This is a genomic window from Aeromonas sp. ASNIH7 (assembly GCF_002903485.1).
GTDB classification, from domain to species: Bacteria; Pseudomonadota; Gammaproteobacteria; order Enterobacterales; family Aeromonadaceae; genus Aeromonas; species Aeromonas caviae.
The window spans coordinates 2,635,001-2,690,178 of sequence record NZ_CP026226.1 but is presented as its reverse complement, the minus strand read 5'-3'; the positions used below and the strand labels follow the sequence as shown (position 1 = coordinate 2,690,178).

Genomic DNA, 55,178 nt, shown 5'->3' with positions numbered 1-55,178 from the left:
GCCCGGTACGACGCTGGGCGACACTGGCCCCTCATCGCATTGCCATCCACAGCGGGGAGCCTCTTAGCTACCAGCGCCTCGACCTGCGCCTCAACAGCCTGTGCAATCAGCTCGCCCGGGCCGGGCTGGAACGGGGAGATCATCTCGCCGCCGTGGTGCGCGGCGCCCTGGAGGATGTGTTGCTGGCCTGGGCCTGCGTGCGCAGCGGCATCGTCTTCTGCCCCCTCAATCCCGCCTTTCCGGCAACCAGACACAGCATACTGGCGAGCCAGCTCGAGGCCCGGGCATTCTGGTCGGCAGGCGAGATCCCGGCGGGCGACTGGCAAGCCCTCAGCCTCGACTTCACGGGCGAGCTGGCCGCAGATGGGGAGTCCCCGCTGGTACCCGACCAGCCGAACAACATGATCCTCACCTCGGGATCCAGCGGTACCCCCAAGGCGGTGGTCCACCGCCTCGCCAACCACCTGGCCTCGGCCCGGGGTTCCGCCACCCTGATCCCCCTGGACGAAGCCTGCGGCTGGCTGCTCTCCCTGCCACTGTTTCACGTCGGCGGTTACGCCATCCTGTTCCGGGTCTTCCTGGCGGGAGCCGCCCTGGTGCTGGACGATCGCACCCGGCCCCTCAAGGCGCGGCTCGAGGATCAGCCCATCACCCACCTCTCGCTGGTGCCGACCCAGCTCTGGCGCCTGCTGGCACAGGGGTTCGACCCATCCCGCACCCGGGTGCGAGAGCTGCTGCTCGGGGGCGCCGCCATCCCGGCGCCCCTGGTCAACCGGCTGACCGCCCTGGGGCTGGAGCCCAAGGTGAGCTATGGCCTCTCCGAGATGGGCAGCCAGGTCTGCACCGGGCAACCCTGCGCCGCCGGCGTGGTGGGTCGCCCGCTGCCGGGGCGGGAGGTCTGCATCCGCCAGGGGGAGATCTGCGTGCGCGGTGAGACCCTGTTTGCCGGCTACTTCAGGGAGGGCGAGCTGGTGCGCCCCCTCGATGAAGAGGGCTGGTTCCACACCCGGGACAAGGGCCGCCTCACTCCGGGGGCGATCTGGTGGTGGAGGGGCGGCTCGACAACCTCTTCATCTCGGGAGGGGAGAACATCCAGCCCGAGACCATAGAACAGCGGCTGGTGGATCACCCCGCCGTGGCCCAGGCCCTGGTGGTGCCGGTGCCAAGCGACGAGTGGGGGCATAGGCCCGCCGCCTTCATCGACTGGCACGGCGAACCAGTCCCCCCTGCCGAGCTGGCCGCCTGGATCAGGCTGTCGTTACCTGGCTTTATGGTGCCGGACCAGTGGCATCCCTGGCCGGATCTCGGCGGCAATCTGAAACCCTCCCGCACCCTGCTCGCCCGCAGCTTGCGACAAGAGGAGTGACGCCTCCCCCATATGGGGCGGAGTCCTTGCTATCAACACGGCCCCCTTTGGGGCTGTTTTTATGTTGTTTGCTCCCGAATGCATCATTTCGCTGCGCCATCTGGCCAATTGATATTCCTTTGGAGCCCAATAACCTCTCTGGTCCCCACGCCTCTCCATCCACCAAAGGGATCATGATGAAGCACCTCTCTCCCCGGCTGCTGCTCCTGGCAGCCCCAGGCCTGCTCGCCACTTCGGCGCTGGCCAACTACTCCCCCTCCGACTGGCAACAGTATCAACTCAAAGGCGAATCCAGCCGTCAGCTGGGGGATCGTCTCACCGAAGTGACCTTTGAACTGAGCGCCCGCAGCGGCGACGCCCCTTATCAGCAGTTGAGGGTGTATCGCCGCTTCGACTGGCGCGATGCCAACCTGGCTGCGCTGGCAGAGCAGCAGTGCGGCGAGCCGAAGCTCAAGATCGAGCAGGGCTGGCAGATCCGCTACCTCAGCTGTGAAGAGGTGGTACCGGCCGGCAAGGCCGTCCCGGCCAGCAGCTATGACTATGGCTACGGCATGAAGCAGGGCCGCTGGGAGCCGCTGGCGGGCACCCCGACCGCGCCGCGTCAGGATCGTCTGCCGTTGGCTGAGCGGGTCATCCTGGGTCACAGCGAGCAGGAGCTGGATCGCTGTGAGCTCAACGCCGAAGGTCGCTGCGCCGAGCAGGCATGGCAGTACCAGCCGCAAAACTGGCAGCAATTGAAGGTGCTGGAAGAGACCCCCAATGAACGGGATGGTCGCCTCGAGCAGATCTTCTTCCGCCTGCAGCCCATCGCGGGCAGCCAGGCCGCCAAGCAGGTGAGCGAGCTGCACGTCTGGCGCCAGTACACCTGGTTGCTGGACGAGATCAAGGCCCAACAGGAGTGCGATGAACCCCAGACGCGTCAGGAAGGGGACAAGACCATCAGCTACCGGGTGTGCCGTCAAACCCTGCCCGCTGGCAGCGAAGTGCAGGTGGTCTTGAAGGACACCGGCTATCAATACCCGGTGGGGGGCAGCGAATGGCAGACCCTGCCGGAAACAACCGAGTGGCAGGAGAGCCGGGTGCTCAACCGCCCCATCGTGCTGGCCAGCAAGGAAGAGCAGCTCGACTGTCGCCGTGCCGACGGCCGCGCCTGCTCCGAGCCGGATCTGCCTGGCACCGAGCTGCTGGACGCCGACGCAGCCAAGATAGTGCAGGATGCCAGTGGCCAGCCCGCACCGGTCTGGCAGGAGAACTATGGTCACGATGACACCAAGCTGCTGGCCGTGTCCCGCGGCATCCAGAGCCTGCTGGCGGCCAATCAGCCGGCTCATCCGGCCATGAAGCTGCTGCTGGAATACGTGCGTGCCCACAACTACCACAACTACGGCAAGCACAAGGAAGACGGCCCGGCTGCTGCCGAGGCGCTGGCCGAGGCATTGACGGCACTCGGTGCCCATCCGCTGCTCTTCCCGGAGCAGGCCAGCGACGAAGTAGGCGCCGTCATGGGAGCCTGGAGCATCGCTCTGCACGGTCAGTTCAAGAGCCCGGCAGTGCAGAGCCGCTTTGGCACCCTGCTCGGCGAGTTCAACCAGATGCTGGCCTACAGCACCCGTCATGCCAGCGAGATCAATGGTCAGCACGCCTGGGCGACCGGTCTGTTCGATCTGCTCAACTTCCTCGACTTCGCCAGCGACTACAGCGACCCCTTCGCCAACGACTTCCGCCAGCAGGATGGCGAGCTGCGCAAGCAGCTGCACGCCCTCGGCATGAGCGAACTCGCGTTGTGGCAAGGAAGGGATGGTGCCGATCTGTTCCTGCTCAACAACGTGCTGGATGCCTACACCCGTCTCTACCGGGTCGCCCGCTATACCCGCCCGGACGAGCTCGACGGCTACCGCAAGCTGCTGGATGACTCCGTCATCGCACTGGTTCGCCACCACGACCTGATCCCCGGTGGCCAGCAGAGTCAGGACCTGCTGGAAGACATGTCGCTGACCCTCTCCACCTACTACCTGACCTACACGGACCGCACCAGCGAAGCCTGCATCAGCGGTGACTTCGCCGGGCTCTGCACCCCTGTCCGGGTGGAGGACGTGCTGCCGTTCGAGCATACCTGCTCGCCGACCCTGCGCCTGCGGGCCCAGGATCTGACCATGGCTCAGGCCGAGGGGATCTGCCGTGAACTGGGTGCCGAAGAGCAGCAGTTCCACCAGCAGATGGAGACCGGCTGGCAGCCGGTGGCGGATGATCACAACGAGGCGCTGGAACTGGTGGTCTTCAACTCCTCCGCCGACTGGAAACGCTACGGCAGTGCCCTGTTCGGCGGCGTCTCCACCGACAACGGCGGCATCTACCTCGAAGGGGATCCGGCGCGCCCCGGCAACCAGGCCCGCTTCTTCGCCTACGAGGCGGAGTGGAAGCGCCCAGCGTTCCAGGTGTGGAACCTGCGCCACGAGTACGTGCACTACCTGGACGGCCGCTTCAACCAGTACGGCAGCTTCGGCCACTACCCGCTCAACCGCACCACCTGGTGGTCGGAAGGGCTGGCGGAGTTCATCGCCCACGGCCAGTGCTTCGCCCGCGGTCTGGACAACGTCGCCGGCCGTCCGGCCAGCGATCGTCCGGCCCTGGCCGACATCCTGCATCTGGATTACGACAAGGGCGGCGAGATGGTCTACTCCTGGTCCTACACGGTACACCGCTTCCTGAACGAGACCGGTCGCGGCGCCAGCTGGCTGGCCATGGCCCAGGCCCTGCGCAACCCGGATCAGCAGCAGGCCATGAGTGCCTTCGAAGCCGAGCTGGACCAGCTGATTGCCAATGACAGCGAGGCCTACCAGCAGTGGCTCGGCCGCGAGCTGCTGCCCTGGTGGGAAGCCAACAAGGACTCCGACGAGTGCAAGGCCAACGACTCCTCCCACTGAGGACGAGACGACTATGACAAGGGGCGGCCATGGCCGCCCCTTGTTTATGGCGCCGTTTGATAAGCCCGGGATCCTGGCGCGCGCTGCGACAACCTCTGCCCGAGTGAGCCCCTGCGCCGCCATCAAACCTGACGCGCCACAACAACTTGTAATAGAATGGCCCCCTGTCTTCTCTTACTTCAGACCCGAACCGCACCGCGCATGAAGAAGTTTGCCAAGATCCTGCTCGCCTGCCTCTGCCTGTTGCTGGCCTCCATCGCCGCCCTGCTTGGCTACAGCGAGTGGACCGTCTCGGACGCCCGTCACTACACCTACGACGACGTCAATGCGGTGCCCTACAACCGGGTCGCCCTGGTGCTCGGCACCTCCAAATACCTGATTGGCGGCAGCCCGAACCACTACTTCAAATACCGGATCAAGGCCGCCGCCGAGCTCTACAACAACGGCAAGGTGGACTACATCCTGGTCTCCGGCGACAACGCCACCGTGCAGTACAACGAACCGCGCCAGATGCGGCGGGCCCTGATCCAGGCCGGCATCCCGGCCAGCGCCATCTACAGCGACTACGCAGGGTTTCGGACCCTGGATTCCATCGTGCGTGCCAAGGAGGTGTTCGGTCAGGCCCACTTCACCGTGGTCTCCCAGGCCTTTCACAACGAGCGCGCCATCTTCATCGCCCGCCATTTCGGCATCGAGGCGGTCGGCTTCAACGCCGTGGATCCCAGCGCCTATCAGGGCATCAAGACCCGGGTGCGCGAGGTGTTCGCCCGCCTGATGGGGCTGCTGGACCTCTACGTGCTGGACAAGGGGCCCAAGTTCCTCGGCGAGCCCATCGTCATCGGCGGCCCGGTCCCCTGCCAGGCGTTGAGCACCATAGGGGCGAGCCAGCCCTGCCTGCCCATTGCACCGCCCCCTCATCAGCCGAAGGCCAAGCAGGCAACGGCCGTGAGCGCTGCAACAGCCACCAGTGCAGCGGCTGCAACCAGCGGTGCCCCGGCCACCAGCGCAGCCGTGCCGAGCGAAGCAACACCCGTGGATAATCCGGCTGCCAGCAGCGCGCCGACCCCTCAATAGCAGAGACCCGCCAACAGGCGGGTCTCTTTTATTGGGCTCGGTATTTCCGGCGATCAGGCCCTTGCCGCCACGTAACGCCGTGCCACCTCATCCCAGTCGATCACGTTGTAAAACGCGGCTATGTAGTCGGGACGCTTGTTCTGGTACTTGAGGTAGTAGGCGTGCTCCCACACATCCAGCCCGAGTATCGGGGTGAGCCCCTCCATCAGGGGGCTGTCCTGGTTCGCGCTGCTCACCACCTGCAACTTGCCGCGCCCATCGACCACCAGCCAGGCCCAGCCGCTGCCAAAACGGCTCAACGCCGCCTGGGTAAAGGCCTGCTTGAAGGCCTCCAGCCCACCCAGATCCCGCTCCATCGCCGCGGCCAGCTCGCCGTCCGGCTCGCCGCCGCCCTGTGGACTCATCACCTGCCAGAACAGGCTGTGGTTGGCGTGACCGCCGCCGTGATTGCGCACCGCCCCCTGAACCTGGGCCGGCAGGCTGTCGATACGGGCAAGCAATGCCTCCAGCGGCAGGGCAGCCAGCTCCGGCAGATCGGCCAGGGCGGCATTGAGGTTGGTGATGTAGGTCTGATGGTGACGGCTGTGATGGATCTCCATGGTCTTTGCATCGATATGGGGTTCCAGCGCGTCATAAGCGTAAGGAAGGGCTGGCAAGGTATGGCTCATGTTCATTGTCTCTCCTGTTGGGCTCAATGCAGTTGATGGGCAGAGACGGTCTGACACAGACATTGACCCAGGCTGCGCTGGATGCCGTCGTGATGACCGTGTTTGCCCAGAAAGGCGAGCAGCTCGGTACGGGTGCTGCGGGCGTGGCGAACAGCCGCCTCCCGCAGGGCAGCGGAACTGGTGGGGGACTGGCTGGTGGCCAGCAGGCAATCATGGATGTGACACAGCAGGTCGGCGGCCCTATCCGGCAGGGTCATGGCCACCAGCAGATCCGCCAGGTTGTGATGGGCCACCACCAGGGCCGCCACCGCTTCGTCGGCATCGTGCCAGTCGGCAAACTGCTGGCGGGCAAGCCACAGCGCCTGTTGATAGCAGTCGAGCGCCCTGGCGTACTCCCCCGCATCGAAATGGCGGTTGCCACTCAGGGTCTGTGCCTTCCAGTGCGCCATGCTGCTGTCCGCTCCGGTGGTACCGACCCACCCCTTCACCCAGGTTCCCGTCATGACTCGACCACTCAAATGATAATAATTATTATTTAACTTATTTGATGGGCAGACACAAGGAATAGTTGGTGCCGCCTTTTTTGCCCATATGGGTAGGGTTTTTCTGCAATCCCCGGTTTAGTGATCCCATCCACAGATACATTTGAGTTCAGCCACCATGCTGCCGGTACTGGCATGAGGCCGGTGGCTGCCCCGGTGACGACCAGAATGCAGCCGGTTTTTTCGCAAGGACGGTGAAGATGAAAAGATGGCTATTGATGCTGTTGTGCGCCCTGCCCATGCTGGGTCAGGGGGCCGGTTATACCCAGACCCGCTACCCCATAGTGCTGGTGCACGGTCTGTTCGGTTTCGACAAGCTGCTCGGGGTCGATTACTTCTACGGCATCCCCCAGGCCCTGACCCGGGATGGCGCCAAGGTTTACGTGGCCCAGGTCTCCGCCACCCAGAGCTCGGAGCTGCGCGGTGAACAGCTGCTCAAGCAGGTGCAGCAGGTGCTCGCCATCACGGGGGCGGAGAAGGTGAACCTCATCGGCCACTCTCACGGTGGCCCCACCATTCGCTACGTCGCTTCGGTCGCCCCCGAGCTGGTCGCTTCCGCCACCAGCGTGGGCGGGGTCAACCATGGCTCTGAGATCGCCGACCTGGTGCGGGCCAAGGTGACGCCGGGCTCGGCGGCCGAAGGTCTGGCGGTGGCCGCCGCCTCGGCCCTGTCCGGGGTCATCTCGCTGCTCTCCGGGGGCAGCCAGCTGCCGCAGGATCCCCTCGCCGCCCTCGACGCCCTCACCAGCACCGGCGCCCAACGCTTCAACCAGCGCTATCCGGAAGGGCTGCCGAGCCAGCATTGCGGCGAAGGGCTCATGCAGGCCGCCAACGGGGTCTACTACTTCTCCTGGAGCGGACGCGGCACCATGACCAACATCCTGGATCCGGTGGATCCGGCGCTGGCGCTGACCGGCAGCTTCTTCAAGGAGCCCAGTGACGGCCTGGTCGGGGTGTGCAGCAGCCACCTCGGCAAGGTGATCGGCACCCACTACCGCATGAACCATCTGGACGAGGTGAACCAGTCGTTCGGCATTCGCCACCTGTTCGAGACCAACCCGGTCAACCTCTATCGCCAGCACGCCAACCGCCTGCAGAGGCTGGGACTATGAACAGGGCATGGCTGATGGCTGCTCCGCTGGCGGCGGCCCTGCTGCTGGGGGGCTGGCAGTATTGGCCCTCCGCTGACGCAACCGCCCCTTCGCCGCAACATGCCGGGCCCGCTTCCCCTCTGGTCAGGCAGGCCGCACCGCCGTCGGATAAGTCCTCGCTGCAGGCCCGCCATGAAGCCTTTCTCGCGGCCGAGGGCAGCCTGACGGTGCCGACGGATCCGGGCCTGGCCAGCTTGCAGAAGCTGTTCGACGAGCGCGAACAGTTGCGCAGGCAGCGCTTCACCCCGGTCGAGCAGGAGCAACTGTTTGCCGAGGACAGGCTGATGGAGCAGTGGACCCTGCGCCGCAAGGCGCTGGCGGAGGCCAGCGATGCCGACAAGTCGCTGCTGGCGAGCGAGCTGGAGCTCTGGCTGGCGGAGCAGCCCCAGTGGTTTCGGGAGGCGGAGGCCAACAGCCGCCTGCTCGGCGATCTGCAGGCTCTGGAGCAACTCCCCGCAGCCGGGCGTGACGCAGCACTGCGCGAACAGTTGGGACCGGAGGCGGCAGACCGGTTGCACCAGTTGGCAGAGAGTCAGCAGGCGTTCGAGCAGCAGCTGGCCGGCTATCTGGCAGAGATCAGGCCCCTGCCTGCCGAGGCCCGGGTCAGCCAGCAGCCGGAGATCCTGGCACGCTGGTTCGAGCCCGGTCAGTGGCGACGGGTGGAGGCCCTCACCCGGCTCACCCTGGGCGAGCAGTAACCGGCATGAAAAAGGGGCCCGCAAGTGGGCCCCCATTCTTTGACGCTGCCGCCCTTACTGCGGCTTGTTGGCACCCGGCAGCGGCTGCCAGGTGAGGCGAGTCACCCGGTTGCCCTGCACCTCGCAGGTGAGGCAGAGATCCTGCCACCCCTTATCCTGGCGCAGGGAAACCTCTCCCTTGATGCCCTCTGCACTCCTCTTGAGTTTGGCCGGCTCGAAGGTCACCTTGTCACCTCCGGCGAGCGCCATCAGCTTGCCATTGCAGAGCCACTGGGCGAGCTCCGCCCCCTTGAGCTTGACGCCCCCCTTGTCAGCCTTCTCCTCGGCGGTGCTCGGTGCAAACAACCCGCCCAGCTCGGCCGCCCGTCTGGTCAGCCAGGCTTCCCGCTGCTGCATGCTCATCTTGCTGACAAACTCCGCAGGCTGCCCCTTGTCGTCCAGCCATTGGGTCAGCTTGCCACTGTCATCGAAGGCGAACTGGGCGGCGGGCTCCTTCACCCCGAACAGCTTGCCGCCCTTGAAGTAGTAACGGCTCTCCCCTTCCTGTTTGCCCTGCTCGTTCAGGATGGGCACGGCGATGATGACGGGCGTGCCGTCGACCCAGGCCTTGATGTCAACGCCATCGTGGCTGAACAAGCGGGTATCGAGGGCGCTGTCGGCCCCCTTCTCCATCAGGGTGAACTGCTCGGCCAGGGAGGCGGCAAATGAAGGCAGGGAGCAGAGTCCCAGTCCCAAGCCGAGGCTCAGGGCGATCGCGGTTGTGCGCATAAGTGTCCTGTGGTGGGCCCGAAGGCCGGATTAACTCTCTACCAGCCAGACCCTCAGTCCCTCCCGGTGAGCCTCGCTCAAAGGGATGGACTGCCGGGTCCGGTAGTCAAAATGGATCAGGGTCGTCTCGGCGGTCACCGCCAGCTCGCCGCCCTGCCAGGCTTCCTGCCAGAGCGTGAAGGAGCTGGTACCGATACGCCGCACGCCGGTCTTGATCGACACCATCTGGCCATAGAACAGCTCCCGTTTGAATTGCACCGTGTAGCCCGCGATGATCAGATGCCAGTCATGCACATCCAGCTCGGGGGAGAAGAGGCGAAACAGGGGATCACGGGCCGATTCAAACCAGACCGCCGGCACCGTGTTGTTGATGTGGCCGAGGGCGTCCGTCTCTTGAAAACGGGGTTGGATCTGCATTTCCAGCATGGATGTCGACTCCTTGTCGTAGGACCGCGCACAGGCTAGCGCGCCAACCCGCCCGACTCAAGCGTCCCTGCCTGGGGGTGAGAGCCACCGCCGGTTTCCGGCTCCTGCGCCACCTGCTCGGGCTTTAACCAGGCGCTGCGAAAATCGAACCAGCCGAGGGCCGTCATGCGCACGCCGTGCACGCCGACCCGGCTCTCCAGCTCCAGCCAGTGGTGAAACAGCGGCACGAACCAGCTCTGGCGCTGCACCTCGGCCAGCAGGGCGCGGGGGCCGGGCTCTTCACCATGGGCGCGCCACTGCGTCAATCCCTGCCACAGGGCCTGCTGGCCGCCCCACACCCGGCGCAGCAAGGGGGTGCCCTGAAGCCAGGCGTAAGGGGCGAAGGCGTGCTCATGCTCCAGGTTGAGGGTGCCGAACCAGAGATCCACATCTTCATCCTCCCCGCTCACCCAGCGCCCGTAGTCCAGGGTACGCACCTCGAGCTGGATCCCCTGCTCTGCCAGCAGGCTGCTCATGGCGCTGGCGCACTCGTTGAACTCCAGATGCTGGTTGAAGCAGGCCAGTACCAGCCGCGCTGGCAGGCTGACCGGACCGGGCTCGGGAAGAGGCAGGCTCTCGCGCCAGTGGGGCAGGAGGCCCAGTGCGCTGGTCCAGCCCCGCTGCAGCTCGGGTGCCACCCGGGCCATCAGGGCGATGGGGTTGAGCAGCCGGGTCAGCCACTGGCGCAGGGCCGGGTCCTGCAGGGGGACCGATCTGTCGTCCTGCAGCAGGAAGTAGCAGCCCGACTCGAGTTCGGACTCCCCGCGCATGGAACCAAGCTCCGGGGTGTCGCTGCCCAGCCTGACGTGGCTCTCCAGCCGTTCCGCCAGCTCCGGCAGCATCCAGATGTCGATCTCGTCGAGCAGGGCCCGCAGCCCGAAATAGTCGTCAAATGCTTCGAGGCACAGGTGCAGGGGGTCGTTGGCGCTCACCCGATAGGGGCCGGTGCCCACCGGCTGCAGGGCGAAATTCGCCTCCCCCTTGAGCTCCCGCGGCAGGATGGCCGCCACCGGCTCGGCCAGCAGGTGCGGCAGCAGAGGATCCGGGCTGTCGAGATGGATGTCCAGGGTGCGCGGCCAGCGGCTCTCCAACCGTGCCAGATGGGAGAACAACGGGCGATCCCGCAAGGCCTGCAGGCTCTCCATCACATCCTCCACCACCAGTTCGCGGCCATGGTGAAAGCGCACCACGGGGCGCAGATAGAAGCGCCAGTGACAGGGGGCCAGACACTCCCAGTGGTGGGCGAGATCCCCCTCTATTTCCCCATTTTCCTCGTTTCGCCGGGTCAGACCGTTGAAGATCTGGCGGCTCAGGTGAATTTCGGAGCGGCGCAAGGGCGCGGTGGGCAACAGACCGGGCAGGGGCCGGTAGTAGGGCACCCTCAGGATCTGGCGCCCCTCCCGGGTGGCCTGGCCGAGCTGCTCGATGAGCAGCGGGGTGAGCAGATCCAGGCGATCTTCGGCCAGCCGCACCGCCTGCGCCAGCTGGCCCTGACTCAGCAGATCCCGCAATCGGCGCCGGGTCAGGCTCTCCTGGTTGTCCAGCAGGGTGAGGCGGGAGCGCCGCCCCCGCCCTGCCTCTGCCGTCCAGCAAAGCCAGCCCTGCCCTTCCATGCGGCGCAGCAGCAGGCGTGCATTGCGCGTGGTGCAGCAGAGCAGGTCCGCCACCTCGGCGAGGCTGATTTCCCGCTCGTCGCAGCCAAGCTGCTGGGCGAGCCGTTGAAATTGCTGATAAAGGCGGCTGGTAGGCATAAAAGAGGAAATCCTGTCCCTGAAAGTCATCAGTTTTTACTTCCGCATTTTAGCTCAATACTGCTGGCGAACGTGAGAACCACAGCACAGGAGCACCATCATGAGCCATGCCACCCCCCTCAAACCGAACCGGATCCAGCAAACCCTTCGTCGCTACTTCCTGAGGATCCTGCCCCGCCCTCTGACGCTGGTCGAAGATCCCATGGTGCAGCTCAACCGCCTGATGCAGTGGGACATGCACCAGATAGACGACAGGGAGTATCGCCGCCGTCTCTGAGGTCGCCGTCACAGACGCCATCCGGTCACCGCCATCCCCCGGCATTGCTTTGCCGGAATGGGTGGTTTACATCGGCGCCAGGACTGCTAGATTGGACGTCTATCCATCCATAATGGTGACATCCAACAAGGAGTGTGTGATGAAAGATGCGACCCTGGCCCTGCACCACGGCTTTTCCAGCGATCCCGCCACCAAGGCGGTGGCCGTGCCCATCTACCAGACGGTGGCCTACGAGTTCGAGAGCGCCCAGCACGGGGCGGACTTGTTCAATCTGGCGGTGCCGGGCAACATCTACACCCGCATCATGAACCCCACCAACGATGTGCTGGAGCAACGGATGGCCGCGCTGGAAGGGGGCATCGCCGGCCTGGTGGTCTCGGCAGGTTCCGCCGCCATCACCTACGCCATCCAGGCGCTGACCGCCGCCGGTGACAACATCGTCTCCACCCCCCAGCTCTATGGCGGCACCTACACCCTGTTCGCCCACATGCTGCCGAGCTTCGGGGTCGAGGTGCGCTTCGCCAAGGATGACAGTGCCGAGGCCATCGCCGCCCTCATCGATGACAAAACCAAGGCGGTCTACTGCGAGAGCATCGGCAACCCGGCGGGCAACATCGTCGATCTGGCGGCCTTCGCCAAGGTGGCCCACGCCCGCGGCGTGCCGCTCATCGTCGACAACACGGTCGCCACTCCGGTCTTGTGCAAACCCATCGAACACGGCGCCGACATCGTGGTGCACAGCCTGACCAAATATGTCGGCGGCCACGGCAACTCCCTGGGGGGCGTCATCGTCGACTCGGGCAAGTTCCCCTGGGCGGATCACGCCGAGCGCTTCCCCCAGCTGACCCAACCCGAGCCTTCTTATCACGGGGTGGTCTACACCGAGGCCTTCGGCCCGGCGGCCTTCATCGGCCGGGTGCGCACCGTGCCGCTGCGCAATACCGGGGCGGCGCTGGCGCCGATGAACGCCTTCCTGCTGCTGCAAGGGCTGGAAACCCTGAGCCTGCGCATGGAGCGCCACGTGGACAACGCTCTGCGGGTGGCCCACCACCTCAAGCACCACCCCAAGGTGGCCTGGGTCAGCTACGCCGGTCTGCCGGGTCACCCCCACTACCCGCTGGCGGAGAAGTACATGGCCGGTCGCCCCTCAGCCATCCTCTCCTTCGGCCTGAAGGACGGCTACGAGGCGGGCGTGCGCTTCTACGATGCCCTCAAGATCTTCAAGCGGCTGGTCAACATCGGCGACGCCAAGTCCCTGGCCTGCCACCCCGCCTCCACCACCCATCGCCAGTTGAGCGAAGAGGAGCAGGCCAAGGCTGGAGTGAAACCTGAGATGATCCGGCTGTCGGTTGGGATCGAAGCCATCGAGGACATACTGGCGGACCTGGATCAGGCGCTGGAGGCCTGAGTCAATCGACGAAGGAGCGGGCACCACGCCCGCTCTTTTTCATCCATCAGTGAACCTGCTGCCGGGGCGCTGCGTATCACCGCCTTCCGTCACTGCGTCGAGGTTTCCATGATAGTCCTGCACCACCTGAACAAATCCCGCTCCCAGCGCATCATCTGGCTGCTTGAAGAGCTGGGCCTGCCCTATGAGATCAAGGCCTACCAGCGCGATGCCGCCACCTTTCTGGCGCCGCCCGAGCTAAAAGCCGTCCACCCCCTCGGCAAGTCGCCGGTCATCGAGTTTGACGGGCGGGTGCTGGCGGAATCCGGTGCCATCACAGAGTACCTGATTGCCCGCCACGCCCCGGTACGGCTGGCACCGGCCACCGACAGCCCGGAGTATCCCGAATACCTGCAGTGGCTCCACTTCGCCGAGAGCTCCGGCATTCTGCCGCTGCTGCTCGACATGTTCGTGCGCAAGGATGGCAGCCCGATGCGCTTCCTGCCGGACTACGCCAAAGCCGAGTGCGCCAAGGTGCTGGGTTATCTCGATGAGGTGCTGGCAAGCCGCCGTTACCTGGTGGCCGATCGCCTCACCGGCGCCGACATCCTGAACTCCTTCCTGGTGGATCTGCTGGCCCAGAGCGGCCAGCTGGCCCAGTTCCCGCACCTGCAGGCCTACTGGCAGCGACTCAACACCTATCCGGCTCGCCAGAAGGCGGCGGCGCTGGAGCGCGAGCTGGACCGCAGCGCCGAATAAACGGCGGTGCCCCGGTGACACCCTGCAAAACGCCCCGATGATCGGGGCGTTCTCTTTTCCGGCCGTCAGCCAGATGATCAAAGCGCGTGGGAAAGGATCCTGGCCGCACTTATTGTCCAGATCGCCCCTTGGCCAAGGGCCTCAGGCCTAGAGGGCGTGAGAGAGGATCCGCGCTACCTTGTCGGGATCGATATCCTGCTGCTCCCCGAGGGCAGTCAGGCCAAAGCGCTTGAGGTTGGAACAGATCCCCGGGATGCAGCGCGCATCCAGGCCATAGTCGGCGAGACGGGTACCCACCCCCATCTGCTGGAAGAACTGCTCGGTGCGGATGATCGCCTCCTCGATGCGCAGCGCCTTGTCCTCGCGGCTGGAGTGCCACACCCGCTCGGCAAACTGGGCCAGCTTCTCCTGCTTCTGGGCCGATTGCTCGCGCAGCAGGGAGGGCAGCACCACCGCCAGACTCTGGGCATGATCCAGCCCATGCAGGGCGGTGAGCTGGTGACCGATGGCGTGGGTGGACCAGTCCTGGGGCACGCCGCGACCGATGAGGCCGTTGAGCGCCAGGCTGGCCGCCCACATCAGGTTGGCGCGCACCTGGTAGTTGGTGGGCTCCGCCAGCGCGCGCGGACCGTTGTCCACCAGCACCTGCAACAGCCCTTCCGCCAGCCGGTCCTGCACCTCGCCCCCCACCGGGAAGGTGAGGTACTGCTCGAGGATGTGGACGAAGGCATCCACCACGCCATTGCCCACCTGGCGCGGCGGAAGGCTGTAGGTGGTGGCGGGATCCAGCACCGCAAACACCGGTTGCACCAGCGGATTGTAGAAGGAGAGCTTGGCCTCCCCCCGGCTCACCACGGCGGCGGGGTTGCTCTCCGAACCGGTGGCCGGCAGGGTCAGCACACAGCCGAGCGGCAGCGCCCCCTTGATGGAGGCCTTGTCCCGCAGGATCTCCCAGGGGTCGTCCCCCTCGAAGCAGGCCGCGGCGGCCACGAACTTGGTGCCATCCACCACGGAACCGCCACCCACCGCCAGCAGGAAGTCGATGCGCTCGCGCTTGACCAGGGCCACCGCCTCCATCAGCTGATCGTACTGGGGGTTGGCGCCGATACCGGGAAACTCCAGCCACTCCCGGCCCGCCAGCGCCTGGGTCAACTGCTCATAGACCCCGTTCTGCTTGATGCTGCCACCCCCGTAGAGCACCAGCAGACGGCTGCCGGCCGGGATCAGCTCGGGCAGCCTGGCGATCTGGCCTTCACCAAAACAGATGCGGGTGGGATTGGCATATTGGAAGTTGTACACGGCAGAGCCCTCGGTTGATTGCATGCCGGGGAATTGTGCGCCTGCCGTGCCATCAGGTCAAAAACGGGAGCCTGTCGTCAAAAATACGATGCCAGCCTGCCGATGCCGGGCGCTCCTGCCCGGCTTTGCTATGGTGATAGCGGGCAGACGAGTTCGTCGCCCCCTCAAACCCCTCCCGGGGTCCCTTTCCCACTCACAGGGTCTCTATCATGAAACTGAAGCACGCCTGGATTGCGGGTGCCCTCACCCTCTGTGCCCCTCCCCTGCTCTATGCCGCAGAGGTCACCACCCATGTGGCCGTGGCCCCCGGACAAGCCAGTCTGGCCGAAGAACTGACGGCCAGGGCAACCGTCACCACCATCGACCTGACCACCCGCAAGGTCAGCCTGAAAAATGCCGAAGGGCAGACCCTGGATCTGATCGCCGGGGAGGAGGTGACCAACCTTCCCCAGCTCAAGGTGGGAGATGTCGTGGCCTTGAGATATCTGCAACTGCTGGACCTGACCCTGCTCAAGGGCACCGCCGGGGTGAGAAAACGGGTGGTGGAAGTAGAAGGGGGCAAGGCGGCCGCCGGGGAGAAACCCGCAGCCGGCGCCGGCATGCAGGTAACCATCTATGCCGATGTCATCGACGTGGACAAGGCGCACCAGACCATCCGGGTCAAGGGGGTTGACCATACCCTGACCCTCAAGGTGCAGGATCCGGCCCAGTTCGCCCTCATCGCCAAGGGGGATCAGATCAAGGCCGTGCAGACCACCGCCATCGCCATCGGGATCGCCCCCCAGAGTCCCTGAGCCCTGACCACGGCAGGCCGTGCCTCCCACGGCCTGCCGGCCCCGTGGCAAGGGGGCAACCCCTTGCCTTTAACGCCCAAGGATTGCCGTTTGAATCACATCATGCCTGGGAGGCGGATTTGCCGGTGAGGCGATCCATGGCCTCCTTGAGCATGGCATCGCGCTGCGCGGCCAGGTCCTTGCTCTGCGTTTCGCGCTCCTCGGCAGAGAGCGTCTTGTCATCCGCTATCCCCTTGAGCTGACGCTCGAGATCGTCAAATTTTTTGCGATCAAAGCCCAGGGCCTTGTCCACCATCTGCTGCACCCGCGCATCCTTGACGCCACCGGTCAGGACTGTGTTCTTGCCGTTCCTGGCCAGATGCTCGTAGGTCAGCGCCTGCTGCGCCTTGCCGGTCAGCACCTGACTGGAGAGGCTGACCTGCTGAGACCAGCCGCTCTGCTTGTCGTCGCTGTCGCTGAGGGTCGCCAGGGCACGGTTCTGGGACGCACTCTGGGCGAGTTGATGACCATAGGGTTTGATATCCATGAAGGCTCCACGCTCACTGCCGGCCTCGCCGGCTCCGGGGATGGGTTCCCCGCCATGAGCCGGAGACAGCAAAATGCAGGCCAACTTGAGTACCCCCCTCTTCCGACGGTTCAGCACGGGGTCGCAGCACGCCTCCTTCTGCACTCCATGACGAGTGCGACCAGATCCATCAAAAAAGCGCCCGAAGGCGCCTCTTGTGGACAGGAGTCGGCTCGTCATGACATCAGCGACGGCTGATGTGGAGCGGACCGAAGGTCTGGGCCACCGGCATGATCTCGATGCTGTTGATGTTGACGTGGGCAGGCTGCTCGCTGATCCAGAGTACGGTATTGGCGATGTCTTCCGGCAGGATGGCCTGCACCCCCTGATAGACGGTGGCCGCCTTGGCGTCGTCGCCGTGGAAGCGCACGTTGGAGAACTCGGTGCCGCCACACAGGCCGGGCTCCACGTTGGTGACACGCACCGCCGTGCCCGCCAGATCCGCACGCAGGTTGAGGCTGAACTGCTTCACGAACGCCTTGGTCGCGCCGTAGACGTTGCCGCCCGGATAGGGGTAGGTCCCTGCGATGGAGCCGATGTTGATGACGTGGCCGCGGTTGCGCGCCACCATGCCCGGCAACAGCAACCGGGTGATCAGAGCCAGGCCGCTGATGTTGGTGGCGATCATCTGCTCCCAGTCTTCCAGATCCGCCTTGTGGGCAGGCTCCAGCCCCAGTGCCAGGCCGGCGTTGTTCACCAGCAGGTCCACCTGTTGCCATTCGGTCGGCAGCGCCTCGATGGCGGCGCGGGTGGCAGCCTTGTCCTGGACGTCGAACACCAGGGGCAGGAACTGCTCGCCCAGCTCCTCGGCCAGGGCGGCCAGCCGTTCGCCGCGGCGCCCGGTGCCGATCACCCGGTGGCCAGCGCTCACCAGCAGGCGGCTGATGGCCTCACCAAAGCCGGACGAGGCGCCCGTTACCATTGCAATCATGTGAACCTCCATTGTTATTTGTCTTCTTGAAAAATCAGCACGTTATATGTCGCGTTTGCCCAGCTTTCGCCATGCGAACACCGCCAGATGCAGCAGGAAGAGACCCGAGCCCCCCAGCGCAAACAGCAGGCCGGTCAGGGCGTTGACCGAGGTATCGGCGCCGCACCACCACCAGACCAGCCAGCCGACGACCCCGATGAGAAAGGTCTGGGCGGCACAGACCGGGCAGCGCCCGAGCTTGGCCCTGATGGCCGTAGCCAGGCAATCCTCGCAACTCATGATGGCTCCTGCCGCTCATCCCCCAGCGCCAGCACCAGGCGGTGGGCATGCTGGCCGGGCCCGTAATAATCGGGCAGCCGTACCCCGGGGCGAAACCCCAGCCCCTGATAGAGGGTCCTGGCTTCTGGGTTGGCGTCGGCGACCTCGAGGCGAATCGCCCCCCAGCCGGCCTCGCGCCCTTCCCGGATCACCTGCTCCAGCAGGCGGCGTGCCCACCCCTGACGGCGGACGGTCCAGCGGATGGCGAGGGTCTGGATGATGAGACGATCCCAGCCTTTGTGCTCCAGCACGCTCAAATAGCCCATCACCTGCGCCTTCTCGTCTTGCAGCAGCAGGGTGCGCCCCTTGCCCTGATTGAGCAGATAGTGCCAGCGGCTGCGGCCGAAGGCGACCTCGGGGGGAAAACAGTAGCGTTCCAGCTTCACGATGGCGCCCAAATCATCGGCTCGGGCGGCGCGCACGGTCAACACGGGGAGTCCTTGTTCGGTTATTTATCCTCAGCACCAGAAATGCGACTTGTATCACAAGTTACCAAGGCAGAATATTAGGCACTGTAACCTCTTGTTTCCCCTCGCGCCATTGTCGTGCTTGTCGGTGCATCGAAGCCCACTGGGGATCCTGCCGTTTCTGGCAGTCCTTTCTGTGGAGCCTGAAAATATGAGTACCTATGTCATCGTCGAGGAGCCGGGCGACTGGCCCTGCCATGCCGACTATCTGCTGACCGCCCGCACCTACCTGCAACACGGTCTGCCCACCACAGGGGGGCGTCCGCGCATCATCAACCTCTGCCGCAGCCTGGAACACCTGGGGGCCGGTTATTACTGCTCCCTGCTGGCCCAGGCCCGCGGCCACCACTGCCTGCCGGGATTGCAGGCCATCAGCAGGCTGCAACCCCAGCAGCCTCCCGCCAAGCTGTGGCGCAAATTGCAGGGCTGGCTGGCCCAGCAGAGCGAAGACAGGATCCGGGTGCGCGCCATCTTCGGCCAGTGCGAACAGAGCGAGCTGGCGGGGCTCGCCCGCTATTACTACGGCCTGAGCCAGTTGCCGCTGCAGGAGCTGACCCTCAAGCGCGGTCGCCACGGCTGGTCGGTGCGCCAGCAGGAGAGCCTGTCACCGCTGGCGCTGAGCCCGAGCGAGAAGGCGCTGATGGTGCAGCACGCCCAGGCGCTGGTGGGCACGGGGGACGAGGAGCAGACGGCGCCACGCTACCAGCTCGCCATCCTGGTCGACCCCAACGACGGCCGCGCCAGCAGCGATGCCCTGGCGCTGGAGCGTTTCATCAAGGCGGCCGCGGCCCAGGGGATCCAGGCCGAGATCCTGCCTCCCTCGGCCATCGAGCGGTTGCCGGAGTTCGACACCCTCTGGCTGCGCGCCGAGACCGCGGTCGGCCATTACACCTTCGAATTTGCCCGCCGTGCCGAGCAGCTCAAGATGCCGGTCATCGACAGCTCCCGTGCCATCCTCGCCTGCAGCAACAAGCTCTATCTCTACGAGCTGATGGTGCGCAGCGGCGTGCCCATGCCCCCCACCACCGTCGTGACCCGCCGCGGCCGCCAGCATGTGGACGAACTGGTGCAGCGCCTCGGTCTGCCGCTGATGGTGAAGATCCCCGACGGCGCCCAGGGGCGCGACCTCGCCATGGCCAGCGATGACATCCAGCTCGCCCGCCTGCTGGACGAGGGGCTGGCCCGCTCCGCCCTGCTGCTGGTCCAGAGCCGGATCCCTGCCGAGTTCGACTGGCGCATCGGCTTTCTCGACGGCTCGCCGCTGTTCGCCTGCCGCCGCTACCGACCCGAACCCGGCAACCGCATCCGTCGCCGCAAACACCCCCTCGACATGAGCCGCATCGAGGCGCTGCCCCTCAGTGAAGTGCCGGAGCGGGTGCTGCAAACCGCCCGCCGCGCCGTGCACCAGCTCGGCAACGGCCTGTTCGGGGTGGATCTGCGCCAGCAGGGTCAGGGCTGCGTGTTGCTGGAAATCATCGACAACCCCTGGATACGTGGCGATATTGAAGACAGGGAGGCAAAGGACCTCTACGAGCGCCTCGCCCGGGCCTTCCGCCAGCGGCTGGAGAACCGGGGGCAGAGCGCGACAGGATAACAAGCATCGCGAGCAGAGGTGGATATGATGACAATGCAGTGGTGGGACATCGCGCCCCTTGGCTGGGAGAACATCCTGGTCTGTCTGGTGTGTGGCACCCTGGTGGGGCTGGAGCGGCAGCTTCGCGGCAAGCCGGTGGGGATCCGCACCTCTTCCCTCATCGTGCTCGGCACCTACTGTTTTCTCGCCATCGGCGCCGCCGTCAGTCCTCAGGGCGCCGATCAGGCGCGGGTGCTGGGTCAGCTCATCACCGGGGTCGGCTTTCTCGGGGCCGGGGTCATGATGACCCGGGATGGTCAGGTGCTGGGGGTGACTTCCGCCGCCGCCATCTGGATGCTGGCCGCCCTCGGCGCCCTCATCGGCATGGACATGCTGCATCAGGCGCTGCTGCTCACCGTCGTCACCCTCTCTATCCTGGTGGGGGTGGACTATCTGGAAGCCAGCTTCAAGAGCCTCCGCCGCGGGGTGCACAACCGGCTGGAACACTGGCGCCACGGGGCCGAGCCCTCGGTCTCTTCCCGCCGGGACGATCTGGGCAGCGGCATCGAGAAGTAAGCCGCCACCATGAAAAAGGGCTCCATCATGGAGCCCTTTCTGTTGTCTGCCTCCCTCAGCGCACCAGCAGGAAGCGGCCGGTGAGGGGCGGCAAGTCCACCGTCACGCTGCTGCCACCGATGGCCAGGTTCTCGCCGCTCTGCAGATCCACCAGGGCGCTGCCGCTGCGCAGCTTGCCGACCGGCACGGCGTAACTCTGGGGCGTGGTGGAGACGTTGAGCAGGTAGACTACTTGCTCGCCCGCCGTCTGCTTGATGTCGCCATAGACGCTCCCCTCGGCCACCAGCTTGACCCGCTCCCCCTGATAGAGGGCGGGGTGGGCGGCGCGCAGGGCCAGCAGCTGGCTGAGCCACTGCTTCAGATCGCTCTGCTCGCTGCTCGGCACGAAGCCGGTGACACCGGGCACCTTGCCATCGCTGCGGGCCACGTGATCATCGCAGAGCCCCTGGGCCGCACAGTCGCCCCCCACCTGACTGGCAAAGCCAGGCACCTCGTCGCCAAACTCCTCGCCATAGTAGAAGGTAATGGGACCGGAGCGGGCGGCCATGAAGCTGAAGGCCGCCTTGTGGCGCTGCCAGTAGTCCGCCCCATTGAAGTTGCCCCGCTCCAGCAGATCGCCGAAGCGCACCAGATCGTGGTTGCCCAGCATCAGGTTGGGCATGGCATGGTCCGGGTAGTTCTCCACCTTGTTCCAGCTGGCGTCGAGCACGCTGGCCCCCTGCCCGCCTTTGCCGGACTCTTCCACCGCCAGCGCCTGTACCAGACCGTAGCGCAGGGGGAAGTCGAACGCCGAAGAGAGCGCCGGGTTGTCGCTCGGGCCATAGGCCTGGGCGCGGATCTCGTCGGCGCCCTTCCACACTTCCCCCACCATGTAGCCGAGGGTGCCCCACTGCTGGCCGGCGGCCTTGCGCGCCGCGCTGGCCCGCGCCACCTCGCTGCGAATGGCGCGCCAGTCATCCAGCCCCAACTGATAAGCCTGATCGAGGCGCCAGCCGTCGATGCCGTACTGCTCGACCCAGTAACGGGCCACCTCCTTGAAGTAGGCCAGACTCTCGGGCTGGCCGTAATCCACCAGCTGACCCGGGTAGCCTGCGCCGCCGCTCTTGAGGGCAGGCAGCCGCCCCTCTGGTGAAGGCTTGCTCACCCCCACCTTGTTGACGTGGCCGAACACCCCGTCGAGGAAGACATAGAGCCCGCGCTGGTGCGCCCCGTCCACCAGTTTTTTAAGCTGGGCGTTGCTGCCGAAGTTGGGATCCACGTTGAAGAAGTCGCAGGCGAAGTAACCGGTGGCATCCAGCCGGTCGTCCCCGGCCTGGCCGGCGCAGGAGTCAAACACCGGCGTGAGCCAGATGGCGTTGACGTTGAGGCTCTTGATGTGGTCGAGGCTGTCGATGATCCCCTGCAGATCGCCGTTGTGCCGGGAGGGGCCGTAGCCGACGCCGTAGTTGGCGCTGCCGTCGCCGTCGACGAAGGACTCCACCATCACCTGGTAGGTGCGCAGGTTGCAGGCTGGCTGATCATTGCCGTAGCAGGCGCGGCTGGCCGACGCGGGGGCGGATTGACCACCGGAGGCTGGGGGTCACTGCTGCCACCGCCTCCCCCGCTGCCGCAAGCCGTCAGTAACAGGGCGGCCCCGATGAGGCCGCCACGACGCAACGTTCCTTGTTTCATTGTTATGTTCCCGCTGTGGTGGATGGGCGCCCAAAGCGCCGCACTGGGGTCATGATAACGACCTGACCGACGCGGGTCTGTGACTGAAAACGTTACCTGACTCAACGAGTTAGCATGTCAGAAGCGATGCATGTTGCGATCGGGGAAGGCGGCGCGCTCGTCGATGGGCAGGATCAGGTGGTAGACCTCGTGGGCCGCCAGGGTGAAGCCCGAGGGCCATGCCAGTTGATGGCGATGATCGATGAAGACACGGGCGAAGCGACGCTCGGTCTCCATGGCCGCAAACAGCGGCTGGCCGCGCCAGGGGGTGAGATCCAGCACGCCTGTGGTGCCGTCGGAGAGCACAACGAACAGAGACCAGCCCTGCATATATTCCACATCGATGAAGACCGGCATCCCTTCGGCTCCGATTGAGAAATCCGGCGCCATTATAGGCACGACCATTGTCTCGATGTGCCAGCAGGATCACAGTTTTCCCAGCGTTTTATGCTCTCTTAGAACCCTGCATCCCGTCACAAAAAAATCATAAAACGTGCCAGCTTCTCCATTTATACCTCCCCCCCATGCAACCTTTGCCAGGCGCCACTGTCATACTCCTGCACCATAACAACAATGCGTCCGGGGACTGGGCGCAAACAGGTTTGCAGGAACAATATGACCACCATCAGACAATGGCTGGGACCGGTTTGGCCCATCGCCGTCTTTTCATTGATCGCGCTCATCTCCCTGACCATCAGCCGCCTTGGCCTGGGGCTCTGGCAACTGGAACGGGTGGATGCCGTCTCTGGCTGGCAGGAGATGCTGCTGCAAGGCATTCGCGTCGACGTCGCCACCCTCTGCTGGGTCTGGGGCGTACCCGCCGTCTTGACCCAGTTGCTGGCCGGGCCCCACGCGCCGGGGCGGCTCTGGATGCAGCTTATCCGGATCTGGCTCACCCTGGGGCTCTGGCTGATGCTCTTTCTCGAGATCTCCACTCCCGCCTTCGTCACCGAATACGGGGTACGTCCCAACCGCCTCTATGTGGAGTACCTCATCTATCCGAAGGAGGTGCTCTCCATGCTGTGGGCTGGCCGCAAGGGCGAACTGCTGCTGGCCGTGATCTTCAGCGGCGCCGTGCTGGGCGGTGGCTGGTGGCTGAGCGGCCGCCTGGTGCGTGACCTAAGCTTCCCCCGCTGGTACTGGCGCCCCGCCTTCGCCCTGCTGATCCTCGCCGTCGGCTTCCTCGGCGCCCGCTCCAGTCTCGGCCATCGCGCCTTGAATCCGGCCATGGTGGCCTTTGCGGACGATCCCCTGGTCAACGCCCTCACCGTCAACTCCGCCTACTCCCTCTTCTTTGCCATCAAGCAGATGGGGGCCGAGGAGGACGCCAGCCAGTTTTACGGCAAGATGGCTGACCATCAGGTACTCGACATAGTCCGCGAGGAGAGCGGTCGCCCTCTCGGCGATTTCACCTCTGCCGATCTGCCGAGCCAGACCTTCAACACGGCCAGCTACCAGGGCAAGCCCAAAAACCTGGTGATCCTGCTGCAAGAGAGTCTGGGGGCCCAGTTCGTCGGCTCCCTCGGCGGCCTGCCGCTCACCCCGAACATCGATGCCTTGTCGAAAGAGGGTTGGGCGTTCGAGCAGCTCTACGCCACCGGTACCCGTTCGGTACGCGGCATCGAGGCGGTGCTCACCGGCTTCACGCCGACCCCGGCCCAGGCCGTGGTCAAGCTCGGCAAGAGCCAGACCAACTTCTTCACCATCGCCGACCTGCTCAAGCAGCGAGGCTATGACACCAGCTTCATCTATGGCGGCGAGAGCCACTTCGACAACATGCGCAGCTTCTTCCTCGGCAACGGCTTCACCACCATCGTCGAGCAGAAGGACTTCAAGAACCCGGTGTTCGAGGGATCCTGGGGCGCCTCGGATGAAGATCTGATGGCCAAGGCCAACGAGACCTTCGCGGCGCTGCACAAGGAGGGCAAACCCTTCTTCAGCCTGGTGTTCAGCTCCAGCAACCACGATCCCTTCGAATTCCCCGACAACCGCATCGCCCTGTACGAGCAGCCCAAGCAGACCCGCAACAACGCCGCCAAGTACGCGGACTACGCCGTCGGCGAGTTCTTCAAGAAGGCCAGGGCATCGGACTACTGGAAGGACACCCTGTTCCTGGTCATCGCCGATCACGACAGCCGGGTCGGGGGAGCCAGTCTGGTGCCCATCCCCCGCTTCCACATCCCGGGGGTCATTCTGGGGGACGGCATAGCACCGAGAAAGGATCCCCGCATCGTCAGCCAGATCGACATGGCCCCGACCCTGCTCTCCCTCATGGGCATCAGTGCCGACTACCCCATGCTGGGCAAGGATCTCACCCGCATGCCCGCCGACTGGCCTGGGCGCGCCATCATGCAGTACGACAAGAACTTCGCCCTGATGCGCGGCAAGGATGTGGTGATCCTGCAGCCCGAGCGGGCGCCGGAAGGCTTCATCTACGAGGATGCGACCGAAACGCTCACCCCGGCGCCGCAGCCAGGCGCCATGAAGGATGCCGCCCTGGGGCTGGTTCTGTGGGGCAGCCTGGCCTATCAGCAGGGGCTCTACCGGACGGCGCAGGACAGCCGGCTGGCTCTCAACTGAGGAACCGCCCACAAAAAAACCGCCCTCGGGCGGTTTTTTCTTGCGGCTCGCCCCGTCAGGGGTGGGGGAAGCAGGGGAGCGAGCGGCTGAACCTGTGCTCGAACACCAGGGAGGTCTCGAGGTGCACCACCTCTTCCCGGGAGGTGAAGTGATCGAAGACGAAATTGCGCAGGTGTTCGGTATCGGAGACGCACAGGTGCACCAGGAAATCATCCTTGCCGCCCATGTGGAACAGGCTGATCACCTCGGGCAGGGCCAGGATGGCGTCGCGAAACGCATCGATGATCTGGCGGCTGTGACGGGCCAGTTGCAGGGAGACCATGGCCTGGATGTGACCGCCCAGGGCCTGGTAATCCACCTCGCAGTGCGCCCCCTTGAGCACGCCATCCTGCTGCAGCTTGCGCACCCGCTCCAGACAGGTGGACGGCGCCACCCCGACCAGGGCCGCCAAATCCTTGTTGGTCATGCCCGCATCGCGAAACAGATGGGCCAGGATGTCCAAGTCCAGTTGATCCAGGTTTCTCATCTTTACTCCTTGCATCGCTCGATTTTTTTAGACTCTGCCCGTAAACCGGGCCGAACACAACGCAGATTGACATCGCCTCCGGCCCCTCTATGCTGTGCCGCACCCGCGGGATACCCATCCCGTTGATCCCGGCCACCACGAGGAACCCCATGCTCAGTGCCCATCCCTTCTGGAGCCTGGACGTTCCACGGCTCGACGGCCAGCTCCTGCTCACCCCCTGCCCCGGCAGCCAGCAGGTCCCCATGGCCCACGCCCTTGCCCAGTTGCAGCTGGCCGGTGCCGGCGGGGTGCTGACCCTGATGACGGTGGAGGAGCTGGCCCTGTGCGGGCCCCTCTCTCTCGGGCAGCTGGTGCAGGCCAGGGGCATGAGCTGGTTCCATCTGCCCATTGCGGATGACGAGGCACCGGATGCCGCCTTCGAACAGGCCTGGCCCGGGGTGCAACCCCGACTGCTCGCCCTGCTGCGCGAGGGACGGCACCTTGCCATTCACTGCCACGGCGGAAGCGGGCGTACCGGGCTGGCGGCCGCCCTGCTGCTGATGACCCAGGGGCTGCCCCAGCAGGAGGCCATGACCCTCATCCGGGCCAGACGGCCACGGGCCTTCACCCTGGCCTGCCACCGTCACTGGCTCGATACCCGTGGACGGCGGCTGGCCGGGGCGGACTGATGGGCTCTATCCCTTGGGCTGCTGGTAGGTAAACACCTTGCCGATGTCTTCCACCTTGTAGCTGGTCAACTGGTAGACGTAATAGTTGAGCCAGTTGGAAAACAGCAGGTGACCGTGGCTGCGCCAGGTGGCGCGCGGGGTCTGGCTTGGGTCGTTGTTCGGGTAATAGTTGACCGGAATGACGGGGGTGAGCCCGGCCGCCAGATCCCGCCGGTATTCCCCATCCAGGGTCAGGGCGTCATATTCCGGATGGCCGGTGACGAACACCTGGCGACAATCCTTGGTGGCGGCCAGATAGACGCCCGCCTCTTCCGACTCGGCGAAGATCTGCAGATCGGTGTGGGCGCGGATGAGATCCCCGTCGAAGGCCGCATAGCGGGAGTGGGGCGCCACGAATTCATCATCGAAGCCGCGCAGCAGCGCCTCGTGCTCGTCGAGGCGGTGGTGGCGATAGACCCCGGAGAGCTTCTCGCCGTGGGTCTGCTTTTCCATGCCGTACAAGGCTTTCAGCGCCGCCTGCACCGCCCAGCAGAGGAAGAGGGTGGAGGTGACATGCTGATGGGACCACTCGATGATCTCGACGATGCGTGGCCAATAGACCACCTCCTCGAACTCCACCAGCCCGAGCGGCGCCCCCGTGATGATCATGCCGTCGTAGTTGTTGCCTCTCACCTGCTCGAAGTCGTGATAGAAGTTCTCCAGGTGCGCCTGGGGCGTGTTTTTCGACTCCCGATCGTCGATGCGCAACAGATCCACGTCCACCTGCAAGGGCGAGTTGGAGAGCATCCGCATCAGCTGGATCTCGGTTTCTATCTTCTTGGGCATCAGATTGAGGATGAGCACCCGCAGCGGGCGGATGTTCTGGGTGACGGCCCGGGATTCCGTCATCACGAAGATGTTCTCCTGCCCCAGCACTTCGGCGGCGGGCAACTGGTCCGGGATCTTGATCGGCATGCTGACTCCCTGTACTGCATCGGTAAATATGTCTGGACATCTAGAAGCCTATAATAAAGCGCTCCCGCTGTCATCAGATACCTTTTGTATTCACCCCGCCCTTTGACTAGCATACGGCTCAGTGTGTCCCTCGTGCCCAACCCCATGACAGGAATCAAGATCTCCGTAGAACGGCTGCAAGTCGGCAATTATGTCTCCCTGCCTTTGGGATGGCGTGAGCACCCGTTTCTGTTCTCCAGCTTCAAGCTCAAGAGCGAGGAGGAGATCGAGCTCATTCGTCGCCTTGGCCTCAAGCTGGTGACCATCATTCCCGACAAGAGCGACACACCGCCCAAGCCCCTCGGCCAGACCCAGTCCCAGGCAGATGAGGTTGAGGGAGAGGGTCTCGTCGCCCGCCAGGAGGAGATGCAGCAGGAGAAACTGCGGCGCATCGAGCAGTTGCAGCGCTATCGCCGCGACCTGCAGCAGTGCGAGAAACAGTTCCGCCAATCCCTGGCCCAGGTGCGCAACCTCATGGGCAAGATCCAGTCCCGCCCCCTCAACGCCATCAGCGAGGCCCAGGAGCTGATCAACGCCATGACGGAGCAACTCCTCTCGGTGGACGAGATGGTGCTGCACCTGGTCTCTGACAGCGATGATGGCAACAGCCTGCAGTTTCACTCCCTCAACGTCAGCGTGCTCAGCATGCTGCTCGCCCGGGAGTGCAAGTTGCCGGCCGAGGCGATCCGCCAGGTCGGCATGGGGGCCCTGTTCCACGACATCGGCAAGCTGAGGATCCCGAGCCAAATCCTGCGCAAGACGGAGCCGCTGACCAAGCCGGAGCAGAACCTGATGGCCCAGCATCCCCGCTACGGCCTGGAACTGCTGGGGCTCGTCAGCGATTTTCCGGAAGCAGCCAGGCAGATAGTGCAGAACCACCATGAGTACCTGGACGGCACCGGCCCCCAGGGGCTCAAGGGCGATCAGCTCGATCCCCTCACCCAGATCGTCTCCCTCATCAACGAGTACGACAACCTCTGCCACCTGGAGGCCAAGGTGCCCTACGCGGCTCTCGGCAGCCTCTACAAGCAGCGCAAGTCCCAGTTCAACGCCGATCACCTCGGCATGCTGATCCGGTTGATGGGGGTCTACCCCCCGGGCAGCGTGGTGCAGCTCTCCAACGGCCAGGTGGGGCTGGTGATGTCGGTCAACGCCTCCCGCCTGCTCTACCCCGCCGTGCTGGTATACGACCCCCGCATTCCGCGCCAGGAGGCGGCCATCATCGACCTCGACGCGGCCGGGCTGACCATCGCCAAGGTGATCCAGCCCAAACGCCTGCCCCCGGCGGTGTTCGAATACCTCAACCCCCGCACCCGGATCAGCTACTACTTCGAACACGGCAAGCCCTGAGAGGGCTGGCCCCACCCAAGGAGTCCCCATGCGCATCGAGATCATCAGCACAGGCGACGAGATAGTGACCGGCCTGGTGGTGGACACCAATGCCGCCTGGCTAAGTGCCCTCTTGCTGGAGCAGGGCTGGCAGGTGCGCCGCCGCGCCACCGTGGGGGACAACCTCGCGGATCTGACAGCCGTGCTGCAGGAGAGCGCCAACCGCGCCGAGGTGGTACTGGTGTGCGGGGGGCTCGGCCCCACGGCGGACGACCTCACCGCCCAGGCCGCGGCCGAGGCGTTTGACCAGCCCCTGACCCTGTTCCCGGACTGGCTCGCCACCATGGCCGAACGCTATGCCAGTCGGGGCCGCACCATGGCACGGAGCAACACCAAGCAGGCCTGGCTGCCCCGGGACTGCGAGATCCTCGACAACCCGGTGGGCACCGCCTGCGGCTTTGTGGTCCGCCACCCGGCCAGCCACGGCCAGAGCCGGCTCTTCTTCACCCCGGGCGTGCCGTTCGAGTTCAAGCAGATGGTGCGCGAACAGATCATGCCCCGCCTCAAGGCGCTGGCCGGTGAAGAGACCGACACCGAGCTGCGCCGTTTCTACACCTTCGGCGTCTCGGAGTCCGCCCTCAGCGACATGCTGGATGCGGCCCCCTGGCCTGCCGGCATCGAGCTGGGCTACCGCTCCTCCATGCCTCTCATCGAGCTCAAGCTCATCGGCCACGGTGCCAGCACCGCCGACATGGATGCCGCCGAGGCGAGGCTGCTTGCGGCCATCGCCCCCTGGCTGGTGGGGCGTGGCAACGAGGCGCCTGCCAGCCAGATCCTGGCCCTGCTGGGGGAGCGGTCGCTGCACCTGCAGGAAGGGGAGAGCCGGGGCGCCCTGCTGGCCATGTGTCACGGGCACCCGGCCCTGACCGCCGGCTTCAGCCACACCCTGAGCGACGATCTGACTCAACTGGCGGTGCCCGCCGCCCCCCTGAGCCTCACCATAGGCCGTGCCGGGCCGGACGGCGTGCCGCTGCTGCTCTGCGCCGACGGGCAACTGCACGGCCAGACGCTCAGGGTCAGCCACCCGGATCCCGCGAGCGGTCGCCGGATCCTCGCCTTCGCCGCCCTCGACATGCTGCGCCGCCACCTGCTGGGGCTGCCGGTGCTCGCCGACTACCTCACCCTGACCCGAACGGCCAGGTGCCAGGAGGGCGCCCGGGGCTAGAAGTGAGCCAAGCCTGCACCGCCATGGACCCAGTACCCGGCGAGCGCCAGGGTCAGCAGGCAGAAGGCCCTCTCGTAACCCCCGCCGCTCTTGAGGGGCAGGCCGGGCAGGCGAAAGCGCCGACGCCAGGGCCAGAGCAGGGGAATGCCCATGGGGGTGAGCCAGTCCCCCAGCAGATGGCTGAGATAGCCCACGATGAGGGCATCCTTCACCGCCCCCGACAGCAACCAGGGGGCTTCCACCTGGGCCAGCCCCCAGACCCCCATCCCCACCGCCAGCAGGCTGTGGGTGAAGCCGCGATGGCCGAACAGCCGGGAGAGCGGCCCCGAGATCCAGGGCAGTTGCCGCCCGAGCAGGGAACGGGGGTGATCGAGATCCGGCAGCAGGGCGCTCGCCAGGGCCATGGGAACGATGTGCCACAGGCTGGCATCGGCCAGGGCCGGAGTCAGTTCAACCTTGTGGGCAAGCAGGACGCAGGTGACGGAAAACAGCAGGTGGCCTTGGGCGGTCATGGGGCTCGTTTGGTTGGACAGAAAAAGGGGCTGATCGATGGCGACCAGGGTCCTCGCCCTGGGGCGGCGGCAGATTAAAATCCTTCTCTTCCTGCCTGGCAAGGTGATTTGCATCGCCACCTTCAACGTGGTTGACACTCTGGATAGCGAAAGCATAAAACGTCAGCATATTGCGCTAAAAAACTGCAATGGAGCCCATGGCATGGCCGGCTCTGCCCCTCTCCCGTCAGCCGATATTTCCTCAACCCGGCTCACCCATTTGCATTCAGATCGTTGACCCGGAAGGAAAAATACCCGAATACTGCGCGTTGGATCCGCCCCGGCGGCATGGGATGCCGGCAAGGAGAGGCCCCGGCATGGGGCAAACCGGACAGGGACAACGAAGGAGGGCCCGGTGTTAAGCAAAGCGTGGTTTCAGCTGTCGGCCGACATGAGCTATGTCTGCCTGCGCATCACTCCGGGCCTCACCGAGCCCATCCAGGAAAGCGACGTCCTGGCCCTGCTGCGACTCTCCAACTGTCGGCGCTACGAACCCCTCGGCGAGGGGATCCGCGAAGCCGTCACCTTGCTCAACGCCCTCATCGCAGAGCCGGATGCCCCCGCGCATCCGCCAGTCCCCATTGCCCGGCGCCAGGATGCCAGGCTGCTCATCCAGGTGGACAAGGACCAGATGAGCGCCAGGGCGCAGATCACCGCGGACTGGGGCGGCCAGCCCCTGACCCTGGCCCGGTTGCAGGAGGCCCTGGCGGCCAGCACGGTCAAGCAGGGGGTGAGCGAGCGACTGCTTGCCGCCGCCATCCAGGCAGCGGGTGAGGCGGCACCCGGTGCCCAGCTCAATCCCGTCATCGCCCTCGGCAAGGCCGCCAGGCACGGCCTGGATACCCGCCTGGAGCGGCTGGTGGAGACCGCAGCCGAACGGATCCTCAAACCCCAGGAGCGGGATCACGGCAAGGTGGACATGCGCGACCTCGGCACCCTGCTCACCGTCAAGGCCGGGGCGTTGCTGATGCGCAGGCACCCCGCCACCCAGGGCATCGACGGCTTCACCGTGACGGGCCAGACCCTGACCGCCCGCCACGGCAAGGAGAGCGCCATGACGCCGGGTGACGGCACCTGCCTCTCCCCCGAGGATCCGGACCTGCTGCTGGCGACACGCCCGGGACTCCCCTGTCAGGAGCGTGCCGGGATGCGGGTCGACGAGGTACTCAACGTCAAGCAGGTCGACATCCGCCACGGCCACGTCGAGTTCGAGGGATCGCTGCTGGTCACCGGAGACGTCATGCCCGGCATGCGCGTCAAGACCAGCGGGGACGTGGTGATCGGCGGCTTCGTCGAGGGCGGCTACATCGAATCCGGCGGCACCATCACGGTGCGCAACGGTATCATAGGGCGCAAGCTGGCGGACGACGAATACCTCTGCCACCTCAACGCCGGGGGGGAGATCCACGCCAGCTATGCCCAGTACGCCAGGCTGGAGGCCGATGGCGACATCCATATCCTGAGCCAGCTCAGTCACTGCTATTGCCGCAGCGGCCAGGATCTCAAGGTGGGGGACAGCGCCATGCGCAAGGGGCACCTCATCGGCGGTATCAACATCGCCAACCGGCTCATCATGGCACCGGTGCTCGGAGCCTCGGCGGCCAACCGGACCCGGTTGCAGATCCTCGGCGGCTATTTCAGCCAGAAGGAGCTGGAGCTGGCGCTTCGCCAGCGCAAACAGACCTGCGCCGAGCAGATAGACAAGCTGCAGGATCTCATCCTGCGTCTGCTGCAACTGCCTCGTGACAAGCGCAATCCCGAGACCCTGCAGAAGATCAAGGCGCTGCGCACCCGCCAGTTCGACGAGAGCAAGAGCCTGGACGAGCAGCTCGCCGAGGCGCAGCGGGAGCTGCAGGCGCTCATGGCCAACATGGACATCATCGCCACCCAGCGCCTCTTCCCCGGCGTCGAGGTGGAGATGGCCCATCACCACAACAGGGTCGACATCGAGCACGGCCCCATCCACTTCGCCATCCGGGAAGATCAGCTGCAACTGACCCCCTACCAGGGCCAGCGCTGAGGGGCAACGTGCCCCCGCGTCGGCAGGCGGCGTGATCCCGGCGGCGATTTTCGCTACACTCGGCCTCCCCATGGCCCCATCGGGCGGGCCGGCCAGACTCAGGTAGTGAGAAGATGTACAAGCTGATCGCATTGGATATGGATGGCACCCTGCTGACCCCAGAGGGCCGAATCTCCCCCCGCACCCAGGCCGCCATCGCGGCAGCCCGCGCCAGGGGCGTGACCGTGGTGCTGGCCTCCGGCCGCCCGCTGGAAGGCATGACCGCCGCCCTGACCGAGCTGGGCCTCACCGGCCAGGATGACTACGTCATCTGCTACAACGGCGCCCTGGTGCAGCAGGTGTCCGAGCAACGCATCATCCGCAGCCAGTTGCTGACCGGCAGCGATGCCCGCGCCATCGCCCACCTGGCCTGTGAGCTGGGGGTGAACATCCACGGCTTCTCCGTCCGCCAGGGGCTCATCAGCCCAAAGATCAGCCCCTACACCGAGCACGAATCCCGCCTCATCGGTCAACCCATCAACCTGGTGGACTTCGCCACCCTGCCCGACGACGAGCAGATCATGAAGGTGATGATGATTGACCCAGAGCCCCTGCTCTCCCGTGCCATCGCCCAGCTGCCCGCCGAACTCCACGAGCGCTATACCGTGGTGCGCAGCGCCCCCTACTTCCTCGAGTTCATGAACAAACGCAGCAACAAAGGCACCGGCGTCGCCGCCCTGGCCGAGCACCTGGGGCTGGATGCCTCCCAGGTGATCGCGGTGGGAGATGCGGGCAACGATCACCACATGATCGCCTACGCCGGACTCGGGGTCGCCATGGGCAACGCCACCGACGAGATCAAGGCGCTGGCACAGCACACCACGGGGCGCAACGATGAAGACGGGGTCGCCCAGGTGATCGAACGTTTCATCCTGAACGCCTGAGTCGACAAGGGGCCCTGTGGGCCCCTTCTGCTATCCGGCCGCCCGGCCAGATGTTTAATATATCCACCATCAAATCGCTCGCCGCACCAGGCATCCCCCCTCAAGCCCCTTTAAATGGGACTCGTAGCCGTATCTCGACATCAACGGTTAACATAATTGCATCATTTTGTTTGACATATTGAACGGCCTTGGCAGACTGGAGGCAGGATCCAGGCTGTCGTTGCCAAGGCTGACCGACGATTCTGGCACGCTGGCGCGACCCTGATCCCACGACCATGCCTTGAGGCATGCCCTTGCGAGCCGAGGCGGCAAGGGCCTTCCCAAGGCGCAGGATGAGACCGCCAAGGATAGCCAAGGTGACCTATGCCCAACCCCAGTTCCCATAACAAACCCGTCGTGCTGATGACCATGGGGGCCCAGGCCCGCAGTGGCCACGCCTACCAGGTCATGACCCACAAATACATCAAGCCTCTGGTGGAGATCAGCGGCTGCGTGCCGCTGCTGGTGCCCACCTGCTGTGGCACCGAGGATCTGGAGCAGTATCTGGACCTCGCCGACGGGGTCTATCTGAGCGGTGCTGGCTCCAACATCGATCCTGCCCTCTATGGCCAGGAGAACCTCACCCCGGAGAAGCCTCAGGACAGGGACAGGGATCTGTTCGATATTCCCCTGGTGCGCGCCGCCCTCGACCGCGGCCTGCCGATCCTCGGGATCTGCCGCGGCATGCAGGAGATCAACGTGGCCCTGGGAGGCGACATTCACCAGAAGGTCTATTGCGAGCCGGGTTATGACGATCATCGGGAGGATGCGGATGACCCGGTGGACGAGCAGTATGGCGAGAGCCATCAGGTCGAGCTGGTGCCCGGTACCTGGCTGGCCGAGCTGATGGGGCAGCCGTCGATTCCGGTCAACTCCCTCCACGGGCAGGGGATCAAGACGCTGGCCAAGGGGCTGGCCCCCCTGGCCCATGCCGAAGACGGGCTGATCGAGGCGATCCACGCTCCCGCCCTCTCCCCCTTCCTGCTGGCGGTGCAGTGGCACCCGGAGTGGAAGGCCAGCGAGAACCCCCACTCCATCAAGCTCTTCACCGCCTTTGGCGACGCCTGCCGCCGGTTCAGGCAGCAGGTCGGCTAGTCGCCGACCCCTTGCCCTTGAGCCTTGGCAGGGCCTCGTACATCGGGGGCTGCCCAGAGGCATCCGACGTGACGGGCCTGTGAACCCCCCACGCCATCAAGCTGCCCACTGCCTTCGGCGACGCCTCCTGCCCGTTCAGGCAGCAGACGGGCTAGTCGCCAAATCCCTTGCCCTTGAGCTTGGGCAGGGCCCCGCGATCAGGGCGCAGGGTTCGGCAGACATCCAGCCCCTTGAGGCCCCGCTGGATATGGTCCGGGGCCTGCCCGAGCACCATGCCGTTGCCGCGATAGAGACGGGCATCCTCCAGCTCGAACAGCTCGCCGCCGATGAGCAGTTGCTCCCGGCCATTCACCACCTTGCCCCGTTTCAGGGGCAGGGTCATGTCCACCTGGATCTCGCCGGTGGCACACCCCTCGCGCCAGCGCGCCTCGTTGGAAAACGGGGAGATGGCGATCTCCCGCCAGGATCCGTCCCTGAACTCCATCCGGTAACGGTCTTGCACCAGATCGCATCCCGCCAGCATCACGGGGATCGCCAGCCAGATGACACCCTTCATTCCCTTCACGCCCTTGCTCCCTTGTTGTTATTGCCAGATATACATCACGGAATCTGTCCCTCATCCCCAGCTCAGAGCAGCAGGGTGGCCAGATCCTGCAACTGCCCCAGCTCCACATCCGGCAGCAGCGACAGCGACTGCCAGGACTGACCGCTCTCGTTGAGCCAGGCGGCCCGAAAGCCGTGCAGCCTGGCACCCAGCACGTCGGTCACCGGGTGATCCCCCACATGGAGGATGCGGCCGGGGGCCAGCCCCAGGGCCTCTTGCACCTGCACGAACATGTCGGGCGCCGGTTTCATTCTGGCTCCCGCTCCCGCCTTGCAGACCAGGGTGAAGTAGCCAGCCAGACCTGCCTGCTCCAGATCCAGGTTGCCATTGGTGATCACCGCCAGCGGGTAGCGCGCCGCCAGACGAGCCAGCAGGGCGTGAGTCGCCTCGCTCACCTCTATCTTCGAGCGCTCGGCCATGAAGCCGGTGAACACCGCCCGGGCCTGCTGCTCCGCCAGCCCGGGCTCCATGCCCCCCTGCACCAGGGCCTCGCGAATGCCACGCTGGCGCGCCAGGCTGACGTCGTGGCTCAGCGCCGGGTGGTCCAGCAGCAACTGGCGCTTGAGCGCGAGCCAGCGCGGCTTGTCCAGCATGGCGGTAGCCAGGTATTCGCTGCGCAGGTGGTCCAGCATCCACTGTTCCGCCCGCGCGATGGCGGGGCCGTTGTCATAGAGGGTGTCGTCCAGATCGAACGAGATGGCGGCCACCGGCTGCCAGCGACGGTAAAACTGCATGGCTGTTCCTCTTTACTCCTCATCCTCTGGCGTTGCGAGCTCCCGCCTGACCGGGGCGACGTGGAGATTGTCATCCCCGCAGATCGCACACCACATCACTCATCCTCCGGCGTTTCCGGATCCCGCTTCGCCCGCGGGTGGGCACTGTCATATACCTTGGCCAGATGCTGGAAGTCGAGGTGGGTATAGATCTGGGTGGTGGAGAGATCCGCATGCCCCAGCAGCTCCTGCACCGCCCGCAGATCGCCGGAGGATTCCAGCATGTGGGTGGCGAAGCTGTGGCGCAGCTTGTGGGGGTGCACGTGGGCATTGAGAGCCTGCTTGTTGCCCCAGCCGTCGAGCCGCTCCTGTACCGAGCGGGCCGAGAGCCGCTGCCTGCGCTTGGAGACGAACAATGCCTCCCCCTCGTCACCGGCCAGCAGGGGGCGTACCTTGAGCCACTTGTGCAACCACTCCACCGCCATCCGCCCGATGGGCAGCACCCGCTCCCGCGAGCCCTTGCCGATCACCCTGAGCTGGCGCTCCTCGAGCTTCACGTCCGCGAGGTTGAGCCCCACCAGCTCGGCAAGGCGCAGGCCGGAGGAGTACATCAACTCCATGATGGCGCGATCCCGCACCGCCAGCGGATCCTGCTCGTCGGTGATGTTGAGCAGCTGGTACATCTCGTCCACGTCCAGGTTCTTGGGCAGGGGCCGCCCCTGCTTGGGGGTGACGATGCCCCGCGCCGGGTTGGCGGTGAGCCGCCCCTGGCGCACCTGCCAGTCGCAGAAGCTGCGCAGGGCCGACACCTTGGTGGCAAGGGAACGGGGCGCCAACCCCCCCTTGTGCATCCGGGTCACCAGGCTGCGCACCTGGCTCGCCTCGAGCCGGGCCCAGTCGTCGACCCCGAGCTTCACCAGCTCGGCGGTCATGGCTTCCAGATGAGCCTGATAGTTGCTGCGGGTGTGGGGGCTGAGCTGGCGCTCGACTCTCAGGTATTCGATAAAGGCGTCCAGCTCCCCCGCCAGTGCGACCGGCAGAGGGTCGGCGGCAGGGAGCACCTTGGCAGGGGATCGGGTCGTTGCCTTAGCCACGGGCCAGCTCGGGCAGACGCAGCTGCAGCAGACGCCCCAGCTGACCCAGCAGCAGGGTGTCGTTGTGGGGGGTGAAGTGGCTGGGATCCGAGCTCGCGAAGGCCAGCACGCCGAGCTCCCCGAGCCGCATCAGGGCCACCGAGTTGACCAGCACATCATTGCCAAACAGCGCCTGCTTCTCGCTCTGGTTGAGGCGACCGAAATAGTAGTCCGTGCCGGGCAGGCGCTGCCCCAGCAGTTGTTCGAGCTGTTTGCCCTGCGCCAGGAAACGCTGCTCGGGGCCGCTCAGCTGGAAATGCCTGGGATTGAGCCAGAGCCGCAGGCCGGTGAGTCGCAGCCGCTGGACGAAGGCCTTGCCCATCACGGCGCTCAGCTCGAACAGGGTCTGGCAGCCGTAGATCTCCCCGTAGAGATCCGCATAGACCCGGAAGATCCGCTCGTTCTCGCTGGCGACCCCCATCAGTTCGGTGATCTCCTGCTCCAGCTGCTCGATGCGCTCCCGCTGTCTGTCCAGCTGGCGCTCCACCAGGGAGATGGTGCCCTTTTGCGCATGGGGAATGCGGATCTTGTCCAGCATGGCCCCGTGACGCAGGAAAAACTCGGGATAACGGGCCAGGTACTCCAGCACTGTGGCTTCATCCACCAGTGATTCCTGCCGTTTGAGTTCGCTCATAACTTGGTTGATCCATCCGAAAAAGGGGCCAAGGGCCCCGATATGATCCGTTGATGGAGCGGGATCACCCGCTCCTTGTCTACAACTCTATCTGGCCGTCAAAGACGTGCTCGGCCGGCCCCGTCATGTAGACGGGCTGACCCGGTCCCTTCCAGGCGATGGTCAGCTTGCCACCCGGCAGGGTGACGGTGACCCGCTCCTTGAGCTTGCCCTGGCTGATGCCTATCACCACGGCCGCACAGGCCCCGGTCCCGCAGGCCAGGGTCTCCCCCACCCCGCGCTCGAAGACTCGCAGCTTGATCTCGCTGGCGTTGACCATCTCCATGAAGCCGACGTTGACCCGCTCGGGGAAGCGCTCGTGGCGCTCCATGATGGGTCCCAGGGTCTCCACCGGCGCATCGGCCACCGAGGGCACCTCGATGACGCAGTGAGGGTTGCCCATGGAGACGGCGCCGCACATCACGGTGTGATCCTGGGCCCGCAGCAGATACGTCTTCTCCGCCTTCTGGGCACGGAACGGGATCTTGCCCGGCTCGAACTGGGGCACCCCCATGTTGACCGTGACCTGGTTCTCCCCTTCCAGCTGCAGGGTGATGCGGCCCCGGGCGGTGCTGACCGCGATGCGATCCCGGTTGACCAGCCCCTTGAGACGCACGAAACGGGCGAAGCAACGGGCCCCGTTGCCGCACTGTTCCACCTCGCTGCCGTCGGCATTGAAGATGCGGTAATGGAAGTCGAGCTCGGGGTCATAGGGCGGCTCCACCAGCAACAGCTGGTCGAAGCCGATACCGAAGTGACGATCCGCCAGCTTCTTGATGATGTCGTTGCTGAAGAACACCTTCTGGGTGACGCCATCCACCACCATGAAGTCGTTACCGAGGCCGTGCATTTTGGAAAACTCAATCAACATCGCGCGTTCCTGTCTCACCGTTAATCACGCTCTCACATGGAGGAACGCTGAAAATCCATCCATCACGGCAGCAGGTGCTCGCCACGCCAGAGATCCGCCAACTGCTCCCGCTCACGGATGAGGTGCGCCTGGTCACCGTCCACCAGCACCTCGGCCGCACGGGGTCGGGTGTTGTAGTTGGAGGACATGGTAAAGCCGTAGGCGCCAGCGGAACGCACCGCCAGCAGGGAGCCCTCGGCAATCGCCAGGGTACGCTCCTTGCCGAGGAAGTCGCCGGTCTCGCACACCGGGCCCACCACGTCATAGAGTGCCTTCTCGTGGGTCGCCCGGCTGTCCACCTCGATGATGTTCATCCAGGCGCCGTAGAGGGAGGGGCGCAGCAGATCGTTCATGCCGGCGTCGATCAGGGCGAAGTTGCGGGTCTCGCCGGGTTTGAGGAACTCGACCCGGGTCAGCAGTACACCGGCGTTGGCGACGATGGCGCGGCCCGGTTCGAACAAGAGGGTCAGATCCCGGCCCGCCAGCTTCTGCTTGAGCGCCTCGGCATACTCGGTGGGGTGCGGCGGCTGCTCGGCGCCGTAGTTGACCCCCAGACCGCCGCCCACGTCCAGGTGATGGATGTGGATGCCTTCCGCCGCCAGCTCGTCGATGAGCTTGAGCAGCTTGTCCGCCGCCTCCATAAAGGGATTCAATTCAGTGAGTTGCGAGCCGATGTGGCAATCCACCCCCTTGATCTCGATGTGGGCCATGGCCGCTGCCTTGCGGTAGATGGCGGGCGCCTGTTCGATGGGGATGCCGAACTTGTTCTGCTTGAGGCCGGTGGAGATGTAGGGGTGCGTGCCTGCGTCGATGTCCGGGTTGACCCGCACCGAGACCCGCGCCTTCTTGCCCATGCTGCCTGCGACCCGGTTCAGGCGCTCCAGCTCGGCTTCGGACTCCAGGTTGAAGCAGAGGATCTCTTTTTCCAGCGCAAGGCGCATCTCGGCTTCGCTCTTGGCGACGCCGGAGAAGACCACCTTGGCCGGATCACCGCCCGCCGCCAGCACCCGGGACAGCTCGCCGCCGGAGACGATGTCAAAGCCCGAACCGAGGCGTGCCAGTAGATTGAGCAGGGCCAGGTTGGAGTTGGCCTTGACCGCATAGCAGATCAGGTGGGGAATGTCGCCAGCCGCCTGGTCGAAGGCATGCCAGTGGCGTTCCAGGGTGGCACGGGAGTAGACATAGAGCGGAGTGCCGTACTGGTCGGCAAGCTGTTGCAGGGGAAGCTGTTCGGCCTGAAGCTGACCGTCTGCGTCGTAGTTAAAGTGATCCAAGGGGGCGGTTCCTTCCTAGATTATTGCGGCGCGGCCTCTGAGGCCGGTGTAGCGGTCGCAGGCGAGGCGGCTTGCGGTGTACTCTCAGTCTTTGGCTGTGTCTGCTCTGCAGGTGCGGGCTGTTCGGCCGGCGGCATGTAGAGCGGCCCCGTCAGGCCACAGGCGGCCAACCCGAGCGACAGCGACGCGGCAAACAGGCACTTGGTGAACTGGGTAATCATAATGGTTCGCTGCGAAAAAATTTTTGGCCCTCTATAATCGCACTCACATTGTTAAAAGCAACAGGATAAACCGATGAAGGATCACGAGTATCACGCCCTGACCGACGCCTTTTTCCAGTATGTGGAAGACACCATCGACGAGGGGTATCCGGATATCGACTGCGAACGCGCCGGCGGTGTGCTGACCTTGAGCTTCGAGAACAAGACCAAGGTCATCATCAACAAGCAGGAGCCCCTGCACCAGATCTGGGTCGCCACCCGGGAGAACGGCTTCCACTTCGAGCTGCGCGGTGACAGCTGGATCGACAACCGCTTCGGCGACGAGCTCAAGGCACTGCTGACCCGGGCCTGCACCACCCAGGCCGGCGAGCCCGTGGTCTTCTCATGACGGATCTGCATCCCGAAGGTGCCCGCCATGCGGTGATCTGGCTGCACGGGCTGGGGGACTCCGGCGCCGGCCTCGCCCCCCTGGTGGAGGCGCTGGCCCTGCCCGCCGACCTGCCCGTCCGCCATCTGCTGCCGGACGCTCCCGAGCGCCCCATCACCATCAACATGGGCTACCGGATGCGCGGCTGGTACGACATCAAGAGCTTCAAGGATCCGGCGGATCGCGCCGTGGAGTCCCATGTCAGGGAGTCAGCGGCCCGTATCGCCTCCCTGATTGAACAGTTGGTGGCCGAGGGTTTCGCCCCCGAGCGCATCGTGCTGGCCGGCTTCTCCCAGGGGGGCGTCATCGCCTCCTTCACCGCCCTGCGCCATCCGGTGCCACTGGCAGGCCTGCTCTGCATGTCCACCTACCTGGCGGTACCCGATGCCCTGCCCGGCGAGATGAGCGAGGCGGCCCGCGCCCTGCCCATCTGCTACATGCACGGCATCTATGACGACGTGGTGAACCTCTCCATGGGCTGGGATGCCAAGAACCGGCTGGAAGCGGCGGGACTCAGCCCCGAGTGGCACGAATACCCCATGCGCCACGAGATCTGCCGCCCCCAGCTGGGCGACATTCGCAGCTGGTTGCTGGCCCGCCTCAGCGCCTGATTGTCGGATAACGGGTAAGACAACGGCCTGCATCATGCAGGCCGTTTGCCATCTTGCCGGTGCGGCTATCAGCGCATCATCCTACTTCCCGTGCCGCTCCTGGGGTGTCCCGCTGCGGGCTCTGGCTGCGGTAGGGGATCACATCGAGTTTGTCACCCACCTGCACGATTTCGTAGTACTGGGGCAGGTTGAAGTTGCTGAACTGACCCGCATTGCTGAATCGCTCGTGACCCGAGGTGTAGAACCGGTTCACCCCCTGTACCAGTTCGTCCTTGTTGCCGGCGAAGTGCTGGTAGATCTCCACCCGGTTCGCCTCGTCCAGGATATAGATGTTGGTGCCTGCATCCCGGGTATCGAAGAAGAACTGCACCAGCCCTTCGCTGGCGTAGGCGTCGACGATGCCGGGCAGGTGCTGGCTGTGAGTCTTGTCGAGGCGCAGCGGCAGGTGATCCAGCTTGTTGTGGGAGATGTGGCGGTAGAAGTCGATGGCGTTTTCCAGCTTTTTGACCGACACCCCGCGCCGCTCGAAGAAGATGCCGTACTTCTCCTTGCCGAGCGCCAGCGTCTTGACCAGCTGCTGCTTGTCCCGGGCCAGACGCAACTCGATGCATTCAGCCACAAGCTGCTGGAAGCGGGTGCGCACCAGGGAGCGGAAGTGCTGGCTGTAGCAGAACACCTCGATCATCTCGGGGGCCGCGGCGTCCTGGTGCATCTTGCCGAGGATGGTGGTGAGGGCGTCCACCACGGCTTCCTCTCCCTCGAAGTGCAGGGTGCGGATCTCACTCCAGGAGTTGCGATAGACGAGATCCACGGATCCCACCAGACACTCCTGGTTGCGACCGAACGAGAAGACGTCCGCGGCGTTGGCATCGAACTCGATCACCTGCCCCACCCAGTGGCTGGACGGGTCCGTCTCCAGGTTCAGGAAGATGGAGAGCTGGCGGATCTCGCACGGCCGGCTCAGGGCCAGGTTGGTCGCGCGGGGATACTTGACCGGGAAGGTCCCGGAGAGATCGCGACAGAACTGATGCAGGTTGTCGATGTGCAGATCCGAGCCCTGGTTAAACAGGTGTACCCGGGACTGGGGCGTCAGCAGGCCGTTGAAATAGGCCCACGCCACCAGCTTGCTGATGTAGCCGTTATATTCGAGCGGCGCCCGGCCGATGATGTCGGCGGGTTCGAGGGAATGCTTGTAGAGATACCAGCCGGCGCGATTCAGGCGGCCGTGGGGTACCTGTACCAGGCTGAGATCCGGCTCGCCGAGATCCGGCGCAATCTTGAGGTTGATGCGCTGCACCTTGCCCGGCAGGCTCTCGAATGCGGCATAGAGCTTGCGCGACAGGATGCCGATGTCTTCCGGGTTGATGGACTCGCTGATGTTGTTGCGCCGGGCGAACTGGATGAGATTGCGGTAGCTCTGCATCAGAGCCTCCAGCAACTCGGCGTAGGCCACCTTGACGTCCTCGACCTTCCACTCCTGGCGGTGATCAAGGTGGTAAAGGCGCTCCGGACTCCAGCCCCAGTAGGCTACCAGCTGGGCCATCTGCTCCCGGCGCCAGTCCGGGGAGTGATCTTCCTTGGGATGGCTCAGCCCGTCGCACACCTTCAGATAGAAGCAGCGACGCACCAGATCGAGGCGCTGCATGTCGCCGATGGACTTCAGGTAGTTGGTCACCTTGTCCAGCATCAGGCAGTAGTTGTCGAGGCGGTAGTGCATCCCCTCGTTGTGCTGGAACCAGTCGCGACTGGTCACCGACAGCAGCCGGGTGTTGGGATACTCGTGGGAGTAAGCCTCCATCAGCACCGACTTGAGCACCGCCTTGTAGGGGGAGTCGATCCCCTTGTAGAGCTGCCACAGGGCGGAGCCGAAATACTCCTCGGCAGGAATGCGATCAAAGCCCCCCAGATCGAGCCAGTCATCCTGGCTCAACTTGCCGTGGGCAAACAGGCCGTTGACATAGTCGTCGTAGTGATCGTCATATTCGGCCGGCACCAGATACCAGAGCAGCCGCTTGCCGGCGATGTGCATGGCGCTGCGGTAGAACTCGTCGAGCAGCAGCAGGTGCTGAGCGCTGCCGCAGCTCTCCCCCTGCATCTGGGCATCGTTGCGCTGACGGAACTTGTCTTCGGGGATCAGGAAGAAGTTGAGATCGACCCCCCGCTGCTCCGCCCACATGGAGAGGTGCTGGCACTTCTGTTCCAGCAGGGCGAGGCGCTCGCTCGACAGACCGGCCACGTGACAGACCCAGATGTCGAGATCCGAGTGGCAGCACTGACCGATGGAGGAGGTGCTCCCCATGGAGTAGAGGCCCTGGATGGACTTGTCGTGGGTACTGAGACCGCCCTGGCAGTTGGCGTTCTGGCAGAGATCCTGGATGAAGGCCTGCTGGGCCTCGTTGGCGACAAAACTCCAGATACCATGAGGCACATCCCCTGCCACATAACCGGGCAACAGGGGGTGATTGAAGTGCAGCATGACAGGCAGCAAGTGGAAAACCTGCTGCCCGTAGCGACTCATGAGATCCAGCGCTCGTTGCGTCTTGAGACGATTGAGTTCGTCGTAGCGCGCCACCAGCGTGTCGAGTTTAACCAGCAATGCCCTACCTATGGGGAAGAGAAATGACGCACCAAAACGGGGAGACGTCAAAAAAGTGTGATCATGTTAACAATGCAAACAGCAGTGGTAAACAAGCCCGCACACAATCACCGGATTATTTCTGACCCCGTTCGTAACGGTATCATCGGAAAGCAATAAAAATGACTTTTTTCAATGAGTTAAAATCAATTGTTGGCTGAATGAAAATAATTTTCAGCCCCCGTTTTTGAGCTTGGCCCCGCTTTTGCGGGCTGCGCCATGAAAGCCCCTGCAAAGGGTGGTAAGATCGTTTTCCTCTCAAAAGATGAAACAACTGATTGATATGGCAGCCCGAACCCTGAGAATTGCCACTCGAAAGAGCCCACTGGCCCTGTGGCAGGCCAATTTTGTGAAAGATCGGCTGGAGGCACTCCATCCGGATCTGCAGGTCGAACTGGTGCCCATGAGCACCCAGGGTGACAAGATCCTCGACACCCCCCTCGCCAAGGTCGGCGGCAAGGGGTTGTTCGTCAAGGAACTGGAGACTGCCATGCTGGAAGGGCGTGCCGACATCGCTGTCCACTCCATGAAAGACGTACCTGTGGAGTTCCCCGACGGACTCGGCCTGCACACCATCTGTGAGCGCGAAGACCCGCGCGATGCCTTTGTTTCCAACCATTTCAACCAGATAGACGAGCTGCCTCAAGGGGCCGTGGTCGGCACCTCCAGCCTGCGCCGTCAGTGCCAGCTGCGCGCTGCCCGCCCTGATCTCGTGATCCGCGACCTGCGGGGCAACGTCAACACCCGCCTCGCCAAGCTGGATGCCGGTGAATATGACGCCATCATCCTGGCCGCCGCCGGCCTGAAACGGCTGGAGATGGCCCATCGCATCGCCGCCTTCATCGAGCCCGAGCAGAGCCTGCCCGCCAACGGCCAGGGGGCGGTCGGCATCGAATGCCGCCTCGACGATCACGAGCTGCACGCCCTGCTGGCGCCGCTCGAACACCCCGAGACCCGCATCCGGGTGCTGACCGAGCGCGCCATGAACCGCGCCCTGCAAGGGGGCTGTCAGGTGCCTATCGGGGCCTATGCCCTGGTACAGGGAGAAGAGGTATGGCTGCGCGGCCTGGTGGGCAGCCCGGACGGTGCCCGCGTCATTCGCGACGAGATCCGCGGCCCCCTGGCAGAGGGCGAGGCACTGGGCCACACCCTGGCCCAGCGCCTGCTGGCCGCTGGCGCCGACGTCATCCTCGCCGAGGTCTACCGGGCATGAGTGCAGCACAGACCGGTTCGCGGTCATCTGCCCGGAGCGCCGCCTGATGATCCCCCTGGTGGTGCGCCCGGCCGCCCAGGCCAACCAGCTGGTGCAGATGCTGCGCCAGCTGGGTCATGCACCGCTCTGCTGTCCGTTGCTGGAAACCCGACCGGGATGCGACCTCCCTCACCTGGGTGACATGCTGCGAGAGGCGGACCTCGTTATCGCCGTCAGCATGCATGCCGTTCATTTTGCACATTATTTTCTGTTGCAAACTGGTCAGACCTGGCCACATATTGATTACTTTGCAGTCGGCCAGGCGAGTGCGGATGCCTTTGCCGAGGCGGGCATCCAGGCCCTGTGCCCGGCCGATCCCCGCAGCGAAGGGCTGCTGGCCCTGCCGGCACTGCAAGGGGTGAGTGGCCGCCGGGTGCTGATCCTGCGCGGCAACGACGGGCGGGATCTCATCGCCCGGACGCTGGCCTCACGGGGCGCACTGGTGCACTATTGTGCCACCTACGAGCGCCACTACCCCGATCTTGACGGGGACGCATTGACCCGCCACTGGCAGGCAGCCGGGCTCGACAGCCTGCTCATCACCAGTGGCGAATTGTTGCAGCGGTTGCTGGCCCTGGTGCCCGGCCCGCAGCACCCCTGGCTTTATGACCGCCTGCTGGTGGTACCCAGTCCCCGGGTGGCCGAGATGGCAGAAGGGGCTGGTTTTACCCGTATCGTGATTGCCCAAGGTGCATCCAACCAGGCTCTGGTGGCCGCCCTGGAACTGAGGAAGATGGAATGACTGAACAGCAAGAAGTCCAGCCGAGTGCCGCGGCCACCGTGGCCGACAACAACAAGCCCGCTCCCGGAACGACAGGGAGCAAGAAGGGCAGCTCTGGCACCGTGCTTGGCGGCATCGCCATCCTGCTGGCCCTGGGGCTGGCCGGTGGTCTCTATGTGCACGGACACCAGAACGCCGTTGCCCAGCAGGCCGAACTGGTAGCCCTCAAGCAGCAACTGGCCGACGCCATGACCAGAATTGATCAGGGCAGCAGCAAGGATGCCGAACAGATCGGTGCCCTCGGCAAGAGCCAGCAGCAGTTGCAGGAGGCGCTGGACGCCTTGCAGACCAAGGTGCTGGATCTGGACGACAAGCGCCCCAATGACTGGATGCTGGCCGAATCCGAATACCTGGTGCGCATGGCGGGCCGCAAGCTGTGGCTCGAACACGACATCGTCTCCGCCATCACATTGCTCGGCAACGCCGACGAGCGCATCAAGGCGCTCAACGACCCCAGCCTGATGCCCATTCGCAAGGCGCTGGCGGAAGACATCGCCAAGCTCAAGGGGATGCCGCGGGTCGATCGCGAGGGGTTGACCCTGAAGCTGGCCGCCCTCTCGGACCAGATCGAGCTGCTGCCCCTCTCCACCGTCAGCATGCCGGAAGCCAAGAGCGAGCCCGACCAGACCGTCAGCACCAACCCGGACGAGTGGCAGAGCAACCTGAAGAAGAACTGGGTCAAGTTCACCGAAAACTTCATCACCATCCGTCGCCGCGATGGCGCCGTGGAAGCCCTGCTCTCCCCGCAGCAGGAGATCTTCCTGCGAGAGAACCTCAAGACCAAGCTGCTGCAGGCCCAGCTCGCCGTCTATCGCGAACAGCAGTCCCTCTATGTCGACAGCCTGGAGAAGGCCCAGCGCTGGCTGACCCAGTATTTCGATGCCGACAACAGCGCCACCCAGTACATGCAGTCCGAGCTCGACAAGCTCAAAGGCGAGCAGATCCAGTTTGACTACCCGGATCAGTTCAAGACCCAGACCATGCTGGAACAGGTGCTGACCGAACGCCTGCAACGCATCCTGGCCGGCAACTGAGGAAGAGACCATGATTCGTCTGATCGTCATAGTCGCCGTGATGGTGGCGGGCCTCATCTTCGGTCCCGAAGCCTCCGGCAACAAGGGTTATGTGCTCATCTCGCTGGGCAACTACACGGTGGAATCCTCGGTCACCAGCGCGGTGATCCTGGCGGTGCTGTTCTACGGCGCCCTGCTCATCGTGGAATGGGTGCTGGCCCGCCTGTTCGGCCTGCGCCGCAAGACCCAGGGCTGGTTCGGCTCCCGCCGCCGCCGCAAGGCCAACCTGCAAACCGTCAATGCCACCCTGGCCATGGCAGAGGGGCACTACAACCAGGCCGAGAAGCTCCTCATCAAGGGCGCCGACAACAGCGACACCCCGCTACTCAACTACCTGAGCGCCGCCCGGGTGGCCCAGGCCCGGGGCGATGACGTGCGCCGGGATCACTACCTGCAGAAAGCTCAGGAAGAGAACCCCAAGGCAGAGCTGGCACTGACCCTGATCCAGACCCAGTTGCAGATTGAGCAGGGCCAGTACGACAGCGCCCTCGGTCGCCTCGAGTCCATCTATGCCCTCAACCCGCGCCACCCCATGGTGCTGGATCAGCTGCGTCAGGTGTATCTGGCCCGTGAAGACTGGGCGGCCCTCATCGATCTCACCCCTGCCCTGCGCAAGGTGGGCAAGCTGACCGCCCAGCAGGAAGAGACCCTGCTGCACCAGGCGTGGTGCGGTCGTCTGGAGGCCGCCAGCGGCTCCCTCGACACCCTGCGCACGGTCTGGCAGGGACTGCCCCGCAAACAGCGCCAGGATCCCGTGTTGCTGGCCAGTTACGGGGATCGCCTGCGCCGATTGGGGGCCGATGCCGAAGCCGCCGATCTCTGGCTGGAGGCCCTGCGCAAGGATCCCTCCCCCGAGCTGTTCGCCCGCCTGCCCAAGCTCAAACTGGACGACTACCAGCCCATGCTGACCCTGCTCAGAAAGATCCAGGATCAGCCTGGCGCCGAAGCCGCGCTGGCCCGGGTCTGCCTGCTGGCCGGCCAACTGGACGACGCCCAGCGCCTGCTGGAGCAGGAAGTGGCGAAGGCGCCGGATGCCGCCCTCTACCACGCCCTCGGCCAGGTGATGGACAAGCGCCGGCTGACCAACAAGGCCAACGAGTACTACCGCCAGGCATTGCAGCTGGCCGACGTCTGATCGGCGCATCTGCCTGAATATGGTTTGCATCTTCTCCTCCGAATAGATGGAGATCTCGATGGGACAGGGCGTAAACGAACACAACACAATTACTCTGATTTTTAAACTGGCCCTGGTCGAGCAGATTGAAGAAGGCAAGCTCACCTATAAACAGACGCAGACGCGTTATGACACTCAGGGCCGCTCTACCTGAGCTAGGTGACGGACACCTGCTCACGCAAAATAGTGGCAACTAAGAGATGAATGCCGAGTCGATGGTGATCGAGAAAACACTGAAGCAACAACGTGACCACGGAGAGCTTATTCATCATTCGGACCACCAGGTGCAGTATTGTTCGGGGTTGTATCAGTCATTGCATAAACAACACGGGGTCAAATGCTTGATGACAGATACTCATAACTGTCACCAAAATGCACTGAGATCTTGAAAAGAGAGTCACTGCTGCAAAGCCTGCAGAGGCTGGCGCAGGCGGGGAAAAGTGCGAAAGGCAGTGGATACTTATAACCTGGAGCAACCGCATCAGGCATTGAAATACAGAACCCCTGATGTGACGCATCGGGGGTTCTGAGTGCTAAAAGCTAGCTGAAAATGTGTAGACCTATCTCAGGACTAGACACCATATTCCAGATCGGACGGAGGGGATCAGTGCCCCGCCAGTTTCATCTGCTCGACCAGTACGGAGCCGGTCTTGAGGCTGGAACGCTCATCCTCATCACTGCCCACCGCCACGATATGGCTGAACATGTCGGCTAGATTGCCTGCAATGGTGATCTCCTCCACAGGATAGAGGATCTCGCCATTTTCAACCCAGAAACCGGCTGCGCCGCGGGAGTAATCACCATTGACGATGTTGACCCCCTGCCCCATCAGCTCGGTCACCAGCAGCCCGGTACCCATCTCTTTGAGCATGCCCTGGAAGTCCTGGCCGGTATTGGAAACCTGCCAGTTATGGATACCCCCGGCATGGCCCGTGGTGGTCAGGCCCAGTTTGCGGGCGGAGTAGGAGGTGAGCAGCCAGCTCATCAGCTCGCCGTTGCGGATGATGTCCATGTCGCGGGTGCGAACCCCTTCCCCGTCGAACGGGGTGCTGGCAAGTCCTCCCGGCAAGTGGGGGAACTCCTGGATGGTGAGCCACTCGGGCAGGATCTGCTTGCCCAGTTTGTCCAGCAGGAAGCTCGACTTGCGATAGAGGTTCCCCCCACTGATGGCCATCACCAGATGGCCCCACAGACCGGCAGCGGTATCGGGGTGGAACAGCACAGGGGCATGGCGGGTGCTGATCTTGCGAGCCCCCAGGCGGGAAACAGTGCGCTCCACCGCCTCGTCAGCGATGCGCTGGGGACTCCACAGCCCGTTCAGGGAGCGGCTGGAGGAGTAACCGTAGTCGCGCTGCATGTCGCCATCCTGCTCGCCGATCAGTACGCAGCTCAGGGAGTTGCGCGATGCAGCATAGCCTTTTACGAAGCCGTGGCTGTTGCCATAGACCTTGACGCCCAGGTGGCTGGAGAAACTGGCTCCGTCAGAGTGCTTGATGCGGGCATCCCGCCCCAGGGCCAGCCGCTCGCACTCGATGGCCAGCGCGATGCCACGCTGGGGATCCAGCTCGATTTGGTGGCACAGTTGCAGGTCCGGGGCATCCCAGGCCAGCAGATCCGCATCCGCAAGACCGGCGCAGTCATCGGGAGAGGTGTGGCGGGCGATCTCCATGGCCGCTTCCACGGCGGCGCGAATGGCCGGCTTGGTCAGATCCGTGGTGGAGGAGGACCCCTTGCAACCGTCGCGATAGACGGCGATGCCGAGTGCGCCATCCTTGTTGAATTCGATGCTTTCCAGCTCGCAGCCCCGGGTGTTCACCGAGAGGCCGGTCTGTTTGCTGATGGAGACTTCGGCAAGCCCGGCGCCCAGCCCTTTCGCTATCTCAAGGGCCTCGGCGACCACGGCCTCGAGATGGGATTGATCCTGGCGGATTTGATCTTGCTGGTCCATAACTCACATCTGTATGAAGGGAAGGAAAGGGGCTAAGCATATCAGACCCCTGCGCCCAGCGGGAGAAGCTGGTAACATATCCGCCAAACGTGAATGACAGGAATACAGAGACCGATGAGTCAATATCAAGACGACAACGAGTGGGAAGACTGGGGCCCCAGCAAGAGCCAGCTCAAGCGTGATGCCGAGGCATTGCAGAAGATGGGGGAAGAGATCGTCTCCCTGAGTCACAGCGAGCTGGAGAAGATCCCCCTGGATGAAGAGCTTGCCGAAGCGGTCGAGCTGGGCCGCAAGCTCAAGCCGAAGAAGGATGAGTCCTTCCGCCGCCATCTCCAGTTCATCGGCCGTCTGATGCGTAGCCGCGATGTCGCCCCCATCGAAGAGGCCCTCTCCATCATCAAGATGCGTCACTCCACCGTGAACGCCCGCCTGCACCGCCTCGAACAGTGGCGTGAGCGGCTGATCACCGAAGGCGACAGCGCCCTCAACGAGCTGATGTCCCAGTTCCACGAGCTGGATCGCCAGAAGCTGCGTCAGCTGATCCGCACCGCCAACAAGGAGCGGGAGCTGAACAAGCCGCCGGTAGCCTATCGCGAGATGTACCAGTACCTGCGCGGTGAAATTGAAGATCTGTTGTAAGTGATGACTCACGTCCACCTCATGGCGGCGTGCAGTACACAATCAAACGGGGCCGAAATGGCCCCGTTTTTTCATGCGATGTCCGCTCAGCTGCCCGCCATGCACTGGGTGTGAGTAGCGGGTTGCAGATAGGGGACCAGCAGGGGGGCCATCCCCTTGAGCACCTGTACAGGCAGCGCCGACGTGAAGCGGAACTTGTCGGACTGGCTGCCGGGTACATAGGCCGTCAGCGTGCCGAAGTGATCATCCCCGATGTAGAAGACGAACGTCGCAGTTCGGTTGCGAGCCAGTGAACTGGTCACATTGCCGTAGCGACCGACCGTCTCGATCCGGTTGTCCCCGGTCCCCGTCTTGCCCCCCAGGGCCAGGACAGTACCATCCTGCAAGGCGAAGGCCCCGGCGATGCGCCGCGCCGTCCCCCCTTCCACCACCTTGGAGAGTGCATTGCGCAAGGCGTTGGCCACCTCGGCAGGCATCACCCGTTCCCCCTGGGTGTTCGCCGGCTCAAAGACGGTGGCGAAGGGGGTCCCCTTGGCAAAGGAGAGGTGCTCGATGCGCAGGGTCGGCGCACGAATGCCGCCGTTCTGGATGATCCCCATCAGCTCGGCCAACGCAGCAGGACGATCGCCCGAGCTGCCCAGTGCGGTCGCCAGGGACGGAACCAGGTGATCGAACGGGTAGCCCAGGCGAGCCCAGCGCTGATGGATGTCGAGGAAGGCCTCAACCTCCAGCATGGTGCGGATCCGACTATCCCGGGCACTGCGATGACGGGTCTTGAACAGCCAGCTGTAGACCTCCTGACGCTCGTCACGGCTGGCGGTTACCGCATCGGTAAAGGTGGCCTTGTCAAACTCCTTGAGATAGGCAAGCAACCACAGCTCAAGTGGATGCACCCGTGCGATATAACCTTGATCCGGCAGAGAATATTTGCCAGGGCCGTAATTGGTATAGAGCTGCTCTATGCGCTTCTCGGTCAATTTCTCCCGCGGCAGGCGCTTGGCCAGGAAAGCGGCAAAGTCGGCCTGGGAGGCTTCCGGCATCAGATAGCGATGCACGGCGGCGAGACGCACCGCGCTGGGTTTGAGACCATCGAGGAAGGTATCGAGCTGCTCTTCTGCACTCTTGCCACGATATTTGCGCCAGAACCTCAGCAGATAGGTCTGGCCCTCCTTGTCGGCAAACTTGGCTAGGTACTCGGTACGGCGAGGATCCCTGTCATCTTTCAGCAACTGAGCACGATTGCCCTCCTTGTAGAGGCTGTAGCGGACGATGTCCCGCATCAGGCGCACGAAGGGGAGGTTGATGGATTCCCGCAGTGCATCGCGAATGGGCGGGATGCGGCCGTTGTCCTCCTTGCGGAAGTTGTTGAAGGTGTGCATGCCACCGCCGGTAAAGAAGCCTTCATAGGGGCTCGCGGAATACTTGCGGTCCAGCGCGGCCTCCAGCATCACCGGCAGGCTTCTGTCCTTGGCACTCATCAGATAGGCGATGGCCCAGCGGCTGATGTTGTCCTGATCGGACACTTCGATCTTTCGCAGGCTCTCCACCGGCATGTTGCCGTAGCTGTCATGCAACTCGGTGACAATCTCGAGATAGGTGGTCAGCACCCGCAACTTGGCGGTGGACCCCAGTTCAAGCTTGCTGCCTTCGTTGATGTCGAACGGCTGGTCCGTGTTGTCGGTCTGCACTCTGACCTTGACCCCTTCCGGCGTCTTCTCGAACAGGGTAAAGCTGTACTTCACATCCCCCGTCTTCTCCGGCGAGAGCAGTCGCTCACCAAACAGGCCCACCTGGGCTGCGAATGCAGGGTCTGCCAGTTGCTGCAGATACCGTGACACCTCGTTCTGCAGCGGCATATTGAGGGTGGTGTTGGCCGTCAGATCCATGCGGTCCAGATCATAAAGCTGCACTCCGAGCTGACGACTGAGACGAGTGCGAGCCACCTGCAGCCCCTTGTTGTTGTTGACTCGAGTGATGGCAGGTGCCTGCAGGAAATCGCGGAAGACCAGCTTGGCCTTGAGAGCCGACTCCATCAGGGGGGGCGTGATCATTCCCTCCTGCACGAAGAGTCGCAGATAGCTGTCTGTCAGGGTAGACAGTGCTTCTCTACCCTGCGCTAGGTAATAGGAAGGACGGCGGTGGGCGATCATCAGGGAGACAACCTGGCGCAAGGCAAGGCCCTGCTCGGCCAGGGTAGAATCCTGGTTGCGAGCGGGATCCAGCAGTCGATTCACCTCATCGACATTGGCGCCAAACCAGACCCAGAGGCCATCACCGAGACCGTGCACCTCGCCATAACCGGGCGCCGCAGAGAGCGGGACCGAGTTGAGGTAGGCCCAGGCAACCAGCTTGCGGGCCTCCAGGGTCTCGGGCCCCAGCCGATAGGCACGAACGCTGGCCGAGACCATCTGGCGGATCTTCTCGGTCGGCGAAACGGTCAGTCCATCGGGAGAATGACGATACTTCTCCACCTGGGTCGCCAGGGTGCTGCCGCCTGCGGATTGATCCTGCATATCCAGCGCCTTGCCCACCTGAGACAGCGCCGCCTTGGCAAAGCGCGGCCAGTCTACGGCCGGGTTGGCCAGCGGTTCCTTGTTGCTCAGGAGTTCACGGTTCTCGATAAACAGCAGAGACTGGATGACCAGGGGCGGTATGGCATTGAAATCCGGATAGTAATGAGTCGGATACTTGTACTGGTAGAAAGGCTCGGCACGGCAGTCATAGAGTGTCAATCCTGCCTGGACCTTCTCGGTATAAGGCACGAAGAAACCGTGGCTGGCGTAGTTGTAGAGCGCATCGGAAAAACGGACCTGTTCGCTCACCTGGTAGCCACGCTGAACGAGACGTTCCTGGATCATAGGCATCAGCACATAACCGAGTCGCTTGTCGAACGGGCCGTCGTCGGGAAAGGCAATTTGCTTGCTGGGGCCGGGTTCGATCTGATAGGTCAGGGTGGCCGCATAGCGTGAGATCTCCTGTGACTGCAGCCGGGAGGTCTTCATTTCATAACCCACCAGGGCGACCACGGCAGCCAGGCAAAGCAAGAAGATAAAACAGAACAACCAGCGCCACCAGGGTCGGCGTTTACGCTGCTGTTGCCCGTCCGTATTAGGTACGGATGAATCCTGAGATGCCACTTTATTTGAATCCGTCTGTTTTGATGCGCCCATATCAGCCCCACCATGGTTGCGCAATTTATTGTCTTTCAATCAAGCTTAGTCGTTTCAAGTCAAGGGCTTGAAATCTATTGACCGCTTTGCAGCGATGTTAACAGGGCGATTGTGAAAATGGGAGCCGATTGTTGCAACGCGGCAAGAGATCCGAGCTGCGGCATGAAAATGAAACACCGGCCAGAGGCCGGTGTTGACGAGAGCGGGGCGGTATTATTTGCTGGTGCTCATACTCTTCAGCTTGGTACTCAGCTCCTTGCGCTCCTTGGAAAGCTCGGCATTTTTAATGATATGGTCATCTACGCGCTCTTCATAATCGGTACGCATGTTGGCGATGATGGCCTGAACCTCGTCAATGCTCATACCGGGCTTGATATAGTCACTCAGGTTGTCGAGCAACAGTACCCGCTTCTGGTTGTCACGGATCTTTTTCTCGTTGTCCGCGATTTCACGCTTGAGCTTGTTCTGACGACGGGACATACGCACATATTCCAGCACATCGTTGAAGGTTGACTTGTTTACTTGTTCCATATAGGTACCACTGAGTGAAGGTGAATAAAAACAGGCGGAGAGTCCCATACCAGAAAAAGAAACCGAAACCATGGCACGGGCAAACCCGGAATGCCCCTTACTCTACCGAGTTATGATTCAGATACAACCCCAATCGCAGCGCGGGCGGCGGGTTTAGACAGAACGGATCCGACTGGGTTATTACGCGAAAAATGATGAAAACGGAGAGAGCCAACATGTGGGTTCAATGCGGACAGAGCAGCCGCAACTTTTTCCGGTACAGGCAACAAGTGAACGACGAACAGCACCATAGTGCCCGTTTGCCCTCCAGTGAGTGCTGAATTTCAGGCAATAAAAAACCCCGCTCGAGTGAGCGGGGTTTCTTGTATTGAGTGCCTGGCAGTGTCCTACTCTCGCATGGCGAATGCCACACTACCATCGGCGCTACAGCGTTTCACTTCTGAGTTCGGCATGGGGTCAGGTGGTTCCACTGCGCTATTGCCGCCAGGCAAAATCTTCAATCTGAAAAAGCTGATGTAAGTAATTCGTTCATTCGCTACAAGGCCAGAAACACTTCTTGGGTGTTGTATGGTTAAGCCTCACGGGTAATTAGTATGGGTTAGCTCAACGTATCGCTACGCTTACACACCCCACCTATCAACGTTGTGGTCTCCAACGGCCCTTTAGGACCCTCAAGGGGTCAGGGATGACTCATCTCAGGGCTCGCTTCCCGCTTAGATGCTTTCAGCGGTTATCGATTCCGAACTTAGCTACCGGGCAGTGCCACTGGCGTGACAACCCGAACACCAGAGGTTCGTTCACTCCGGTCCTCTCGTACTAGGAGCAACTCCCTTCAATCATCCAACGCCCACGGCAGATAGGGACCGAACTGTCTCACGACGTTCTGAACCCAGCTCGCGTACCACTTTAAATGGCGAACAGCCATACCCTTGGGACCGACTTCAGCCCCAGGATGTGATGAGCCGACATCGAGGTGCCAAACACCGCCGTCGATATGAACTCTTGGGCGGTATCAGCCTGTTATCCCCGGAGTACCTTTTATCCGTTGAGCGATGGCCCTTCCATTCAGAACCACCGGATCACTATGACCTACTTTCGTACCTGCTCGACCTGTCCGTCTCGCAGTTAAGCTGGCTTATGCCATTGCACTAACCTCCTGATGTCCGACCAGGATTAGCCAACCTTCGTGCTCCTCCGTTACTCTTTGGGAGGAGACCGCCCCAGTCAAACTACCCACCAGGCACTGTCCGCGAGCCCGATTCAGGGCCCTGCGTTAGAACATCAAACATACAAGGGTGGTATTTCAAGGACGGCTCCAGCGCAACTGGCGTCACGCCTTCAAAGCCTCCCACCTATCCTACACATGTAGGTTCAATGTTCAGTGCCAAGCTGTAGTA

The 55,178-nt window shown here is 63.8% G+C and carries 51 protein-coding genes, 2 rRNA genes and 3 pseudogenes (2 of these 56 running past the window's edge); 28 read left to right on the top strand and 28 right to left on the bottom strand.

Annotated features, from left to right (window positions below):
• The 3 genes and pseudogenes from menE to C2U47_RS12610 all read left to right on the top strand — a co-directional run.
• Positions 1 to 1,366: pseudogene (menE, locus tag C2U47_RS12620) on the top strand (o-succinylbenzoate--CoA ligase) (it extends 34 nt beyond the left edge of the window).
• A 176-nt stretch (positions 1,367 to 1,542) separates the two neighbouring features.
• A complete protein-coding gene (locus C2U47_RS12615; protein ID WP_043154018.1) occupies positions 1,543 to 4,290 on the top strand; it encodes a collagenase in 2,748 nt (915 codons plus the stop codon).
• Positions 4,291 to 4,446: 156 nt separating this feature from the next.
• Positions 4,447 to 5,364 carry a SanA/YdcF family protein gene (locus tag C2U47_RS12610; protein ID WP_043154021.1) on the top strand — a complete coding sequence of 306 codons (918 nt, stop codon included), beginning with the start codon at positions 4,447 to 4,449 and terminating at the stop codon, positions 5,362 to 5,364.
• A gap of 53 nt (positions 5,365 to 5,417) precedes the next feature.
• Here the strand turns inward: C2U47_RS12610 and C2U47_RS12605 are convergent, their stop codons facing one another.
• Both C2U47_RS12605 and C2U47_RS12600 read right to left on the bottom strand, forming a co-directional pair.
• Positions 5,418 to 6,032: a superoxide dismutase gene (locus tag C2U47_RS12605; protein ID WP_103261959.1), complete on the bottom strand. Its 615-nt coding sequence runs from the start codon at positions 6,030 to 6,032 to the stop codon at positions 5,418 to 5,420.
• A 23-nt stretch (positions 6,033 to 6,055) separates the two neighbouring features.
• Positions 6,056 to 6,481, bottom strand: a complete 426-nt coding sequence (locus tag C2U47_RS12600; RefSeq protein WP_103243810.1) for a hypothetical protein — start codon at positions 6,479 to 6,481, stop codon at positions 6,056 to 6,058.
• A gap of 293 nt (positions 6,482 to 6,774) precedes the next feature.
• Here C2U47_RS12600 and C2U47_RS12595 point away from each other — a divergent pair, with 293 nt between their 5' ends.
• Positions 6,775 to 7,686, top strand: a complete 912-nt coding sequence (locus C2U47_RS12595) for an esterase/lipase family protein (RefSeq protein WP_103261672.1) — start codon at positions 6,775 to 6,777, stop codon at positions 7,684 to 7,686.
• The gene (locus C2U47_RS12590) at positions 7,683 to 8,423 is read left to right on the top strand and encodes a lipase secretion chaperone (protein ID WP_103261671.1); all 741 of its coding nucleotides are present in this window, start codon (positions 7,683 to 7,685) and stop codon (positions 8,421 to 8,423) included. Before C2U47_RS12595 ends, C2U47_RS12590 begins: the two co-directional genes overlap by 4 nt.
• 54 nt (positions 8,424 to 8,477) lie before the next feature.
• Here C2U47_RS12590 and C2U47_RS12585 read toward each other — a convergent pair whose 3' ends face one another.
• Genes C2U47_RS12585 through sgrR form a run of 3 tightly spaced genes read right to left on the bottom strand, consistent with a single transcriptional unit; the run spans position 8,478 to position 11,407 of the window.
• On the bottom strand, positions 8,478 to 9,191 hold the full coding sequence (locus tag C2U47_RS12585; protein ID WP_045523067.1) for a hypothetical protein: 714 nt from the start codon (positions 9,189 to 9,191) through the stop codon (positions 8,478 to 8,480).
• Positions 9,192 to 9,221: 30 nt separating this feature from the next.
• Positions 9,222 to 9,617, bottom strand: coding sequence for an acyl-CoA thioesterase (locus tag C2U47_RS12580; RefSeq protein WP_010672731.1), 396 nt, complete (start codon positions 9,615 to 9,617; stop codon positions 9,222 to 9,224).
• Positions 9,618 to 9,652: 35 nt separating this feature from the next.
• The gene (gene sgrR / locus C2U47_RS12575) at positions 9,653 to 11,407 is read right to left on the bottom strand and encodes an HTH-type transcriptional regulator SgrR (RefSeq protein WP_103261670.1); all 1,755 of its coding nucleotides are present in this window, start codon (positions 11,405 to 11,407) and stop codon (positions 9,653 to 9,655) included.
• Between the two features lie 100 nt (positions 11,408 to 11,507).
• Here sgrR and C2U47_RS12570 point away from each other — a divergent pair, with 100 nt between their 5' ends.
• The 3 genes from C2U47_RS12570 to C2U47_RS12560 all read left to right on the top strand — a co-directional run bounded on the left by C2U47_RS12570 (position 11,508) and on the right by C2U47_RS12560 (position 13,830).
• Positions 11,508 to 11,684: a hypothetical protein gene (locus tag C2U47_RS12570; protein WP_080767934.1), complete on the top strand. Its 177-nt coding sequence runs from the start codon at positions 11,508 to 11,510 to the stop codon at positions 11,682 to 11,684.
• A gap of 139 nt (positions 11,685 to 11,823) precedes the next feature.
• Positions 11,824 to 13,092: an O-acetylhomoserine aminocarboxypropyltransferase/cysteine synthase family protein gene (locus C2U47_RS12565; protein ID WP_043154025.1), complete on the top strand. Its 1,269-nt coding sequence runs from the start codon at positions 11,824 to 11,826 to the stop codon at positions 13,090 to 13,092.
• A 108-nt stretch (positions 13,093 to 13,200) separates the two neighbouring features.
• The gene (locus C2U47_RS12560) at positions 13,201 to 13,830 is read left to right on the top strand and encodes a glutathione S-transferase family protein (RefSeq protein ID WP_043154027.1); all 630 of its coding nucleotides are present in this window, start codon (positions 13,201 to 13,203) and stop codon (positions 13,828 to 13,830) included.
• A gap of 147 nt (positions 13,831 to 13,977) precedes the next feature.
• Here the strand turns inward: C2U47_RS12560 and C2U47_RS12555 are convergent, their stop codons facing one another.
• The gene (locus C2U47_RS12555; protein ID WP_043154029.1) at positions 13,978 to 15,153 is read right to left on the bottom strand and encodes an iron-containing alcohol dehydrogenase; all 1,176 of its coding nucleotides are present in this window, start codon (positions 15,151 to 15,153) and stop codon (positions 13,978 to 13,980) included.
• A gap of 185 nt (positions 15,154 to 15,338) precedes the next feature.
• Here C2U47_RS12555 and C2U47_RS12550 point away from each other — a divergent pair, with 185 nt between their 5' ends.
• Positions 15,339 to 15,923 (top strand): hypothetical protein, encoded by a 585-nt coding sequence (locus C2U47_RS12550; RefSeq protein ID WP_043154031.1) that lies wholly within the window; start codon positions 15,339 to 15,341, stop codon positions 15,921 to 15,923.
• Positions 15,924 to 16,023: 100 nt separating this feature from the next.
• Here C2U47_RS12550 and C2U47_RS12545 read toward each other — a convergent pair whose 3' ends face one another.
• The 4 genes from C2U47_RS12545 to C2U47_RS12530 all read right to left on the bottom strand — a co-directional run bounded on the left by C2U47_RS12545 (position 16,024) and on the right by C2U47_RS12530 (position 18,168).
• Entirely contained in the window at positions 16,024 to 16,449 is a 426-nt protein-coding gene (locus C2U47_RS12545) for a hypothetical protein (protein WP_029313593.1), read from the bottom strand.
• Between the two features lie 223 nt (positions 16,450 to 16,672).
• Positions 16,673 to 17,419 (bottom strand): SDR family oxidoreductase, encoded by a 747-nt coding sequence (locus C2U47_RS12540; RefSeq protein ID WP_043154033.1) that lies wholly within the window; start codon positions 17,417 to 17,419, stop codon positions 16,673 to 16,675.
• A 42-nt stretch (positions 17,420 to 17,461) separates the two neighbouring features.
• The gene (locus tag C2U47_RS12535) at positions 17,462 to 17,698 is read right to left on the bottom strand and encodes a DUF3624 domain-containing protein (RefSeq protein ID WP_041212265.1); all 237 of its coding nucleotides are present in this window, start codon (positions 17,696 to 17,698) and stop codon (positions 17,462 to 17,464) included.
• On the bottom strand, positions 17,695 to 18,168 hold the full coding sequence (locus tag C2U47_RS12530; protein ID WP_049637243.1) for a GNAT family N-acetyltransferase: 474 nt from the start codon (positions 18,166 to 18,168) through the stop codon (positions 17,695 to 17,697). Before C2U47_RS12530 ends, C2U47_RS12535 begins: the two co-directional genes overlap by 4 nt.
• Positions 18,169 to 18,355: 187 nt before the next feature.
• Here C2U47_RS12530 and C2U47_RS12525 point away from each other — a divergent pair, with 187 nt between their 5' ends.
• Both C2U47_RS12525 and C2U47_RS12520 read left to right on the top strand, forming a co-directional pair.
• On the top strand, positions 18,356 to 19,798 hold the full coding sequence (locus C2U47_RS12525; protein WP_041212263.1) for a RimK family protein: 1,443 nt from the start codon (positions 18,356 to 18,358) through the stop codon (positions 19,796 to 19,798).
• 24 nt (positions 19,799 to 19,822) lie between these two features.
• Entirely contained in the window at positions 19,823 to 20,353 is a 531-nt protein-coding gene (locus tag C2U47_RS12520; RefSeq protein ID WP_039039793.1) for an MgtC/SapB family protein, read from the top strand.
• Between the two features lie 55 nt (positions 20,354 to 20,408).
• On the opposite strand, the pseudogene C2U47_RS12515 reads toward C2U47_RS12520, so the two are convergent.
• Positions 20,409 to 22,024: pseudogene (locus C2U47_RS12515) on the bottom strand (alpha-amylase family glycosyl hydrolase).
• Between the two features lie 117 nt (positions 22,025 to 22,141).
• Positions 22,142 to 22,420 (bottom strand): DUF2442 domain-containing protein, encoded by a 279-nt coding sequence (locus C2U47_RS12510; protein WP_043154040.1) that lies wholly within the window; start codon positions 22,418 to 22,420, stop codon positions 22,142 to 22,144.
• A gap of 258 nt (positions 22,421 to 22,678) precedes the next feature.
• On the opposite strand from C2U47_RS12510, the gene C2U47_RS12505 reads away from it, so the two are divergent.
• Positions 22,679 to 24,643, top strand: coding sequence for an LTA synthase family protein (locus C2U47_RS12505; protein ID WP_043154042.1), 1,965 nt, complete (start codon positions 22,679 to 22,681; stop codon positions 24,641 to 24,643).
• 55 nt (positions 24,644 to 24,698) lie between these two features.
• On the opposite strand, the gene C2U47_RS12500 is transcribed toward C2U47_RS12505, so the two are convergent.
• Positions 24,699 to 25,169 (bottom strand): Lrp/AsnC family transcriptional regulator, encoded by a 471-nt coding sequence (locus tag C2U47_RS12500; RefSeq protein WP_010672715.1) that lies wholly within the window; start codon positions 25,167 to 25,169, stop codon positions 24,699 to 24,701.
• Positions 25,170 to 25,318: 149 nt separating this feature from the next.
• Here C2U47_RS12500 and C2U47_RS12495 point away from each other — a divergent pair, with 149 nt between their 5' ends.
• On the top strand, positions 25,319 to 25,837 hold the full coding sequence (locus C2U47_RS12495) for a phosphatase domain-containing protein (RefSeq protein WP_042864527.1): 519 nt from the start codon (positions 25,319 to 25,321) through the stop codon (positions 25,835 to 25,837).
• A gap of 6 nt (positions 25,838 to 25,843) precedes the next feature.
• On the opposite strand, the gene metA is transcribed toward C2U47_RS12495, so the two are convergent.
• Positions 25,844 to 26,791, bottom strand: coding sequence for a homoserine O-acetyltransferase MetA (metA, locus tag C2U47_RS12490; RefSeq protein WP_010672713.1), 948 nt, complete (start codon positions 26,789 to 26,791; stop codon positions 25,844 to 25,846).
• Positions 26,792 to 26,935: 144 nt separating this feature from the next.
• On the opposite strand from metA, the gene C2U47_RS12485 reads away from it, so the two are divergent.
• Positions 26,936 to 28,180, top strand: a complete 1,245-nt coding sequence (locus C2U47_RS12485; RefSeq protein WP_043154062.1) for an HD-GYP domain-containing protein — start codon at positions 26,936 to 26,938, stop codon at positions 28,178 to 28,180.
• 28 nt (positions 28,181 to 28,208) lie between these two features.
• On the top strand, positions 28,209 to 29,384 hold the full coding sequence (locus tag C2U47_RS12480; protein WP_042015382.1) for a competence/damage-inducible protein A: 1,176 nt from the start codon (positions 28,209 to 28,211) through the stop codon (positions 29,382 to 29,384).
• Here the strand turns inward: C2U47_RS12480 and C2U47_RS12475 are convergent.
• Positions 29,381 to 29,896, bottom strand: a complete 516-nt coding sequence (locus C2U47_RS12475; RefSeq protein WP_010672710.1) for a metal-dependent hydrolase — start codon at positions 29,894 to 29,896, stop codon at positions 29,381 to 29,383. The genes C2U47_RS12480 and C2U47_RS12475 overlap by 4 nt on opposite strands.
• A 37-nt stretch (positions 29,897 to 29,933) precedes the next feature.
• Between C2U47_RS12475 and C2U47_RS12470 the strand changes: the two genes are divergently transcribed.
• The 4 genes from C2U47_RS12470 to C2U47_RS12455 all read left to right on the top strand — a co-directional run bounded on the left by C2U47_RS12470 (position 29,934) and on the right by C2U47_RS12455 (position 34,012).
• Positions 29,934 to 30,173 (top strand): hypothetical protein, encoded by a 240-nt coding sequence (locus tag C2U47_RS12470; protein ID WP_043154044.1) that lies wholly within the window; start codon positions 29,934 to 29,936, stop codon positions 30,171 to 30,173.
• Between the two features lie 117 nt (positions 30,174 to 30,290).
• Positions 30,291 to 31,955 carry a DUF342 domain-containing protein gene (locus tag C2U47_RS12465; protein WP_043154046.1) on the top strand — a complete coding sequence of 555 codons (1,665 nt, stop codon included), beginning with the start codon at positions 30,291 to 30,293 and terminating at the stop codon, positions 31,953 to 31,955.
• A gap of 113 nt (positions 31,956 to 32,068) precedes the next feature.
• Positions 32,069 to 32,878: a sugar-phosphatase gene (gene yidA, locus C2U47_RS12460; RefSeq protein ID WP_041212256.1), complete on the top strand. Its 810-nt coding sequence runs from the start codon at positions 32,069 to 32,071 to the stop codon at positions 32,876 to 32,878.
• 363 nt (positions 32,879 to 33,241) lie between these two features.
• The gene (locus tag C2U47_RS12455; protein ID WP_043154048.1) at positions 33,242 to 34,012 is read left to right on the top strand and encodes a gamma-glutamyl-gamma-aminobutyrate hydrolase family protein; all 771 of its coding nucleotides are present in this window, start codon (positions 33,242 to 33,244) and stop codon (positions 34,010 to 34,012) included.
• A gap of 151 nt (positions 34,013 to 34,163) precedes the next feature.
• Here C2U47_RS12455 and C2U47_RS12450 read toward each other — a convergent pair whose 3' ends face one another.
• The 7 genes from C2U47_RS12450 to lptM form a co-directional block, all read right to left on the bottom strand.
• Positions 34,164 to 34,568: a hypothetical protein gene (locus C2U47_RS12450; protein WP_043154050.1), complete on the bottom strand. Its 405-nt coding sequence runs from the start codon at positions 34,566 to 34,568 to the stop codon at positions 34,164 to 34,166.
• A gap of 71 nt (positions 34,569 to 34,639) precedes the next feature.
• A complete protein-coding gene (locus tag C2U47_RS12445) occupies positions 34,640 to 35,350 on the bottom strand; it encodes an HAD-IA family hydrolase (RefSeq protein ID WP_043154052.1) in 711 nt (236 codons plus the stop codon).
• Between the two features lie 95 nt (positions 35,351 to 35,445).
• Positions 35,446 to 36,423, bottom strand: coding sequence for a tyrosine recombinase XerC (xerC, locus tag C2U47_RS12440; protein WP_049637244.1), 978 nt, complete (start codon positions 36,421 to 36,423; stop codon positions 35,446 to 35,448).
• Positions 36,416 to 37,096 carry a DUF484 family protein gene (locus tag C2U47_RS12435; protein WP_010672702.1) on the bottom strand — a complete coding sequence of 227 codons (681 nt, stop codon included), beginning with the start codon at positions 37,094 to 37,096 and terminating at the stop codon, positions 36,416 to 36,418. Before C2U47_RS12435 ends, xerC begins: the two co-directional genes overlap by 8 nt.
• A 79-nt stretch (positions 37,097 to 37,175) precedes the next feature.
• Positions 37,176 to 38,006, bottom strand: coding sequence for a diaminopimelate epimerase (gene dapF, locus C2U47_RS12430; protein ID WP_029313578.1), 831 nt, complete (start codon positions 38,004 to 38,006; stop codon positions 37,176 to 37,178).
• 62 nt (positions 38,007 to 38,068) lie between these two features.
• Positions 38,069 to 39,319, bottom strand: coding sequence for a diaminopimelate decarboxylase (gene lysA, locus C2U47_RS12425; RefSeq protein ID WP_039039806.1), 1,251 nt, complete (start codon positions 39,317 to 39,319; stop codon positions 38,069 to 38,071).
• 20 nt (positions 39,320 to 39,339) lie between these two features.
• Positions 39,340 to 39,540, bottom strand: coding sequence for an LPS translocon maturation chaperone LptM (lptM, locus tag C2U47_RS12420; protein WP_010672699.1), 201 nt, complete (start codon positions 39,538 to 39,540; stop codon positions 39,340 to 39,342).
• Between the two features lie 73 nt (positions 39,541 to 39,613).
• On the opposite strand from lptM, the gene cyaY reads away from it, so the two are divergent.
• Positions 39,614 to 39,928, top strand: a complete 315-nt coding sequence (cyaY, locus tag C2U47_RS12415) for an iron donor protein CyaY (RefSeq protein WP_010672698.1) — start codon at positions 39,614 to 39,616, stop codon at positions 39,926 to 39,928.
• Positions 39,925 to 40,578, top strand: a complete 654-nt coding sequence (locus C2U47_RS12410; RefSeq protein ID WP_043154055.1) for an alpha/beta hydrolase — start codon at positions 39,925 to 39,927, stop codon at positions 40,576 to 40,578. The genes cyaY and C2U47_RS12410 overlap by 4 nt, the downstream gene beginning before the upstream one ends.
• Before the next feature lie 76 nt (positions 40,579 to 40,654).
• Here C2U47_RS12410 and C2U47_RS12405 read toward each other — a convergent pair whose 3' ends face one another.
• Positions 40,655 to 43,174 (bottom strand): class I adenylate cyclase, encoded by a 2,520-nt coding sequence (locus C2U47_RS12405; protein WP_042879398.1) that lies wholly within the window; start codon positions 43,172 to 43,174, stop codon positions 40,655 to 40,657.
• 322 nt (positions 43,175 to 43,496) lie between these two features.
• Here C2U47_RS12405 and hemC point away from each other — a divergent pair, with 322 nt between their 5' ends.
• From hemC to C2U47_RS23310, 6 genes and pseudogenes are all read left to right on the top strand, one after another.
• Positions 43,497 to 44,426, top strand: a complete 930-nt coding sequence (hemC, locus tag C2U47_RS12400) for a hydroxymethylbilane synthase (RefSeq protein WP_041212362.1) — start codon at positions 43,497 to 43,499, stop codon at positions 44,424 to 44,426.
• 46 nt (positions 44,427 to 44,472) lie between these two features.
• Positions 44,473 to 45,207, top strand: a complete 735-nt coding sequence (locus C2U47_RS12395) for a uroporphyrinogen-III synthase (RefSeq protein ID WP_103243829.1) — start codon at positions 44,473 to 44,475, stop codon at positions 45,205 to 45,207.
• Positions 45,204 to 46,280 (top strand): uroporphyrinogen-III C-methyltransferase, encoded by a 1,077-nt coding sequence (locus C2U47_RS12390; protein WP_039039811.1) that lies wholly within the window; start codon positions 45,204 to 45,206, stop codon positions 46,278 to 46,280. The genes C2U47_RS12395 and C2U47_RS12390 overlap by 4 nt, the downstream gene beginning before the upstream one ends.
• Positions 46,281 to 46,290: 10 nt before the next feature.
• Entirely contained in the window at positions 46,291 to 47,454 is a 1,164-nt protein-coding gene (locus C2U47_RS12385; RefSeq protein WP_043154057.1) for a heme biosynthesis HemY N-terminal domain-containing protein, read from the top strand.
• Between the two features lie 58 nt (positions 47,455 to 47,512).
• Positions 47,513 to 47,647 carry a hypothetical protein gene (locus C2U47_RS23545; protein ID WP_010672691.1) on the top strand — a complete coding sequence of 45 codons (135 nt, stop codon included), beginning with the start codon at positions 47,513 to 47,515 and terminating at the stop codon, positions 47,645 to 47,647.
• Positions 47,629 to 48,023, top strand: a pseudogene (locus C2U47_RS23310) (DDE-type integrase/transposase/recombinase); the annotation flags it as partial. The gene C2U47_RS23545 and the pseudogene C2U47_RS23310, both read left to right, overlap by 19 nt.
• A gap of 74 nt (positions 48,024 to 48,097) precedes the next feature.
• On the opposite strand, the gene pmbA reads toward C2U47_RS23310, so the two are convergent.
• A complete protein-coding gene (gene pmbA, locus C2U47_RS12380) occupies positions 48,098 to 49,441 on the bottom strand; it encodes a metalloprotease PmbA (RefSeq protein WP_043154058.1) in 1,344 nt (447 codons plus the stop codon).
• A gap of 114 nt (positions 49,442 to 49,555) precedes the next feature.
• Between pmbA and yjgA the strand changes: the two genes are divergently transcribed.
• Positions 49,556 to 50,080, top strand: coding sequence for a ribosome biogenesis factor YjgA (gene yjgA, locus C2U47_RS12375; protein ID WP_010672689.1), 525 nt, complete (start codon positions 49,556 to 49,558; stop codon positions 50,078 to 50,080).
• 86 nt (positions 50,081 to 50,166) lie between these two features.
• Here yjgA and C2U47_RS12370 read toward each other — a convergent pair whose 3' ends face one another.
• The 4 genes from C2U47_RS12370 to C2U47_RS12355 all read right to left on the bottom strand — a co-directional run.
• A complete protein-coding gene (locus C2U47_RS12370) occupies positions 50,167 to 53,250 on the bottom strand; it encodes a transglycosylase domain-containing protein (protein WP_043154059.1) in 3,084 nt (1,027 codons plus the stop codon).
• 213 nt (positions 53,251 to 53,463) lie between these two features.
• Positions 53,464 to 53,781 carry a PTS system regulator TmaR gene (gene tmaR / locus C2U47_RS12365; RefSeq protein WP_010672687.1) on the bottom strand — a complete coding sequence of 106 codons (318 nt, stop codon included), beginning with the start codon at positions 53,779 to 53,781 and terminating at the stop codon, positions 53,464 to 53,466.
• Positions 53,782 to 54,154: 373 nt separating this feature from the next.
• Positions 54,155 to 54,269 (bottom strand): 5S ribosomal RNA (gene rrf / locus C2U47_RS12360).
• A 79-nt stretch (positions 54,270 to 54,348) separates the two neighbouring features.
• Positions 54,349 to 55,178: ribosomal RNA gene (locus C2U47_RS12355) — 23S ribosomal RNA — on the bottom strand (it continues 2,059 nt past the right edge of the window).

What these genes read in the sequence shown, in the direction of transcription:
- C2U47_RS12615 (WP_043154018.1), top strand. Translation starts at nt 1,543, where the DNA reads ATGAAGCACCTCTCTCCCCGGCTGCTGCTCCTGGCAGCCCCAGGCCTG.
- C2U47_RS12610 (WP_043154021.1), top strand. Translation starts at nt 4,447, where the DNA reads ATGGCCCCCTGTCTTCTCTTACTTCAGACCCGAACCGCACCGCGCATG.
- C2U47_RS12605 (WP_103261959.1), bottom strand. Translation starts at nt 6,032, where the DNA reads ATGAGCCATACCTTGCCAGCCCTTCCTTACGCTTATGACGCGCTGGAA.
- C2U47_RS12600 (WP_103243810.1), bottom strand. Translation starts at nt 6,481, where the DNA reads ATGGCGCACTGGAAGGCACAGACCCTGAGTGGCAACCGCCATTTCGAT.
- C2U47_RS12595 (WP_103261672.1), top strand. Translation starts at nt 6,775, where the DNA reads ATGAAAAGATGGCTATTGATGCTGTTGTGCGCCCTGCCCATGCTGGGT.
- C2U47_RS12590 (WP_103261671.1), top strand. Translation starts at nt 7,683, where the DNA reads ATGAACAGGGCATGGCTGATGGCTGCTCCGCTGGCGGCGGCCCTGCTG.
- C2U47_RS12585 (WP_045523067.1), bottom strand. Translation starts at nt 9,191, where the DNA reads ATGCGCACAACCGCGATCGCCCTGAGCCTCGGCTTGGGACTGGGACTC.
- C2U47_RS12580 (WP_010672731.1), bottom strand. Translation starts at nt 9,617, where the DNA reads ATGCTGGAAATGCAGATCCAACCCCGTTTTCAAGAGACGGACGCCCTC.
- sgrR (WP_103261670.1), bottom strand. Translation starts at nt 11,407, where the DNA reads ATGCCTACCAGCCGCCTTTATCAGCAATTTCAACGGCTCGCCCAGCAG.
- C2U47_RS12570 (WP_080767934.1), top strand. Translation starts at nt 11,508, where the DNA reads ATGAGCCATGCCACCCCCCTCAAACCGAACCGGATCCAGCAAACCCTT.
- C2U47_RS12565 (WP_043154025.1), top strand. Translation starts at nt 11,824, where the DNA reads ATGAAAGATGCGACCCTGGCCCTGCACCACGGCTTTTCCAGCGATCCC.
- C2U47_RS12560 (WP_043154027.1), top strand. Translation starts at nt 13,201, where the DNA reads ATGATAGTCCTGCACCACCTGAACAAATCCCGCTCCCAGCGCATCATC.
- C2U47_RS12555 (WP_043154029.1), bottom strand. Translation starts at nt 15,153, where the DNA reads ATGCAATCAACCGAGGGCTCTGCCGTGTACAACTTCCAATATGCCAAT.
- C2U47_RS12550 (WP_043154031.1), top strand. Translation starts at nt 15,339, where the DNA reads ATGAAACTGAAGCACGCCTGGATTGCGGGTGCCCTCACCCTCTGTGCC.
- C2U47_RS12545 (WP_029313593.1), bottom strand. Translation starts at nt 16,449, where the DNA reads ATGGATATCAAACCCTATGGTCATCAACTCGCCCAGAGTGCGTCCCAG.
- C2U47_RS12540 (WP_043154033.1), bottom strand. Translation starts at nt 17,419, where the DNA reads ATGATTGCAATGGTAACGGGCGCCTCGTCCGGCTTTGGTGAGGCCATC.
- C2U47_RS12535 (WP_041212265.1), bottom strand. Translation starts at nt 17,698, where the DNA reads ATGAGTTGCGAGGATTGCCTGGCTACGGCCATCAGGGCCAAGCTCGGG.
- C2U47_RS12525 (WP_041212263.1), top strand. Translation starts at nt 18,356, where the DNA reads ATGAGTACCTATGTCATCGTCGAGGAGCCGGGCGACTGGCCCTGCCAT.
- C2U47_RS12520 (WP_039039793.1), top strand. Translation starts at nt 19,823, where the DNA reads ATGATGACAATGCAGTGGTGGGACATCGCGCCCCTTGGCTGGGAGAAC.
- C2U47_RS12510 (WP_043154040.1), bottom strand. Translation starts at nt 22,420, where the DNA reads ATGCCGGTCTTCATCGATGTGGAATATATGCAGGGCTGGTCTCTGTTC.
- C2U47_RS12505 (WP_043154042.1), top strand. Translation starts at nt 22,679, where the DNA reads ATGACCACCATCAGACAATGGCTGGGACCGGTTTGGCCCATCGCCGTC.
- C2U47_RS12500 (WP_010672715.1), bottom strand. Translation starts at nt 25,169, where the DNA reads ATGAGAAACCTGGATCAACTGGACTTGGACATCCTGGCCCATCTGTTT.
- C2U47_RS12495 (WP_042864527.1), top strand. Translation starts at nt 25,319, where the DNA reads ATGCTCAGTGCCCATCCCTTCTGGAGCCTGGACGTTCCACGGCTCGAC.
- metA (WP_010672713.1), bottom strand. Translation starts at nt 26,791, where the DNA reads ATGCCGATCAAGATCCCGGACCAGTTGCCCGCCGCCGAAGTGCTGGGG.
- C2U47_RS12485 (WP_043154062.1), top strand. Translation starts at nt 26,936, where the DNA reads ATGACAGGAATCAAGATCTCCGTAGAACGGCTGCAAGTCGGCAATTAT.
- C2U47_RS12480 (WP_042015382.1), top strand. Translation starts at nt 28,209, where the DNA reads ATGCGCATCGAGATCATCAGCACAGGCGACGAGATAGTGACCGGCCTG.
- C2U47_RS12475 (WP_010672710.1), bottom strand. Translation starts at nt 29,896, where the DNA reads ATGACCGCCCAAGGCCACCTGCTGTTTTCCGTCACCTGCGTCCTGCTT.
- C2U47_RS12470 (WP_043154044.1), top strand. Translation starts at nt 29,934, where the DNA reads ATGGCGACCAGGGTCCTCGCCCTGGGGCGGCGGCAGATTAAAATCCTT.
- yidA (WP_041212256.1), top strand. Translation starts at nt 32,069, where the DNA reads ATGTACAAGCTGATCGCATTGGATATGGATGGCACCCTGCTGACCCCA.
- C2U47_RS12455 (WP_043154048.1), top strand. Translation starts at nt 33,242, where the DNA reads ATGCCCAACCCCAGTTCCCATAACAAACCCGTCGTGCTGATGACCATG.
- C2U47_RS12450 (WP_043154050.1), bottom strand. Translation starts at nt 34,568, where the DNA reads ATGAAGGGTGTCATCTGGCTGGCGATCCCCGTGATGCTGGCGGGATGC.
- C2U47_RS12445 (WP_043154052.1), bottom strand. Translation starts at nt 35,350, where the DNA reads ATGCAGTTTTACCGTCGCTGGCAGCCGGTGGCCGCCATCTCGTTCGAT.
- C2U47_RS12435 (WP_010672702.1), bottom strand. Translation starts at nt 37,096, where the DNA reads ATGAGCGAACTCAAACGGCAGGAATCACTGGTGGATGAAGCCACAGTG.
- dapF (WP_029313578.1), bottom strand. Translation starts at nt 38,006, where the DNA reads ATGTTGATTGAGTTTTCCAAAATGCACGGCCTCGGTAACGACTTCATG.
- lptM (WP_010672699.1), bottom strand. Translation starts at nt 39,540, where the DNA reads ATGATTACCCAGTTCACCAAGTGCCTGTTTGCCGCGTCGCTGTCGCTC.
- cyaY (WP_010672698.1), top strand. Translation starts at nt 39,614, where the DNA reads ATGAAGGATCACGAGTATCACGCCCTGACCGACGCCTTTTTCCAGTAT.
- C2U47_RS12410 (WP_043154055.1), top strand. Translation starts at nt 39,925, where the DNA reads ATGACGGATCTGCATCCCGAAGGTGCCCGCCATGCGGTGATCTGGCTG.
- hemC (WP_041212362.1), top strand. Translation starts at nt 43,497, where the DNA reads ATGGCAGCCCGAACCCTGAGAATTGCCACTCGAAAGAGCCCACTGGCC.
- C2U47_RS12395 (WP_103243829.1), top strand. Translation starts at nt 44,473, where the DNA reads ATGATCCCCCTGGTGGTGCGCCCGGCCGCCCAGGCCAACCAGCTGGTG.
- C2U47_RS12390 (WP_039039811.1), top strand. Translation starts at nt 45,204, where the DNA reads ATGACTGAACAGCAAGAAGTCCAGCCGAGTGCCGCGGCCACCGTGGCC.
- C2U47_RS12385 (WP_043154057.1), top strand. Translation starts at nt 46,291, where the DNA reads ATGATTCGTCTGATCGTCATAGTCGCCGTGATGGTGGCGGGCCTCATC.
- C2U47_RS23545 (WP_010672691.1), top strand. Translation starts at nt 47,513, where the DNA reads ATGGGACAGGGCGTAAACGAACACAACACAATTACTCTGATTTTTAAA.
- pmbA (WP_043154058.1), bottom strand. Translation starts at nt 49,441, where the DNA reads ATGGACCAGCAAGATCAAATCCGCCAGGATCAATCCCATCTCGAGGCC.
- yjgA (WP_010672689.1), top strand. Translation starts at nt 49,556, where the DNA reads ATGAGTCAATATCAAGACGACAACGAGTGGGAAGACTGGGGCCCCAGC.
- C2U47_RS12370 (WP_043154059.1), bottom strand. Translation starts at nt 53,250, where the DNA reads ATGGGCGCATCAAAACAGACGGATTCAAATAAAGTGGCATCTCAGGAT.
- tmaR (WP_010672687.1), bottom strand. Translation starts at nt 53,781, where the DNA reads ATGGAACAAGTAAACAAGTCAACCTTCAACGATGTGCTGGAATATGTG.